Below are 56,760 nucleotides of genomic sequence, written 5' to 3'. Positions count from 1 at the left end.
AGGCTGTCACGGTGCTGAACACGGCCCGCATTCGTGCGGTAGCGGTCGTCGGCGGCAAGGTCGGGACGGCCGAGCAGGTCGCAGAACTTGATAAACTGTCGGTCGTTGCCGACCGCGACGATCAGGTGGCCATCCGAGGTCGGGAACACCTGGTAGGGCGCAATATTCGGATGGGCGTTGCCAAGCCGCCGCGGCGCCTTGCCGGAGACGAGGAAGTTCAGCGCCTGATTGGCGAGCACGCCGGTCATGCAGTCGAGCAGAGCCATGTCAATCTGTTGGCCTTCTCCGGTGCGCTCCCGCTGCGCCAGGGCCGCCTGCACGGCGATGACGCCATAGAGGCCGGTGAAGATGTCGGCAAAGGCCACGCCGATCTTCTGCGGCTCTCGATCCGGTTCGCCGGTCAGGTCCATGATGCCGCTCATGCCCTGGATGATATAGTCGTAGCCGGCGCGATGAGCGTAGGGCCCGTCCTGGCCGAAGCCGGTGACGGAGCAATAGATCAGCCGCGGATTGATTTGTCTGAGGCTCTGATAGTCGAGCCCGTATTTGGCGAGCCCGCCGACCTTGAAGTTTTCGAGAACGACGTCGGACTGCGCCGCGAGCCGGCGCACGGCCTCCTGCCCCTCCTCCGTCGTGAAGTCGAGAACGACGGAGCGTTTTCCCCGATTGCAAGCATGGAAATAGGCGGCATCGAGCTTCTCGCCCCCCTCGCCTTCGACGAAGGGTGGCCCCCAGCTGCGCGTGTCGTCTCCGGCCGGACTTTCCACTTTGATGACCTCGGCGCCGAGATCGGCGAGCGTCTGGCCGATCCACGGACCGGCGAGGATGCGGGCGAGTTCGAGAACCTTTATGCCCTTCAGCGGCGCTTCCATCGTCACACCGCTCAGAAAAAGGCCTGCAGCCCCGTCTGGGCGCGGCCGAGGATCAACGCATGGACGTCGTGCGTCCCCTCATAGGTGTTGACCGTCTCGAGGTTCACCATGTGGCGCATGACCTGGTACTCCTCGGAAATGCCGTTGCCCCCATGCATGTCGCGGGCCATGCGGGCAATGTCGAGCGCCTTCCCGCAATTGTTGCGCTTGACGATCGAGATCATCTCCGGCGCCATCCGCCCCTCGTCCATCAGCCGCCCGACGCGCAGCGACGCCTGCAGCCCGAGCGCGATCTCGGTCTGCATGTCGGCGAGCTTCTTCTGGAAGAGCTGGGTCTGGGCGAGCGGTCGGTTGAACTGCTTGCGGTCGAGGCCGTATTGCCGCGCCGCATGCCAGCAGAATTCGGCCGCGCCCAGCGCTCCCCAGGAAATGCCGTAACGGGCGCGGTTGAGGCAGCCGAAAGGACCCTTGAGACCTTCGACATTCGGAAGCAACGCCTCCTCCCCCACTTCGACATTGTCGAGAACGATCTCGCCGGTGATCGACGCCCTGAGCGAAAGCTTGCCGGCGATCTTCGGCGACGATACGCCCTTCATGCCCTTCTCCAGCACGAAGCCGCGAATGGCATTGCCATGCGCCTCCGACTTCGCCCAGACGACGAAGACATCGGCGAGCGGCGCGTTGGATATCCACATCTTCGAGCCGATCAGCCGATAGCCGCTGCCGGTCTTGATCGCCCTGGTCTTCATACCTGCCGGATCGGAACCGGCATCCGGCTCGGTAAGGCCGAAGCAGCCGATCCACTCGCCGCTTATCAGCTTCGGCAAGTATCTTTGCTTCTGCTCCTCGGAGCCGTAGGCGAAGATCGGATAGATCACCAGCGAGGATTGCACGCTCATCATCGAGCGATAGCCGGAATCGACCCGCTCGACCTCGCGGGCGACGAGTCCATAGGCGACATAGGAGGCGCCGACGCCGCCATAGGTGTCGGGCACGGTCACGCCGAGCAGGCCGAGCTCGCCCATTTCGCGGAAGATCGCCGGATCGGTCTTTTCGTCACGATAGGCTTCGATCACCCGCGGCTGCAGCCGCTCCTGGGCGTAGGCGCGCGCCGTATCGCGGATCATTCGCTCGTCTTCGCTCAGTTGATCCTCGAGGAGGAATGGGTCGTCCCACTGAAATTGACTTTTGCCAGCCATGTTTCTCTCCCATCGGATCTAAATAGGACCGGGAATCAGGCCGCATACCTTTCCCCATCCCGCTCCCTGGAGTTATCGCAAGCGGGGTCGAGCCTTTCAAATGCAATTGAGGCAATGACTCATGCACCTGCTGCATGGTTTCCTGAATTGGGGGCAGTTGCAAGCAGTCGTCTGCTTCATCCGCTTCTGTTGTCGCTGATGAGAGGGCCCAGGCCCGCGCCTGTGAACTGTAACAGAAGCTACAACAAACTGACATCGCGCCTTCACGAAGCGCCGATATGGCAGGGATCACTAATAAACGATCGCCCACCGACGAGGACCTGCCGCCGATGTTTCAGTTGAGGAACGTGACCCGCCAGTTCGGCAAGAAGCGAGCCGTCGACACCGTCACCTTCGACATACCGCAAGGTCAGATGGTCGGGGTCATCGGCCGCTCCGGGGCGGGCAAGTCGACGCTTCTGCGGATGATCAATCGGCTCGTCGACCCCACCTCCGGGACGATCGAATTCGCCGGCATCGAGGTATCCTCGCTCAGGGGTTCTGCCCTGCGGCATTGGCAGCGCGACTGCGCGATGATCTTCCAGCAGTTCAACCTGGTCCCGCGCCTCGACGTTCTGACCAATGTCCTCCTCGGCCGGCTGAACCATCGTTCGACGGTCTCGAGCATCCTCAACCTGTTCACCCGGGAGGAACGGATCATGGCGATCGGCGCACTCGAGCGTCTCGGCATCGAGCAGACGGCGCTGCAGCCGGCCGGTACGCTTTCCGGCGGCCAGCAGCAGCGCGTCGCGATCGCCCGGGCGCTGATGCAGCAGCCGAAGGTGCTTCTCGCCGACGAGCCGATCGCGTCGCTCGATCCGCTCAACGCCAAGATTGTCATGGATGCGCTGCGCGACATCAACGAGCGTGACGGCATCACCGTCGTCACCAACCTGCACACGCTCGACACGGCGCGCAACTATTGCGAACGGATCATCGGCATGGCGCAGGGCCGGATCGTCTTCGACGGACAGCCGAAGGATCTCACCGCCACGGCGGTCGCCGAGATCTACGGCGCCGAAACGGCGATCGAGGAATCGATGACCTCGACGAGCATCAACATTCCCGCGGCTGTCGCTCGCGAGGAAAACGCATCGGCCAGCTACAAGCCGCTGGCACTGGCCGGCCTCTAAGGCCGCCGCGATCGAATGCCCGCGTCAAGGGCGCCCAATCGAAACAGCCACTGATCCGGCGAGGCCGGATAAACGGGAGACGAACCTCATGCTGAAGAAAGCTCTTCTGGGCGCCGTTGCGCTCATCGCCCTGGCCGGCCATGCCCAGGCCGAAGACCTAAAGGAATTCCGCATCGGCATCATGGGCGGCGAGAACGAAGCCGACCGCCTGCGCAACTACCAGTGCCTGGTCGACAAGCTCCCGGCCGCCATCGGCGTCGAGAAGGTCTCGCTCTTCCCGGCTGCAGACTATGACGGCGTCATCCAGGGGCTGCTCGGCGGCACGCTCGACTATGCCGAACTCGGCGCTTCCGGCTACGCCAAGATCTACCTCGCCAAGGCTGATGCCGTCGAGCCGATCTTGACCACGGTCCAGACCGATGGCTCCACCGGCTACCACTCGATCATGGTCGCCCGCAAGGACGCCGGCATCACCAAGCTCGAGGATCTCAAGGGCAAGAAGCTCGGCTTCGCCGATCCGGACTCCACCTCCGGCTACCTCGTCCCCCTCGTCATCCTTCCGGAAGCGATCGGCGCACCGGTCAAGGAATATTTCGGAGAGACCGGCTTCGGCGGCGGTCATGAAAACCTCGTCCTCGAAGTCCTCAAGGGCACCTTCGATGCCGGCACGACCTTCGGCTCCGGCGTCGGCGAGTTCAAGGACGGCTACACCTCCGGCAATCTGCGCAAGATGGTCGACAAGGGCGTGCTCGACATGAACGACCTCGTCGAGCTGTGGCGCTCGCCGCTGATTCCGAACGGCCCGATCGTCGTGCGTACAACGATGAACGACGACATGAAGGCGAAGTTCAAGCAGTTCATGATGGATCTGCCGAAGACCGACGCCGCCTGCTTCTCCGCCATCCAGGGCGGTGATTTCACCGGCTTTACGGAAGTCAACAGCGATTTCTACAAGCCGATCATCGACGCTCGCAGGGCAACGATCGGCGGCTGATCAAGAACCGCCAGATTTACGCTGGCCGCGTTACGCGGCCAGCGTTTGATTGTTCGGGGTTGCCGCCGGCACCCACCGCAAGAGGCCGGCACGAGCCGGAAATCCCATGGCCACCTCCCTGCTGTCACAGCGCTTGAGCGAGAACGGCGCCCTGATCGAGCGTCATTGGCAGGAGCTCAATACGCGCCGTCGCCTCTATACCTGCCTCGGGCTTGCCGCCCTGGCGCTGGCGCTCTTCGGCTCGCTCTGGTTCGCGAACGACTCGAATGCCGGGAAATTCCTCGTCCGCCTGCCGCATTTCTTCGACTTCGTCGGTGACCTGATGCCGCGCGAGCCGATGGAGATCGTTCGGGCGCTCTTCGATCTGCCCTCTCCCTACGACGACGGCAGTTTCAAATACAACTATCCGGAAGGCCGGCTATACGTCACCGAGAGCCTCTACATTCCCGAATACTTTCACAAGATGCTGGAGACGGTGAATATCGCCATCTTCTCGACGCTGATTGGTGCGTTCTTCGGCTTCATTCTGTGCTTCCTCGCGGCCCGCAACCTGACGCCCAGCGCTTGGGTGCGCGGCCCGGTCCGCCGGATCATGGAAATCCTGCGCGCATTTCCGGAAGTCGTGATCGCCGGCTTCTTCCTGGCGATCCTGTCGCTCGGCCCGATCCCCGCGATCGCGGCGGTGTCGATTCACACGATCGGTGCGCTGGGCAAGCTGTTCTTCGAAGTGGTCGAGAATGCCGACATGAAGCCGGAGGAGGGCCTGCGCGCCGTTGGCGCCAGCTGGATCGAGCGGGTTTGGTTCGGGATCGTGCCGCAGGTCTTGCCGAACTTCACCAGCTATTTCCTGCTTCGCCTGGAGATCAACGTGCGCGCCTCGACGATCATCGGCGCTGTCGGCGGCGGCGGAATCGGCGAGCTCCTGCGCCTGTCGATCGGCCAGGGCCATCAGGCCAAGACGCTCGCGATCGTGCTTTTGCTCTTCGCAACGATCTTCGCCGTCGATCAGTTCTCCGCCTGGCTTCGCCGCCGCCTCGTCGGCGACCAGGCCTTCCAGCTCGCCCAGTAGGAGCGCGCCATGATTGCCTCGACCAAGCCCAGCGCGCTCGAAATGGAAGCCATTGCGGCGCGCCACCCGCATCTCCTGCAGTCATCCACCGCAAGGCGGCGCAGGACGGCGCTGATCGGCATCGGCGTCGTTCTCTATCTCGCATTCAGCTGGTGGCTCTTCTCGATCGGCCATGTGCTCGCCAACGCCAATTGGGGTATCGCGGGCACCTATCTCGCCGACTGGGTCTCCTATGAGGTTCGACCCGAGATCGCCGTCGCCCCCGACGGGACGATGGCCGTTTCCTACCAGCGCAACTCGCCGCTCGGTCGAAATCCCGACCCGGAATGGGTGACCCTCGAAAAGCGGACGGCAACGCGCACCGTCGAGGCACCGGCTGCGACGAAACAGGCGCCGAAGCCGAAGACGAGTTCCTCATTCAACTTCATGGCTCCGAAGGCGGCACTCGGTGGCGGAGAGGCTGCAGCCGCCCAGAACGCTGATGAGACACGTACCGAGGAAATCGTAACCCGAGCGGTCGTAACCTATGACCGTTCGACGCGCATCGAAGTCGGCGACAAACTGGTCACCGCCATCCACGGCGGCGAAACGCTCACCATGACGGTTGACGGGGTCGACACCGTCACGCCGCAGACACCCCTCCCAAGCTGGGCCACGCAGAAGCGGCCGGGCGAAAAGGTCACGCTTTCCTTCGGCTCCACCGGCTGGGCGGAAGTTACCGGCGACGAGGTCTCGATCCGCAATCGCTTCTTCGGCTGGGCGAACTTCCTCTTCGACACCAACTCGCCGTTCTTCGGAAAATCCTACGGCGAAGTGGCACGTCTGATCCTGTCGGGAGACCGAATCGACCCGGCGCGCTCGAACCTGTCACTCGCCTGGGACAACGTCCTCTACAATGCCGAATGGCAGCATCTCGATGTCTGGACGAAGCTGCTGCAGACGGTCGTCATGGCCTTGGTCGGGACGGTGTTCGCGTCCCTTATCGCCTTCCCGCTCTGTTTCCTTGCCGCCCGCAACATCACCCCGAGCCGTGTAACCAACCAGTTGGCCAAGCGCTTCTTCGATTTCCTGCGCTCGGTCGACATGTTCATCTGGGCGCTGTTCTTCACCCGTGCCTTCGGTCCGGGGCCGCTTGCCGGCATGTCGGCGATTTTCTTCACCGACACCGGCACGCTCGGCAAGCTCTACTCCGAAGCGCTGGAAAACATCGATGACAAGCAGCGCGAAGGCGTCAAATCCGTCGGCGCTCCGCCGGTCGCGGTGCAGCGCTTCGGCGTGCTGCCGCAGGTGCTTCCCGTCTTTGCAAGCCAGGCGCTTTATTTCTGGGAATCGAACACACGCTCTGCCACGATCATCGGCGCCGTCGGGGCCGGCGGCATCGGTCTGAAGCTCTGGGAAGCCATGCGGACCAATTCGGATTGGGAAAATGTCGCCTATATGGTTCTTTTGATCTTGATGGTTGTCTTCGTTTTCGACAGCATCTCGAACGCGTGCCGCTCCCGGCTGATCGGGCGCAGCGGACACTGAACTCTTTTTGCGCTTCAGACCGATGCGATCATGATGTTGTCATGCAAATCGGCTAGCTGCGCATCACACCCACAAGTGGTCGGCTCGCCTCACCGCCGGGCGACGATCAAGAAAGTGAAGACCAGTGCGCTACGCAATCTATTTCGCGCCGCCGGCCGATGACCGGCTGTCGCAGACCGCGTCCCGTTGGCTCGGCCGCGATGCCTTCCTCGACGGCGCCTTGGCCTGGCCGGACAACTTGGCACTCGAACGGGAACAGCACATGACCCTGACGGCCGAGCCGCGCCGCTACGGCTTCCATGGCACCTTGAAGGCGCCCTTCGCGCTTGCGGCGGGACGAAGCGAAGCGGAATTGATCGCCGCCTTCGACGAATTCGCCGCGGAAATCGAGCCCTTCGAGATACCGGAGATCAGGCTCCACCAAATCGGTCCGTTCTTCGCGCTCGTACCGAGCGCGCCGTCGGCGCCCATGCAAGATTTGGCGGAGCAGGCGGTTCGCCGCTTCGAGCCTTTTCGCGCCCCTCTCTCCGGAGCTGATCTCGCCCGCCGCAATCCGGAAAAACTGACGCAGCTTCAAAAGGATTACCTCGCGGCATGGGGATACCCCTATGTCTTCGAGGAGTTCCAGTTCCATCTGACGCTCACCGGCTCCGTGCCGGAGGAGACGCGCGGCCTGATGCGCGATACGCTCGAGGCCGCCTTCGACGAATTTATCGGGCGGCCGCTGAGCGTCTCGACGATCGCTCTTTTCGTCGAGCCGCAGCGCGGCGCCCCCTTCACCGTTCATTCCCTGCTGCCACTCGGCAGCGCATCCGCACGAAAGATTGCATGACATGAGCAGCGAACAGGTTCTGAGCAATGCCCGCATCGTTCTCGAAAATGACATCATCGATGGTTCGGTGCTGATCCGCGACGGCAAGATTGCCGACATTTCGGAAGGGGCGAGTCGGGTTGGCGAAGATTTCGAGGGCGACTACCTGTTGCCCGGGCTGATCGAGCTTCACACCGACCACCTGGAGGCGCATTATTCGCCGCGCCCGGGTGTGCGCTGGCTGAAGATCGCCGCCATCCAGGCGCACGACGCCCAGGTCGTCACCTCCGGCATCACCACCGTCTTCGACTGTCTGCGCCTCGGCTCGGACGAGGAAAGCGGCTTCCCGAAGGGCGAGATGCGCAGCATGGCCGACGCCTTGGCGCAGGCGAAGGGCGAGGGCCGGCTGCGCGCTGACCACCTCATCCACCTGCGCTGCGAGGTTTCGACCGCCGACGTGCTGGAGCACTACGACGATTTTCGCGACGACCCGCAGGTTCGCCTCGTCTCCCTAATGGATCACGCCCCCGGCCAGCGCCAGTTCCAGACGATGGAGCAGTATATCCTCTACTATAAGACCAAGCGCGGCCTGACCGACGAGGCTTTCGCCGCTTTCGTCGAGCGCCAGCAGGCGCTTTCGGCACGCTATGCGGCCCCGCACCGCACGGCGCTCGCGCAAGCCTGCGCGGAACGCGGCATCACCGTCGCAAGCCACGACGACGCTACCCTCGCGCATGTCGAGGAGTCGATCGGCTACGGCGTCCGGCTGGCAGAGTTTCCGACGAGCTTCGAAGCGGCTGAAGCCTCCCACCGGGCGGGATTGAGCGTTCTGATGGGGGCGCCCAACGTCGTCCGCGGCAAGTCGCATTCCGGCAACATCGCCGCGCGTGAGCTTGCGGAGCGCGGCGTGCTCGACGTGCTTTCGTCGGATTACGTGCCCTTCAGCCTGATCCATGCACCCTTCATCCTCGCCGACGAGGTCGAGAGCATCGACCTGCCGAGCGCGATCGCCCTGGTGACCGCAACGCCGGCACGCACCGTCGGCCTCACCGATCGCGGCCGGATCGGCGTCGGCCTGCGCGCCGATGTAGCGCGTGTCCATCGGCCCGAGGGCATTCCGGTGGTTCGCTCCGTATGGCGCGAAGGACGGCGTGTCGCATGATGGCCGCGGAAAATCAGGGCGGGACGCTCATCGTCGTCGTCGGCCCGAGCGGCGCCGGCAAGGATAGCGTCATGGGTTTCGCCGCCCGCCACTTCGCGCAGCGGCCGGATATTCTCTTCGTCCGACGGGTCATCACCCGCCCCTCGGATGCCGGCAGCGAAGTGCACGAAAGCGTCTCCACGGCGGAATTCGAAGAGATGCAGCAAGTCGGCGCCTTCGCCGTTGCCTGGCAGGCGCACGGCTTGAGCTACGGAATTCCGCGTGAGATCGCCGACAGGATCGAAAGCGGTATGACGGCAATCGTCAACGGCAGTCGCGCAGCCCTTCCCGCCATCCGAGCCGCCTTCGGCAAGGTGGCCGTTGCCCTGGTCACCGCCGACGCATCGGTGCTCGCAAAGCGCCTCGCCCAACGCGGTCGCGAAAGCGAGGAAGACGTGCTGCGTCGACTGAAGCGGCAGGTCCCCGACGTCGTGGCCGGGCCGGACGTGACCGTGATCGACAATAGCGGCCGGCTCGACATTGCCGGGCAGCGTTTCGTCGCACTTGTCGAACAGCATTGCGCCAAGGCCCCCCACCCCGCCTGATCGCCGACCCTCGGACAATTTCGCCCGAGCCCCGGATCGAAAGACCGGGGCTTTTTTCTTGGCGATTGCTGGCCCGGTCCACGGGCCGCCTTACCTCCTGGCAGAAGGTCGAACATTTTTTCCGCTTGCCGCCGGCTTATTATGTATATACATTATCGCAAGAGAAGGGCGGAAAGCTTATGAACGAAAACGCCGACATGAAAGCGGAACGCAGCAGTCTCTGGCGCAACGTGCGCCTTGCGACGCTTCGCGAGGATTTGGGCCCGCTCGGCATTGTCGAAACGGGCGCCGTGGCCGTGCGCGGTGGTCGGATCGTTTATGCCGGCGCCGAAAGCGAACTCCCCTCTCGGCTGTCCGGCGCCGACCGGCTGATCGATTGCGAAGGCCGCTGGATGACGCCGGCGCTGATCGACTGCCACACCCATATCGTCCATGGCGGGAACCGTGCCCGTGAATTCCAGATGCGGCTCGAAGGCGTTAGCTATGAAGAGATTGCCCGCGCCGGCGGCGGAATTGTCTCCACCGTAAAGGCGACAAATGCTCTGTCAGTCGACGAGCTCGTCGAAGCCGCCCTTCCGCGGCTCGATACGCTGCTTTCCGAGGGCGTTGCGACGATCGAAGTCAAATCGGGCTATGGCCTTAACATCGAGGCGGAACTGAACATGCTGCAGGCGGCGCGCAAACTTGCGCAAGCGCGCCCGGTCCGCATCGTCACCAGCTATCTCGCCGCCCACGCCACGCCGCCAGAATACAAGGGCCGGAACGCCGACTATATCGACGATGTCGTCCTCCCCGGACTAAGCCGGGCCCATGCGGAACGACTCGTCGACGCTGTCGATGGCTTCTGCGAGGGGATCGCCTTCTCACCGGCCGAGATCGCCCGTGTGTTCGACCGGGCCAAGGCGCTCGGCCTGCCGGTCAAACTTCATGCCGAACAGCTTTCCGATCTCGGCGGTGCCAAGCTTGCAGCCTCCTATGGCGCGCTTTCGGCCGATCACCTCGAATATCTCGATGCGGACGACGCGACCGCCATGGCGAAGGCCGGTACCGTCGCCGTCCTGCTGCCGGGAGCATTTTACACCCTTCGCCAAACGCAATTGCCGCCGGTCGAGGCGCTGCGCGCCGCCGGCGCGCGCATCGCGATTGCCACCGATTGCAACCCGGGAACCTCGCCGCTGACGTCTCTTCTCCTGACCATGAACATGTCGGCGACGCTCTTCCGCCTGACGCTGGAGGAATGCCTCGCCGGCGTTACGCGCGAGGCGGCGCGCGCGCTTGGTATCCTCGGCGAGACCGGCACGATCGAAGCGGGAAAGTCGGCCGACCTTGCTCTCTGGGACATCGAGGCGCCGGCTGAGCTGATCTACCGCATCGGGTTCAACCCCCTCTCCGAGCGGATTTTCAAGGGTGAAAGGATTGCCCGATGACCATTGTTCTGAAACCCGGTTCGGTACCGCTCAAGGACCTGGAGGCGATCTATTGGACGGGTAAGCCGGCCCGCCTCGATCGCGCCTATGATGCCGGTATCGAAAAGGCCGCAACCCGGATCGCCGAGATCATCGCCGGCAATGCCCCCGTCTACGGCATCAATACCGGCTTCGGCAAACTCGCCTCGATCAAGATCGACAGCGCCGATGTTGCCACCCTGCAGCGCAATCTGATCCTGTCGCATTGCTGCGGCGTCGGCCAGCCGCTGCCGGAGAATATCGTGCGCTTCATCATGGCGCTGAAGCTCATCTCGCTTGGTCGCGGCGCGTCCGGCGTGCGCCTCGAACTCGTCCGCCTGATCGAAGGGATGCTCGAAAAGGGCGTCATCCCGCTGATCCCGGAAAAAGGCTCGGTCGGCGCCTCCGGCGATCTCGCGCCGCTCGCCCATATGGCCGCGGTGATGATGGGCCATGGCGAAGCCTTCATCGCCGGCGAGCGCATGAAGGGCGATGCTGCCCTAAAGGCAGCCGGGCTTTCCCCGGTGACGCTCGCCGCGAAGGAAGGCCTGGCGCTGATCAACGGCACCCAGGTTTCGACGGCACTGGCGCTGGCGGGCCTGTTCCGTGCCCACAGGGCCGCCCAGGCGGCGCTCATCACCGGCGCGCTCTCGACCGATGCGGCCATGGGATCGTCAGCCCCGTTCCACCCGGAGATCCATACGCTGCGCGGCCATCGCGGCCAGATCGACACGGCGGCCGCACTCCGGGGGCTGCTTGACGGGTCGGTCATTCGCCAAAGCCATCTCGAGGGCGACGAGCGCGTGCAGGATCCCTATTGCATCCGCTGCCAGCCGCAGGTCGACGGCGCCTGCCTCGATCTGCTGCGCTCGGTTGCCGCGACCCTCACCACCGAGGCCAATGCCGTCACCGACAATCCGCTGGTGCTCTCCGACAATTCCGTCGTCTCCGGCGGCAATTTCCATGCCGAGCCGGTCGCCTTCGCCGCCGACCAGATTGCGCTCGCGATCTGTGAGATCGGCGCCATTTCGCAGCGCCGCATTGCGCTCCTCGTTGACCCGGCCTTGAGCTACGGTCTGCCCGCCTTTCTCGCCAAGAAGCCGGGCCTCAATTCCGGGCTGATGATCGCCGAAGTTACCTCGGCCGCGCTTATGTCGGAGAACAAGCAGCTCTCGCATCCCGCCTCCGTCGACTCTACGCCGACGTCGGCCAACCAGGAAGACCACGTCTCCATGGCCTGCCACGGCGCCCGCCGCCTGCTGCAGATGACCGACAATCTGTTCTCGATCGTCGGCATCGAGGCCTTGGCCGCCGTCCAGGGCATCGAATTCCGGGCACCGCTTGCGACCAGCGCGGAACTTCAGAAGGCGGCCGCAGTCGTGCGCGCCGTTTCCCCGACGGTCGAGGAGGATCGCTACATGGCTGACGACCTCAGGTCCGCCGGCGAACTCGTTGCCTCCGGGCGGCTCGCAGCCGCCGTCTCCGACGGCATTCTCCCGCGACTGGAGATTTGACATGGCCGTCTACGAAGTCCGGCAGGGCACCTCGCCCGTCATTCTCGGCTTTCCGCACACGGGCACCGACGTTCCCCCGCCGATCTGGCAGCGCTTGAACGACAACGGCCGTATCCTCGCGGATACCGATTGGCACATCCACGAGCTCTATGAAGACCTGCTGCCGGAAGCGACCATCGTCCGCGCCACCTTCCATCGCTATGTCATCGACGCCAATCGCGATCCGGAGGGCGCCAGCCTCTACCCGGGCCAGAACACGACCGGCCTTGTTCCCGAAACCGATTTTGATGGCGTGCCTATCTGGAAGGAAGACGAAGGTCCGACGGACGCGGATATTGCCGCGAGACTGCGCGATTTTCACGCCCCCTATCACGCCGCGCTCGCCGCCGAGATCGACCGGGTCAAGGCCATTCATGGCGTGGCGGTCCTCTACGACTGCCACTCGATCCGCTCGCATATCCCCTTCCTGTTCGAGGGCAAGCTGCCGGACTTCAATATCGGCACCGATATGGGCAAGACCTGCGCCCAGCAGATCGAGCGTACGACGGCGGATATCGCAAGCAAGGCAGAGGGTTACACCCACATCCTGAACGGACGCTTCAAAGGCGGCTGGACGACCCGTCACTATGGCCACCCCGAGACCGGCGTCCATGCGATCCAAATGGAACTCGCCCAATCGACTCATTTGGCGACGGAGGCGCCGCCCTTCGCCCTCGACGCAGGCAAGGCCAAGCTGCTCCGCAGTCATTTGAGGGCGATCCTGGAACAGATCGAAGCGATCGCCCTCGGTCTTCGCGATAACTAAACTTACAAGAATTGAACAAACACAGACACTTATGGCGGAATGCTGATCCGATAGCGCAGCACATTCTCCAGCATCCCGCCGGAACCGCAATTGACAGGGAGTGAGGCATGACCATGAACAATCCGCGCCACAACATCCGCGACGTGCGCAGCCCGCGTGGCACCGAGATCAGCGCCAAGAGCTGGCTGACGGAAGCGCCGCTCCGGATGCTGATGAACAATCTCGACCCGGAAGTCGCCGAGAACCCGCACGAACTCGTCGTCTATGGCGGCATTGGCCGGGCCGCCCGCACCTGGGCGGATTTCGACCGGATCGTCGCGACGCTGAAGGATCTCAACGAGGACGAGACCTTGCTCGTCCAGTCCGGCAAGCCGGTCGGCGTCTTCCGCACCCACAAGGACGCGCCGCGCGTGCTGATCGCCAACTCCAACCTCGTGCCGCACTGGGCGACCTGGGACCATTTCAACGAGCTGGATAAGAAGGGTCTCGCCATGTACGGCCAGATGACCGCCGGTTCGTGGATCTATATCGGCAGCCAGGGCATCGTGCAGGGCACCTATGAGACCTTTGTCGAAGCCGGCCGCCAACACTACAACGGCGACCTCAAGGGCAAATGGGTGCTGACCGGCGGCCTCGGCGGGATGGGCGGCGCCCAGCCGCTTGCCGCCGTCATGGCCGGCGCCTGCTGCCTCGCCGTCGAATGCAATCCGGATTCCATCGATTTCCGTCTCCGCACCCGCTATGTCGACGCGAAAGCCGAAACGCTTGACGAAGCGATGGAGATGATCAACCGCTGGACCGCCGCGGGCGAGGCGAAATCCGTCGGTCTGCTCGGCAACACGGCCGAGATCCTGCCGGAGATGGTCCGACGTGGCATCCGCCCGGACATGGTGACCGACCAGACCTCCGCCCATGACCCGATCAACGGTTATCTGCCGAAGGGCTGGACCATGGCCGAGTGGAAGCAGAAGCGTGAAGGCGATCCGAAAGCCGTCGAAAAGGCCGCCCGCGCCTCGATGCGCGAGCATGTCGAAGCGATGATCGCCTTCCAGGACATGGGGATCCCGACCTTCGACTACGGTAACAACATCCGCCAGGTGGCGAAGGAAGAGGGCCTCGAAAACGCCTTCGCCTTCCCTGGCTTCGTGCCGGCCTATATCCGCCCGCTGTTTTGCCGCGGCATCGGCCCGTTCCGCTGGGCGGCGCTGTCCGGCGATCCGGACGATATCCGCAAGACCGATGCCAAGGTGAAGGAGCTGCTGCCCGACAACAAGCACTTGCACAACTGGCTCGACATGGCCGCCGAGCGCATCGCCTTCCAGGGCCTCCCAGCGCGCATCTGCTGGGTGGGTCTTGGCGACCGCCACCGCCTCGGCCTCGCCTTCAACGAGATGGTCAGGACCGGCGAGCTCAGCGCACCGGTCGTCATCGGCCGCGATCATCTCGACTCCGGCTCCGTCGCCTCGCCGAACCGCGAGACCGAAGCCATGAAGGACGGCTCCGACGCCGTGTCCGACTGGCCGCTCCTGAACGCACTGCTCAACACCGCGTCGGGTGCCACCTGGGTCTCGCTGCACCATGGCGGCGGAGTCGGCATGGGCTTTTCGCAGCATTCGGGCGTCGTCATCTGCTGCGACGGCTCGGAAGATGCCGCCCGCCGCATCGAACGGGTACTCTGGAACGATCCAGCAACGGGCGTCATGCGCCATGCCGATGCGGGCTACGACATCGCGGTCGATTGCGCCAAGGAACAGGGCCTGCGGCTCCCGGGCATCCTCGGCAACTGACGAAATGGCGGGGAGCTGCCCCGCGGCCTCCCGCTGCCCGGCTCCTACGATGCCGCAATCCTGGCACGCTTGCCGTCGAGCAAAAGGAGCAGCACCAGCCCTGCGAGCCCGGCCGCAGCGCCGAGCAGCGCCGTCCCGGAATAGTCGCTGAAGCGCGTGCCGATCGCAAAGAGCGCAGCGCTGAACGCCCCGCCCAAAAAGATGTTCACCGCGATCAGCGAACTGCCAAGCCCCGGCCGATCGGCAATCAGGTCCTGGAGGTAGGTGACCGGGATGCTGATCAGCGCCGCCGCACCGAGGCCGCTGGCGAGGGTCAGCGCATAAACGTGCCAAGGCCGGTCCGACAAACCGAGCAGCGCCAGATAGACCACGTAGACAGCGGTGCCGAGCGCCAGGGCATCGACATGGCTGAGGCTGTATTGAATGCGGCCCCAGACCAGAATGAAGGCCACTTCCAACAGCGCCACGACGCCGACGACGATGCCGATGTCGGTAGCGGTGCCGCCGGCCGCACCGGTGACGATCAAGGGAAGGACCGCCGCATTGACATGTAGGGTCGAGGAAATCAGCGCGATGGCGACAAGCCGCCCGAGTACCCGCGGCGACAGGATCTCGCCGAGGGAAGCGAGATAGGAAAGCCGCTTGCCGAGGGCTGAGCCGACACCGGCTGTGGGCGGCAACAGGAAAGCGACGAGGATGAGGTTGGCGGCGCAGCCGAGACTCGCCAGCAGATAGGCCGGCAGCATGCTGCCGCGCGCTGCGAGCACGAAGCCGACCACGCCCGGGACCAGCACCCAGGAAAGCGAGATGGCAGCCCTCACTGCCGAGTTGACCGCAGCCGCGTCCCTGCCGCCCATGTGGTTGGCCGCTGTGCGTACATTGGCGAAGAGGAGCGAATTGAGGGCCCCGTAGATCGGCAGGAGCAGCAGCGTGGCAATCACGAAGCTCGCCTTCGCCGGCCAAGCATAGACCATCCCATAGCCGACAACGCCGAACAGAATGACCGCCAGCATCAGCGTGCGGTAATTGCCGACGCGGTCCGCGACGATGCCGACGGTGACGCTGGCAATGACGTTGAGTAGGGCGGCGGCGAAGATCAGCGCCGAATAGAACGCGTTGCCGAGACCGAGTTCGGTGATGCCGACCACTGACTGATAGGGCGAGGTCGCGGCGCCGGCGAAGCCGAAGAGGAATATCGCGAGCATGCTCGCGCGAATGACCGGGTTTCGCATGGCCGTGAGCAGCGACGAAGACATGGAGGGGTGTTCCGCGGAAGGGGCGAGGTCAGTTCTGTCCGCCCGAGGCATCGAGCGGGGTCGTGCGGCTGCGGCGTCAGGTCCAGCGGGCGGACAGCCGCGCCTTCGGGGTGAAGTCGAAATCGCGATCGAAGGGGAAGATTGGCCGCTGGCGGCGCTCGCTCGCGAGCTTCTCGATGTCCTGATTGACGACACCGTCGGTGAGCGCCATCAGGTTGGGATTGGCGATCGGCGCGAGTTCCGGTGAAAGGTAACCGGACTTGACGACCAGCAGGCGGACCGCCTGCGGGTCGAGACCGAGCCGGCGGAAATCCTCGATATTGTGATAGGGCCGCCGCCGGGCCGAAAGCACGACGGTGATGCCGCCGACCTGAACCACCGCCTGCCGTTCCGCAAGCAAGCCGGGATCGTAAAGCCTGACGATCTTCGCCGCTTCGACGGCAGCACCCGAGGGGTCGAGGCTGCCGCCGATCCGAAGGGCCAGGGTCGAGCCTTCGCTTGCGGCAAAGCATGCCTCTACCGCCGGCCGATCGGCAATTCCGGCAATGAGCGCGTCCTGCCAATCACGTGCCAGAAGCGCCTTCAACACGTCGGCGCGGTCGCCGACGCCGCCGCCGGTCGGGTTGTCGCCCGAGTCGGCGAGAACGATCGGTCGCGTCGTTGCCGCTTCGGCAATGTCGAGCATGGCTTCTAGGGCTCCGGTCACCGAACCGAAACGGAATTTTTCTCGGGCATCCCAGTAGCTTGCGGCGATTTCCTCCGCCGCTTTCAAAGTGGCTTCCTGGTCCGATCCGGTCACGACCGCGCAGGCGGTGGCCCGCGGCTCGTCCGCCCAGACATAGCCGACCATCAGATTAGCATCGAGGATGCCGGCCCGAACATTAATCTCGGGCAGGACTCGATAAAGGCTTGCCGCAGGCTCGTCCTCCGTCGAGGTCCTCTCTCCTGGCAGGAGCAGCGGCACGGGCGCCCAGGCGACGCCCGGCCGCGCGCCGGTGCGCAGCACCTCGACCAGCATCGTCCACGCCCTCACCATGGTTTCGCGCGTATCGATATGCGGCGCCGTGCGATAGGCGGCGAAAATATCGATTTGGTCGATGATCCGCTGGCTGACATTGCCGTGCAGGTCATAGCTGACGGCAATCGGGCAGCCGGGACCGACGACGTCACGGGCAGCCGAAATCCAGTCGGCCTCCGCATCGTCCAAGCCGTCGACCTTGATCGCGCCATGCATGGCGAGATAGAGTCCGTCGATCGGCACGGCTGCCTTCAACCCTTCCAGGAACTCCGCCTTGAAGGCCACATAGGCCGGCCGGGAAACCGGCCCACCGGGGACGGCGCGGGCATGGAGCAGCGGAACGTGTTCCACATCCTCAGCGTCGAGAAAGCTGAAATTGTCGGCCCTCAGCAGTTCCTCGCCCCTCAAGACCCGAAAGTCCTCGACCGACATCAGGACGGGCGAATAGGTGCTGCATTCCGTGTGGATTCCGCCAACGGCGATCCGCATGACTCAAAACTCACAAGATCGGGCTCAGGGGAGCGATCGCCGCAAAGCGCAGCCAGTCCTTCTCAGCCTTTGGCGTCCAGGCCGCCTCGGCGATCGCCGACAGGCGCGGGAAGACGAGCCGGTTGAAATAGCCGCGCGACAGAAAATGCTCCGACCAGATGCAGGCCTGCACGCCCTTCATTCGGCTCTTTAGCTCTTCCGGGAACTCGCCTTCCGCCTCGTAGGCATAGGTATGCGCCGGCGTTGCCGTGCCGGCCCAGCTTGCGCCGGGCTCCTGCCAGGCTTCCGCCTGGGCCATGTCGAGGTAGTAGGCCTGGCCGGGCGTCATGACGACGTCATAGCCCTCGTGCGCCAGTTCGATGCCGACCTTGGGGTTCTCCCACGCCATCAGCAGCGTGTCCTCGGTTCCGACGCCGCCGCCATGGGCGACCTCGTTCCAGCCGACGAGCTTGCGGCCGCGCGCCGTCAGCATCTGCTTCACCTTTTTGAGGAAGAAAGACTGGAGCGCGAAGGTGCCGGAAATGCCCTCCTCTTCCATCAGCCTGCGTGCCAGGGGCGAGGCGAGCCACGAGCCGTTCGCCACCTCGTCGCCGCCGATGTGGAGATAGCGGCTCGGGAAAAGCTCAACCATTTCGTCGAAGACCTTCTCGAGGAATTCGTAGGTGAGCGGGACGGCTGGATTGAGCGCGTTGTTGGGATAGCCCTGGACGGAATGATAGCTCTCCGGCGCCTCCTGGCCATCCGCAAGATCGGGAAGTGCCACGAGCGCCGCAGTGCTGTGGCCGGGGATGTCGATCTCCGGCACCACCTCGACATTGAGACCGGCCGCATGGCCGACAATCGCCTTGACGTCCTCCTGGCTGTAGAAGCCGCCCGAGGGCTCCGCCCCGTTGCCGAGCTGCGGCAGCAGCGGCTCGTCAGGCCCGCGCAGTACGCCGAGGGTCGTCAGGGTCGGAAAAGCCTTAATTTCCAAGCGCCAGGCCTCGTCGTCGGTCAGGTGCCAGTGGAAGATATTGAGCTTGAACCAGGCGAGAATATCGATCAGCCGCAGGACGTCGGCAGTCGGATAGAACTGCCGCGACACGTCGAGATGGCAGCCGCGCCAACCGTAGCGCGGTTGGTCGGCGATCGTACCCGAGGCAGGAAAACGGAATCTGCCGGCATGGCTGCGCGCGGCGTCGAGGAGCTGCGCGAGCGTCGTCAGCCCGTACTGCCGTCCGGCTGCCGCGCTATATTCAAGCCGGATCTCGCGGGGGGAGAAGGTAAGATGGTACGCCTCGGGAGCCAAATCAGCACCCTTTGCGAAGACAATCGGCACCCCTTGCTCCGATGGTGCGAGGCTGAAGGGAGCGTGCCCGGCGGCAAAGAGCCGATGAAACAGCGCCAGCACGTTCGAAACTGCCTCGACATCCTCCGGGCTGCTTCCCGCGGCCGGGTAGAGGACCACGGGAAATTCATCTCCTGCCACGGCGTCGATCTTCGCCGGCCAGGGCTGCAGCGCGAAGGGCAGGTCGAGCCGTCCTTCGGGCAGACGGACCGGCGGCGGTTCGCTCGTGGCACCCTCGAGCCTAAGGTCCGAGACCGCCACCGGCACATGCTTGCCATCGGAGAGCGTCAGATAAGCCGACTTCGCCCCGTCGCTGCAGTGCTTGGCCTGCCGGTGCAGACCGCTGACCACGAAGGTCCAGCTTTCCCCCGGCTGAAGGGTCAGCCCCTCGGGCGGGGCGAATTCATGAAAATTGGCGTTGCGGCGCAGGAAGACGGCGTTCTCGCAGGCAGCCGGATCGATGACGCGAGTGAGCGAGGTGTAGACGAGACGGAAGCCGCTCAGCGCCCTGCCGGAGAGGTTGAAGAGACTTAAGGTGAAGCGACCGTTGGGGCCGCCATCCGGCTGCCAGGCAGATTCGAGGCGATATGAAACCGGCTGCATCAGCATCCTCCAAGGGGATTGGTCAATAATGGCTGGACTGCGAGAAGGTGCGGGCGAGTTCGGCCTGGCCGGCTGTCAGGCCGCAGTCGACCGGCAGGCACACGCCCGATATGGCGCCGGCTTGCGGCCCGGCCAGGAAATCGACGGCATTGGCGACGTCTTCGGGGTTGACGATGCGCTGAAGCGGATACCAGCGCTTGGCCTCCTCGAAGACCTGCGGATTGGCCGCGGCGCGGGCTTCCCAGGCCCGGGTGCGCACCGTGCCCGGCGCCACCGCATTCGAGCGGATGCCGAACTTGCCGTATTCGACGGCGATGAGCCGGGTCAGATGCAGGAGGCCGGCCTTGGCGCAGCTATAGGCCGGATGTCCGAAGACGCCGACACCATTCACCGAGGCGATATTGACGACCGAACCCCTGCTCTCCTTCAGCATGTCCTCGACCGCCCGGAAGCAGAGGAAGGCGGCTTCGAGATTGAGCGCATTGTCCATCCGCCAGATGTCCTGCGTCGTATCCTGCAGGCTGGCGGCGCGCGCCGCGCCGGCATTGTTGACGAGCGTATGGACGACGCCACGCTCCCCCGCGGCTGCGGCCATGGCCGCCACGCTCGCCGCATCCGTCACATCGCAGGCGACGGCGGCGAACCGTTCCTCTACGCCGAGTTCACGCGCGACCTTGGCTCCGGCATCGCCGTCCATATCGGCGAGGAGAACGACGTCGTGTCCATCCGCCAGGCGACGGGCAATGGCCCGGCCGATGTCGCCGGCTGCGCCGGTGACGATCGCTACGGATTTCGGCTTGGGCGGTTGCTCTGCCACATCAGTCTCCGAGAAGCTGGCGATCGTCGCCATCCCTATGCGCGACCAGCTGCTGCTTGATGCGCCTGAGCGTTGCGGTGGCCTGCGGCTGGACACGGTAAGCCACCAGGCTGGCAAGGATGTCGACCAGAGCCACATAGGCGATGCGCGTGGATGTCGGACGGTAGATGTTGTTGCCTTCCGGCAGGTCGACCGGAACGGTGATGTCGGCGGCGCGCGCCACCGGGCTGCCGGTCTGGGTAAGCGCGATGGTCGGCACCTTCGCTTCGCGGGCAAGGCCGAAGGCACGCACCAGCTCGGCGTTGCGACCCGAAAAAGACGAGCCGATGATCACATCGCTCTGCCTGGCGGCTGCCGCGAGCATCAATTGCATGCTGTGGTCGGAGCTCGCGGTGATGCGCAGGCCGAGGCGGAAGAGGCGGTTCTGCAATTCGCCGGCAATCATCGAGGAATTGCCGCCCGACCCGAACGCGTAGATCATTTCCGCGCCGGCTAGCCGGTCGGCCGCCTGTTCGAGGGCTGCAAGGTCGAGCGAACGATGCAGCAGGAACAGCGCGTTCTGCGCCTTGGCGATGATGTCCTGGGCCACATCGCCGGTCTCCTGGCTTTTCGGCTCGGGCTTCAGGTAGCGCATCCCGACATAGGCGGTGCGGGCGAGTTGCACCTTGAAATCGGAAAAGCTGTCGCAGCCCAGCCGCCGGCAGAAGCGCGTCACCGTCGGCGGCGAGACATCCGCCTTCCCCGCAAGCTCAATGATCGATGCGTTGACGGCAAATTCGAAGTCGTTGAGCAGAATGTCGGCGATGCGGCTCTCCGACTGCGAGAGCCGCTCCTTTTCATGCTGCAAGGTTGCGAATATATCCATCCGGACGGCCACTCCTATCTGAGCCGCGGGATGCGGGCGGAAATCCGCACGCACTTTTCCTCATCCCGCGACATATTGGGCGTCCTTGGGCTTATAGGCGACGCAGTCGATCTCCACCTTGCAATCGACCATCATCGAAGACTGCACGCAGGCACGCGCCGGCGGATGAGCTCCAAAATATTCCTGATAGATCTTGTTGAAGCTCCAGAAATCGCGCGGGTCGTCCAGCCAGACGCCGACTCTCACCACGTGCTCGATACCGTAGTCGGCCTCCTTCAAAATGGCCAGCAGATTGCCGATCGCCCGGTGGGTCTGGGCGACGATGTTCCCGTCGACGATCTCGCCATTTTCCATGGCAACCTGCCCGGACACATGGAGCCAGCCGTCTACCTCCACGGCCCGCGCGAAAGGCAGCGATTTTCCGCCCGCCCCGATCTCTTCGGTGCCATAGCGTTTGATGGACATCAGGAGCCTTGTGCAAATTATTTTCGCATTACGTTGACAAATCACCACAGAAAGACAATTTTGGCCAGAGAAAAACGCCAATCATGAAAAGAATTTCAATATGGGGCGAACACATGCGGAATCCCTTCCAGAATCCGTTCCCCGTCAGCGACGCCGCCCGGCGACAGATCTGGGAGATGCTGGTGACGCGGGACATCGACGCTTTCCTTGCCGCCGACTGGTCGCTGGTGGCCGCCGATTTTGTCGAAGAGGGTTTCATCGGCATCGATGGAAAACGGACGGCAAGCCCTGACAATTGGCGGCTGGCGTTTCCGTCGCTTGCCGCCTATCGCGACGAGTGGCTGCGCCAAGCCCTGGATTTTGCCGAGCAGTCCTTCTCGGAGGACGCGCGCACGGCGATTTTCACCACCACGACGCTCGAGGACATCGAGATCAACGGCGATCGGGCGCTCGCCCGAAAGAAGTTCGATGGCGAGATCAGGAAAGCCGACGGCAGCGCCGATGTCCTGAAGTGGCAAACGGTCTATTATTGCAGGCTGCATGAAGGCCGGTGGAAGATCTCTGGCTTCACCGGTTATCTGCCGAATCCGATGGGTGATTGAGGAAGGCGACGGCATTGCGCATTTTTACAGCGGCCCTGGCAACCGAAACGAACACCTTCTCTCCCATCTGCATCGACAGGCGCGCCTTCGAAGCGTCGCTTTATGCGCCTCCTGGCAAGCATCCGGAAACGCCGACGCTCTGCACCGCGCCGATCACCGTGGGCCGCCGCGTGGCGGCGGAGAAGGGCTGGCAGCTGATCGAGGGCACCGCGGCCTGGGCGGACCCCGCCGGGCTGGTCAACCGGCAAACCTATGAGACATTGCGCGACGAGATCCTCGGGCAATTGCGTTCGGCCCTCCCCGTCGACGCCGTGGTGCTCGGGCTGCATGGTGCGATGGTCGCCGACGGCTACGAGGATACGGAGGGCGATCTCCTGACGCGCGTGCGCGAGATCGTCGGGCCGGAGGTGCTCGTCTGCGTCGAGCTCGATCCGCACAGCCATCTTACTGAAAAGCGTGTTGCGGCCGCCGATTTCTTCGTCTTCTTCAAGGAATTTCCGCACACGGATTTCGTCGATCGCGCCGAAGACCTCTGGCGCATTGCCGTCGACACGCTCGAAGGGCGCGTTCGACCGGTCATGTCGGTATTCGACTGCCGGATGATCGACGTCTTTCCGACGTCGCGCGAACCGATGCGCAGCTTCGTCGACAAGCTGATGCGGATCGAGCGGGAGGATCCGGACGTCCTGTCGCTGTCGGTCGTGCACGGCTTCATGGCCGGCGACGTTCCGGAGATGGGCACCAAGACGGTTGTCGTCACCGATGGCCGTCCGGAAAAGGGCCAAGCGCTCGCTCGCGAACTCGGCCTCGAGCTTTTCGAAAGGCGCGGCACCTTCCGCATGCCGGAAATCGACGAAAGGCAGGCGGTCGCCGCGGCGATCGCCGCACCTGCAGGTCCGGTCGTAATCGCCGACATGTGGGACAATCCCGGCGGCGGCACGGCGGGCGATGCGACGGTCGTGCTCGGGGAACTGCTCGCGAACGGTGTGACGGACGCGGCGATCGGCACCATCTGGGATCCGATGGCCGTGCAGATTTGCATGGCGGCGGGCGAAGGCGCCGAAATTCCTTTGCGCTTCGGGGCGAAATCGGCCCCCGGCACGGGCCATCCGATCGACGGCATCGTCAGGGTGGTGCGGCTGGTGCGCAATGCCGAAATGCGCTTCGGCGAGAGCTTCGCCCCCTTCGGCGACGCAGCGCACCTTCAGTATCGCGGTATCGACATCATTCTCAATTCGACTCGCGCCCAAAGCTTCGACCCGAGCCTGTTCTCGGTGATGGGTATCGATCCGAATGCGAAGAAAATCCTGGTGGTCAAATCCACCAACCACTTCTACGCCTCGTTCTCCAAGATCGCGTCGCAGATCCTCTATTGCTCGGCCGGAACGCCCTACCCCAACGATCCGGCGAAAACGCCCTATCGGCGGGCGCGGCGCGATATCTGGCCGATCATAAGCGATCCGCACCGGCGTGAACATCTCGATACGATACGCGACTCCGCAGCCCAAACGCACACGTCCGGCTCCAGTGCAGCCCGCAGTCGGGACTTCCTCTATGGGGATGACGGGCTGCTGTAATGATCGCCGTCGACACGTCAGCCTCCGTGTCGCTTGTTAGCGGAGCGGCGAAGGCGGTGATGCCGCCTCTTCCTTCAGCCAGGAAGCGAAGATTTCTGCGGCGGGGGCCGGTCGGCGACCTTTTGGCGTGACGATCCAGTAGGCGATCCGATCGGACCGGACCGAGTGCGCGAAAGGTTGCACGAGCCGTCCGGCCGAAAGATGGTCGCGCACCATATGCAGGCGCCCGATCGCGACACCTTGCCCATTGAGAGCCGCTTGAAGCACGATGTTGTAGTCGGTCAGCTGAAGTATTCGGCCGCGCCGATAGTCGACACCGGCTTCGCCGCACCAAAGCTGCCAGTCCACGGGCTTGCTGGACTCGAGCAGGGTCTGGGCGAGCAAATCCGCCGGCCTTGCGAAGCGTGATCCATCGCCGTAGAGGCTCGGGCTCAACACGGGGCTCAGCTCTTCGTTCATCAACCGCTCCGCCAACATCCCATCCCACTGCCCGGCACCGAAGCGTATGGCCAGGTCGACATCGCCGGTTTCGAAGGTCGTGAGACCCAATGTCGGCTCGAGGTCCACCTCGATCTCAGGATGCTCGATCATGAACCGGGAAAGACGGGAGACCAGCCAGTTGGCGGCAAAGGAGGGAAGGACGCTGACGCGCACGCGTTGCCTGGCAGCGCGGTAGCGAATCTCGGAAGTCGCGCCGGCGATAATCCCGAAGGCTTCGGTGGTCCTGCCGAGATAGTCCGCCCCCTCGATCGTCAATTCGATGCTCTTGGCTTTGCGGACGAACAGCCGCACGCCGAGCGTCTCCTCGAGCTGCTTGATGTGGTGGCTCACTGCGCTTTGGGTGATCAGCAACTCTTCGCCCGCCTTGCGGAAGCTGAGCAAGCGACCCACCGCTTCGAAGGCCCGCAAGGCCTGCAGCGGCGGCATGGTGCGGGATGTGCGCATGGGCTCTTTCGTCGTGGCATTAGCGTAATCGATCGCACCATAGCGCAGTTTGAATTGGAAGCAATCGAAGGACCGTCGCATTCTCTCGGCATTTCCAAAGGGAGACCGCCATGTCAGCGACCATCGCATCCAAACTTTCTGCCCTCGGCCATCGATTGCCGGGAGCTTCGGCGCCGGCGGCGAATTACGTCTCGACGGCTCGAACCGGCAACCTCCTCACCGTTTCAGGGCAGATCAGCGTGAGGGATGAAGAGGTCCTGACCGGGATCCTCGGCACCGGCGTTTCTGAGGAGGCAGGTCGCATCGCGGCCGAATATGCTGCGATCGGCGTCCTCTCGCAGATTGCGGCGGCAACCGATGGCACGTTGGCGGCGGTCCGGCGTGTCGTTCGGCTCGGCGTCTTCATCGCCTCGACGCCGGCCTTCACGGCGCACTCGCAAGTCGCCAATGGCGCATCGGACCTGTTCGTCGAGGTGTTTGGCGAAGCGGGGCGGCACGCGCGTGCCGCCGTGGGCGTGGCCGCGCTGCCCGCCGGTGCTATGGTCGAGGTCGACGCACTGGTGGAGCTGGGGCCTGCCGCATGAAGGAAGCACTCGACGTGGAGCAGCTTCGTGCGGAGACTCCCGGCTGTGGGGCCGGAATGCATTTCAATCATTCCGGCGCCTCGCTGCCCTCGCAAGCGGTACTTGCGGCGATCTGGGACTACCTGCGCAAGGAAGCGATCGAGGGACCGATGGAAGCGGCGAGTGGAACGAGCGCGCTTCTGGAAGAGGTGCGCGCCGACACGGCCGCACTGATCGGCGCCGATCCGAACGAGATTGCCTTCCTCACCAGTGGGTCGGCCGCCTGGGGCGCGGCTTTCTCGGCCTTGCCGCCGCTTGTCGCCGGTGACCGCATTCTCGTCGGTCGCCAGGAATGGGGCGGCAATCTCGCCACAATGCAAGAGGCCGCGGCGCGGGCCGGAGCGCGGATCGAGACAATTCCCGCCCGTGATGACGGCAGCGTCGACGCCTCGGCGTTGGCATCGATGATCGACGATCGCGTGCGTCTGGTATCGCTCACATGGCTTCCCGCGAATGGCGGCCTCATCAACGACGCGGCGGCCGTGGGCCGCGTGACCAAGGCGGCCGGCATTCCCTATTTCATCGACGCCGCCCAGGCCCTCGGCCAGATCCCGATCGATGTCGCCTCGCTCGGATGCGATGTGTTGAAGGCAACAGGCCGGAAATTCCTCCGGGCGCCGCGCGGCACGGCGATCCTCTATGTCAGACAAGAGTTCCTGCCACGGCTGACGCCGCGCTCTCTCGATGTGCTTTCGGGGCCGATCGTCGATGGGGTCGTCAAATTCCGCAACGACGCACGCCGGTTCGAGGCGGGCGAGATTTCGCCGGCGCTGATTTTCGGGTTGGGCGCTGCCATTCGCCAGGCACGGACCCTCGGCTTCGGAGCGATCCGCGCGCGGATCAGCGGACTCTCCAGCGCGCTGCGCGACAATCTGCGCGGTATTCCGAATGTGACGCTGCGGGATCTGGGAACAGAACTCTCCGGTATCGTCTCCTTTACGGTCAAGGGCGTTCCGGCGGCCGACATTCGTGCGGCACTCGCCGAACGGCAAATCGCGATCGGTGCGAATGGTGTTCCCTATACGCCGCTCGATATGACCGCACGAGGACTGGACCATATCGCCAGGGCGTCGGTAAGCTATCTGAACACGGCGTCGGAGATTGCCTTACTGTCAGAGGCAGTGGCCGACATGGCCAGGCGAGTGTGACGTCGCTCAATATCAGCCGCCAGTTTGTGAACCTGTGAGGGCAAACTGGCCAAAAGTGAAAATCGGAGCATACGATGGATTTGGGTATCAAAGGCAAGCGGGCGTTGGTCTGCGCCGGTTCCAAGGGGCTGGGCCGAGGCGTCGCTGAAAAGCTCGCCGAGGCGGGCGTCATCCTGACGCTCAATGCGCGCGAGCCGAAACAGCTTCGCGAGACGGCGCGCGCCATCGGCAAGGAATATGGCGTGGAGGTCCGGATCGTCGCCGCCGACGTCACCACGGAGGATGGCCGCGAAGCGCTCATGCGGGCGGAGCCGCGTCCGGATATCCTTGTCACCAATGCCGGCGGGCCGCCGCCCGGCGACTGGTCGAGCGTGACCGAAGACAATTGGCTGGAGGCGATCAGGGCCAATATGCTGGCGCCGATCCTGCTGATGAAGGCCTTGATCCCCGGCATGATCGAGCGGAAATGGGGCCGCATCGTCAATATCACCTCGGCCTCGGTGAAATCGCCGATCCCAGAACTCTGTCTCTCCAACGGCGCCCGCACCGGGCTCACCGGCTTCGTTGCCGGCACGGCCCGTCAGGTCGCCCGTCACGGCGTCATCATCAACAACCTGCTGCCCGGTTCGCATGAGACGGAGCGTCTGGAAAAACTGCTTGAAAAATCCGCCAAGGCACGCGGGATTTCGCTCGAAGAGGCTCGCGCCGAGGAATATGCGCAGAATCCGACCGGGCGCATCGGCACGCCGAGCGAGTTCGGCGCCGCCGCGGCATTCCTGTGCAGCCAGTATGCCGGCTATATCGTCGGCCAGAACCTGCTGCTCGACGGCGGCGCGCTCAATTCGACGCTCTGACTGCGCCGGCACTCATTGTTCAATCGACGATCCGCCGGACCATGATGATGTCGTCGACTTCCCGGCCGTTGCGGATGCAGCCGCCGGGAATGCGACCGACCGCTTCGAACCGCTCGCGGCGGTAAAAGGCGATTGCCGCCGCGTTTTCAGCGCTGACCGACAGCTCCAATTGCCGGATGCCTTGATGCCGCGCGTGGTCGGTCACCGCTGCGAGCAGCAGCCCTGCAGCATCGCTGCCGCGCAAGCTCCGATGCACGTAGACCATGACCACGGTGGCGCGATGCGCCATCATGCTGGCGCTCTGCCGCAGCAGGCCCATGATGCCCACCGGTTCGCCGCGGCGGAAGGCGACGAAGACGGGATTGTCGGTCAGCCGCCGGCGCCATTCTTCGTCTGAAAGCTTTTCCCAATCCGCCGCGCTGCTGGCAAAGGAATCGGGCTCGGTGCGCAGCGCCTCGAGGCGGATGCGCCGGAAGGTCCCGACCTCGTCGGGGCCCAGCAGTCGTATCGCCACGGTCACGCTCAGGCCGCCGGATCGAAGAGGGCCAGATCGATGTCGGTCATCTCGACCCGACGCTCGAAGGCAACGCCATTTTCGTCGAACAGGTGGCAGTCGCCGGCGCGGATGCCGGTCGTCACCTGTTCTTCCGCGCGGATGACGGCGGTACCCGGCAGCATGGCGCAATAGTTCTCGCCCTCGCCACCGAGCGAAGCGTAGGCAACCGTGTGTGCTCCGAGGCGCTCGATGACCGACGGGTTGATCACCAGCGTCAGGTCGGCGGAGCCCGTCTGGATGTGCTCCGGCCGCACGCCAAGCGTCAGCGAACGGCCAACCATGCCGCTGCGGGCCGTAACCGGTACGACCGCGGTCTGTCCTCTGTAGTCGATTTCAACGCCGTCCTCGCGCACGCCGATGCAGGTGACCGGCAGAAAATTCATCTTTGGATGGCCGATGAAGCCGGCGACGAAGATGTTGGCCGGTTTGTGATAGAGCTCGAGCGGCGCGCCGGTCTGGGCGATCTCACCGGCATTCAGCACGACGATCCGGTCCGCCATCGTCATCGCCTCGACTTGGTCGTGGGTGACGTAGATCATCGTTGCCTTCAATTGCCGATGCAGTTTCGCGAGCTCGATGCGCATGTCGGCGCGTAGCGCCGCGTCGAGGTTCGAGAGCGGCTCGTCGAAGAGGAAGATCTTCGGCTCGCGCACGATCGCCCGGCCGATCGCCACGCGCTGGCGCTGACCGCCGGAAAGCATGCCCGGTTTCTGCTGCAGTCGCTGGTCGAGATGGAGGATGCGCGCCGCATGCTCGACCTTTGCTTTCAGCTTCTCCTCCGCCATCTTTTCCACGCGCAGCGGAAAGGCAATGTTCTCGAACACGGTCATGTGCGGATAGAGCGCATAGGACTGGAAGACCATCGCGATGCCGCGCTTGACCGGCGGCAGGTCGTTGACCCGCTTGCCATCGATGACGATGTCGCCGGCGGTCGTCTCGTCGAGACCGGCGATCATTCTGAGCAGCGTCGACTTCCCGCAGCCGGAGGGGCCGACGAAGACCACGAATTCGCCGTTCTTCACCTCGAGTTCGACGCTCTTCAGCACCTCGTATGTGCCGTAGAATTTCTGAACCTTGTTGAGATTGAGCTGTCCCAAGTCACTGTCTCCGACCGCCGGCGAAGGCGGCTTATCCGCGAATAGGCGGGACCGCGAGGATTGAGTTCCCGCGGTCCCCTCGGGCTTACTTGTACTGCTCGAGATCGGCAGCAGCCTTTTTCAAGGCATCGGCCGGTTCCGCCTTGCCGGTAACGACCGACTGGACCATCTCGATCATGGTGTTCTGGAACCCTTTGTAGTCCTTGAAGAGCGGCTCGGGTCCACCATAGGCGATCCCGTCGATCAAGGGCTTCCAGGATGCATCGGCCTTGACGAATTCATCGACCTTCGGCGACGGGCGCAGCGGCGTCAGCCCCGCGCCGCCCTGCAGTTCGTACTCGCCCTGCGGACCGGGAGAGGTGATGAACTTCGCGAATTCGATCGCCTTTTCCTCGACGCCCGTATCCTTGAAGATCGCCAGGCTGTCGGTGATCAAGAGCGTGCCTTCGCCCTTGGCCGAGGGGCCGAGCGGCAGCGGCGCAATGCCCCAATTGATCTTCGTTTCCTTCAGGCGCGCGGCGGCGCCGGAGCCGGCCTGGATCATGCCGACCTTGCCGTCGAGGAAGATGGCCCGAATTTCGTTTTGCTCGTAAGCGGTTGCGCCTTCGACGGAATAGGGCGTGATATCCTTGTAGGCCTGCAGCGCCGCCAGCACTTCGGGGCTGTCGATGACGATCTTATCGCCGTCGATCACCTTGCCGTTGTTGGTGTAAACCCAATGCATGAACTGGTGCATCGTGTTGTCGAAGGTTTTCGCCGGCAGACCATAGCCCGGAATACCGGTCTTTTCCTTGATCTGCTTTGCGAAGGCGATCTCGTCCGCCCAGGTCTTCGGCGGCGTCTCCGGGTCGAGACCGGCCTGCTTAAAGAGGTCCTTGTTCCAATAGAGTGCCTTGGTCGAGAAGGCGATCGGCACGCCCCACTGATTGCCCTCGAAGGTTACCGTGTCGACGATGTTGGGGTAGTAGCTCTTCTTCTCTTCCTCGGTCATCGGCACCGGAACGATCAGTTCGTTCTCGGCGAATTCCTTGAGGGTACGGGATCCGACATAGGCCATGCCAACCGGCGTGCCGGCCGCGGCGAGCGTCGTCGCCTTGTCCTGGCACTGCGCCCAGCCGACGACTTCCGGCGTCACCTTCCAGCCGGGGTTCTTGGCTTCCCATTCCTTGATGTATTTCTCGTGGATCGGGTCGATCTTGTCGCCGCAATAGATCCAGCTGATCTCCTGGTCGGCGGCCTGTGCGGCGAGCGCGGTCGATCCGAGCAGGGCAAGCGCAAGAAACCCGGTTTTGTAAGCGATGGTCACTGTAAGACTCCCGTTCTCTGGTGGTTGCTTATTGTTTCACCGCGCCGGCGGTCAGACCGCTGACGAGATAGCGTTGAAGGAAGAAGATGACGATCACCGCCGGCGCGATGCCGACGAAGCTTGCGGCCATCAACTCGTTCCAGACGACTTCCTGGCGGCCGAAATAGGCAAAGAGCCCGACCGGCAACGGCATGTATTCGGTCTTGGAGTTGAAGGTCAGCGCGAAGATGAACTGCTGGGCATAGGAGCCGATGAACGTGGTGATCGCGACCACGGTGATGCCGGGCATGGCGATCGGCAGGATCACGCGGCGAAGCGTATAGAAATGGCTGGCGCCATCGACGAAGGCCGCTTCGTCCAATTCGCGCGGGATGCGCAGCATATAGGTGCGCAGGAGCCAGATCGCCGAGGGAATGAGGAAGGCGACGCCGGGCACGATCATCGCGAAATAGGTGTTGAGCACGCCCATGCTGCGCATCAGACGGAAGAGCGGGATCAGCAGCACGGCGCCCGAAAACATGTTGACCGCCAGGAAGGCGCCGAGCAACGCCCCGTTTCCCCGAAACCTGAAGCGCGCGAAGGCGTAGGCGGCCGGCACGACCAGCGCCAGCACGACCGCCGTGACGATGAAGGACACGAAGAACGAATTGAAGATGTAGTGGGCAAATCCCGGCACGCTTACCCACATGGTCCTATAGGCTTCGAAGGAGCCGTTCTCAGGCCAGAAGCGATAAGGCGAGGAAAACAGCAGGCTGAGCGGTTTCAGCGACACCAGGAAACCTTCGACGAAGGGCGCCAGAATGAAGCTCAGGAAGACGAATATCCCTGCATAGATGCCGACGAGCTCGTACCAGCGGTAGCGGTTGATCATGGCCGGCTGGCTCATCGGCTTTCTCCGGAGGCAAGGCGGTGCGTGACGCGGAAATAGGTGATGCAGAAGATCGACAGGAAGATGCAGATCAGCACCGCACGCGCCGCACCCTCACCGTATTTCTTCGAGCCGATGGCCGTTCGATAGGTGTCGATGATCATCGTCGTCGTGTCGCCGTTCGGGCCGCCTTGCGTCAGGATCCAGATGATGTCGAAGGAGTTGAAGGTGGCGATCAGCGACAGCATCGACATGGTGATCATCGACGGCACAAGCAGCGGCAGGGTGATGCGGCGGAAGCGGTAGAAGCGCCCTGCGCCGTCCGTCCAGGCGGCCTCGTAAAGATCCTGCGGGATCGCCTGCATCGAAGCGAGCATATAGAGGGTCACCAGCGGCACGCCGATCCAGACATCGGTGATGATCGTTGCCCAGAAAGCCGTCGAGCCGTGCGCCAGGAAGGCGACCGGGCCGCTAACCAGCCCCAGGTTCTGCAGCAGGCCGGAGATCATCCCGAACTGGCCGTTATACATCCAGCCCCACATGAAGATGCCGATCGCCATCGGCACGATCCAGGGCGGCATGGTGAGCACCCGGAACAGCGCCCGCCCCGGCACTGCGGCATTCAGCATCACTGCGCCGAAGGTGCCGATGATCATCTTGATCGCCACCGAAAAGGCGGTCCAGACGAAGGTCCGGATGATCACTTCCGCAAAGCTCGCGTTGAAAATCTTGTCGTAATTGGCAGTGCCGACCCATTTGGTGGTCTTCTTGAGCGAGGCATCCGTAAACGACAGAATGAACGTATCGACCAGCGGATATGCGACGATTACCGTCACGTAGAGGACGGCCGGAAGAAGCAGTATCCAGGCGAAAATGACGGTGCTGCGGCGAACACTCATGCCCCTGCCCCTCAGGCCGCACGGGCGTGCAGGGCTTCGTCGAAGCGGTCCCAGAGCGGCCGGAGATCGATGACCTGCCGCTTCATGCGCGCCTCGTCCATGGAGAGCGCCAGGATGCCCGCCTCCAGCGCATCGAGCGGCGAGACCGGCAGCGGTCCGCCGTGCTTGACATGGGCGATGATCTCGGCCGCCATCTGCTCGTCCGCACCATAGTGCTGCGAGAGTGCTGTTTCCGTCGCATATTTCTTCTCGACGACCTTCCTGCCGGAGAGCGCCTCGTGGACGTCGAGATAGCCGCGGATGAAGTCGCCCTCCGCCATGCCGCGCGAACCCATCACGCAGAAGCGGCGGAACTGGTCCGGCACGTTGAGGTTCGTGTGGAAATTCATCGCCACGCCATTGGCGTATTCGATGATCGCAACCTGATAGTCGATGATGTCGCCGTCGCTGTCGAAGACCTTGTCGGAGCCGAGCCAGCCGCTCGGCTTGCGGTGAAACAGTTGCAGGTCGTTGATGCCGTCGCGGGCGGGATCATTGGCTGGGGTGAAACTCTTGCGCCCGCCGAAGCTCGCCACCCGCTCCGGCCGGGCGCCGACGACGCCGTTATAGAGGTCGAGGTCGTGGCAGCATTTCTCGAGCATGAAGCTGCCGGCATAGCGTCCATAGCGGCGCCAGTCGCGCATGAAGAAGGCGCCATGATAGGGTTCGATATGCTCGGCCGCCTCGATCGAAACGATCTCGCCGAGGGTTCCAGCCGCCTGGGCGGCGCGAAGATCGCGGTACATAGGCGCATAACGCAGCACCAGCCCCACCATCAGCCGGTCGTGCCCATGCTTCGCCAGCAGCGCGGCAAGTTCGACGCTCTGCTCTATGGTGCTGACGATCGGCTTTTCGCAGAAGACCTTGAGACCCGCCTCGAGTCCGATGCGGATGTGATCCAGATGCATGTGGTTCGGCGAGCCGATCATCAAGAGGTCGAGTTTTTCGCCGGCAATCAGTTCCTCCGGCTTGGCATAGGCCTTTCCCGCCGAAATGCCCTCTTCCGCAAGCGTCGCGAGGCCGGCGGGGGCGGGGTCGACATAGCCGGCGATCACGAAGCTTTCGTCGATCGCCTTGAAGACATAGCCCAGATATCCGAGACGGAATCCGAGTCCGATTATCCCGACTTTCATGCTGATGCCGTTCCCGTTTCGTAATTTATTTTCGTAGACTGGGATAGAATTTTCATCGCGTCAACAGAAATCCAAACATTCGGAGAAAATGTGAAATTCATTTTCATCGGCCGGCGAACGCCGCTTCCCGTCAGGGCTCCCGAATGGCACGCCTGACGCTATGCATGGGTGCGTCCGGCGAGCGTGCGCTCCAGCGCCTGAAGCAGGTCGTGAATGAGCACGGCGAGCGCCGCAACGATGAGACCGCCCTGCAGGACAAAGGCGAGATTGTTCGACTGCAGGCCGGCAATGATGACCTCGCCGAGGGTCTTGGCGGCAACGGTCGAGCCGATCGTTGCGGTCGCGAGGCTGATCACGACCGCAAGTCGGATGCCGGTGAGGATCACCGGCAGCGCCAGGGGAAGCTCGATCTGAAGAAGCCTTTGGCGTTCGGTCATGCCCGCACCGCGCGCCGCCTCCATCACCGCAGGCGGCAGCGTCGTCAGCCCCGTCAGGGCATTCTCGAAGATCGGCAGCAAGCCATAGAGAAAAAGCGCGATCAGCGTCGGCTTCTCGCCGAAGCCGAAGATCGGAACCGAGAGCGCCAGCACCGCCACGGGTGGGAAAGTCTGGCCGATATTCACGAGGCTGCGCGACAGCGGCAGGAATTCGGCGCCCATCTCCCGCGTCACGAGGATCGCCAGCGACACGGCAACAAGCGTCGCGGCGAAAGTCGCGACGAGCACGGTTCGAAGATGGAGGAGCGTCAGCCAGAAAATGCTGCCCCGATTGTAGACCGCCGGCGCATTCTCCTGCACCAGCGGCTTGAATAGCGGCTCGAACCAGCCGGGCTGCAGCAGGAAGGCCAGCAAGACGAGGAATACCGCCAGCCGCAGGAGCGTCGGGAGCGACGGCATCACCGCGGCCTCGCGGCACGTTTGACCAGGCCGTCGAGGCTGATCTTGCCGAGGATGGAGCCGTTCGCCGCCGCAACCGGCAAGGCAGAGCGCCCGGACCACAGGAGTTCGGAAAGGGCCTCGCGCTGGCTCAAGCCCTCCGGTATCGGCGTGCCCTCCGCCGCACCGGGTTCGACGGCGTCGCCTGCCGTCTCGATGGCCAACAGGCGGAATGGCCTTTCCGTCGCGCCGATCAGTTCCTCGACGAAAGGCGTTGCCGGGCGCACCAGCATCTCGGCCGGCGTTCCGTGCTGCACCACTTCGCCCTTGTCCATGACGGCGATCCGGTCGGCGAGATGGAAGGCCTCCTCCATGTCGTGGGTGACGAGGATGATCGTCGTGCCGAAATGCTTCTGGATGGCGAGCAGGTCGTCCTGCGCCTTGGCCCGGATGATCGGGTCGAGCGCACCGAAGGGTTCGTCCATCAGAAGCAGGTTCGGCTCCGCCGCCAGCGCCCGCGCGACGCCGACGCGCTGCTGCTGGCCTCCGGAGAGCTCGTGCGGATAGCGCGGCCCGAAGAAATCCGGATCGAGCTGGAAGAGGGTCAGCAGTTCTTCCACCTTGGCCTTGATCCGCGTCCTTTCCCAGCCGAGCAGCGTCGGTACGGTGGCGATGTTCTCGGCGACCGTGCGGTGCGGAAAGAGGCCGTGCCCCTGGATCGCATAGCCGATCCGGCGGCGCAGTTCGAATTCCGGCACGAGGCGATTGTCCTCGCCGTCGATCCGGATCATGCCGGAGGTCGGCTCGACCAGACGGTTGACCATCCTGATCAGCGTCGTCTTGCCCGAGCCCGATGTCCCGACGATGACGGTGATCGTATGCGGCATGACGGTGAGCGAAACGTCGCTCACCACCTCGGTTTCGTCGTATCGCTTGGTGACCCGGTCGAATTCGATCATGTGGCCTTGCCCCGGCTGTGTTTCGGACCCGTCACTTCGATCAGGGCGTCGAGGACGATCGCTGCGGCAAAAGCGAGCAGGACGGTCGGCACGGCACCAAGCAGCACGAGATCCATGGCCGTCTGGCCGATGCCCTGGAAGACGAAGACGCCGAAGCCGCCGCCGCCGATCAGGGCGGCGATGGTGGCAAGCCCGATATTCTGGACGAGCACGATGCGGATCCCGGCAAGAATGACCGGAAAGGCCAAGGGAAACTCGACTCGGGCGAGCCGCTGCCCTTCGGTCATGCCGAGCCCGCGAGCGGCATCGTTGGCCGCGCGCGGCACGCCGGCGAGGCCGACGACCGTGTTGGCGACGACCGGCAGCAGCGAATAGAGAAAGAGCGCGACGAAGGCCGGAGCGACGCCGATGCCGCGCACGCCGATTGCATGAGCGCCCGGAACATGCGTCGCAACCCAGCCGAGCGGGGCGATCAGGATGCCGAAAAGGGCGATCGACGGGATCGTCTGGATGGCGTTCAGGACATTCAAGAGCGCCGCCCGCAGCCGATCTACGCGATGGCAGAGAATGCCGAGCGGCAGTCCGACGGCGGTTGCCACGGCGAGCGATCCAAGCGCCAGCGTCAGGTGGCGGCCGGCCTCGGCCCAGAACGTCTCGGCACGACTCGCATATTCCTTGAGGATCGACAGACCATTCCATTGCCCGGTGGCGAGCATTGCGCCGATGAGCGCCAAGGCCCCCGCGAGGAATAGAAGCCGGAGGCCAGGTCCGGGGTTCAACCGCGTCAACGCATCGGCGACCAGAAGCGCAAAGGCAAGGACGAGTATCCAAAAGCCCGAGGCCGGCGAGACGCGGGCATAGGCATTGTCCGCCGGCGTCAGGCTGGCCGCAGCGCTGCCGATGAGAAAGCAGAGTGCGACGAGGGTCGCAAAGGCCGCCGCCATGCGCACGAGAACGGATGTTCTCAGGACCGCAACGATGGCACCGGACATTACAAGAGCAAGAAGTCCGTAGCCGAGCGACGGCGGCAATGCTTCCAGGATCGCCTTTCCCTCCCCCTGGACGATGCGGTTTGCCCGGAATGTCGCGAAGGGGGCAAGAAACGCCCCATAAAGCGCCAGAGCCGCAATGATTACGCCGAGCTTATCGATAATAGTAAGGGGTCTGCGCTCTATTTCCCGGATGACACCGATCGCCATGAATTGATCCGCTCGCCCCATCTTTCGCGGGGGTTTCCGATCCAGCATCGGACAACCCCCCGTACATCAGCCTACTTCAGGAAGCCGTTCTTCTTCAGAAAATCCTCGGCGACCGCCTTCGCCGGTTCGCCGCCCACCTGCACGCGGCCGTTCAGTTCCTGCAGCGTCACGAGATCGAGCTTCTCGAAGACGGGCTTCAAAAGCGTCTCGATATTGGGATTTTCCTTCAAGATGGCCTCCCGGATGATCGGCGTCGGCTGATAGACCGGCTGCACGTTCTTGTCGTCCTCGAGGACGACCAGGCCGGAGGGCGCAATGCCGCCATCGGTACCATAGACCATCGCCGCATTGGCGCCGTTCGTCTGGTTGGCGGCCGCGGCGATGGTCGCTGCCGTATCGCCGCCCGACAGCGTGATCAATTGCTCCGGCTTCAGCGTGAAGGCGTAGGCGGTCTGGAATGCCGGCAAGGCAGCCGCGGAGTTCACGAACTCGGAGGACGCCGCCAGGATGACCTCGCCGCCGTCGCTGACATATTTGCCGAAGTCGGAAAGCGTCTTGAGGCTGTTCTTCTCGACCACCTCCTTGCGCAATGCGATCGCCCAGGTGTTGTTGGCCGGCGACGGTGTCAGCCAGACGATCTTGTTGGCATCGTAGTCAAGCTTCTTTGCCAGTTCATAGCCTTTGGCCGCATCCTTCCAGGCGGGATCGTCTGCCTTCTCGAAGAAGAACGCGGCGTTGCCGGTATATTCGGGATAGATGTCGATTTCGCCGGCCGTGATCGCCTTGCGGACAACAGGCGTAGCGCCGAGTTGGACCCGGTCGGTGGTCTTGATGTCGTTGGCATTCAACACGGCGAGAATGATGTTTCCGAGAACGCCGCCCTCCGTGTCTATCTTGGAGGAAACCACGACGTCGGCCTTGGCCGCGGCGGTACTCAGAGCAAGGGCTAGAGCGGTGCCGATAACTGTGTTCATCAGGGTCAGGCGCATGATTGTCTCCCTCAATTGATCGCAGCCGCCACGGCTCTCCGCTGCGTCCGGTTAGAGCATCCATATATGTCAGGGTTCCGCAAAGAACAGGGCAACGACCCTTTAGTACTTGCGGTTGAGCTTCGGGTCGACTGAGGTCAGAACACGTACTAACAGGTTGCAATCGATGGCGAAGTCGGTCACTCTTACGCGAGGCCTCCCTTACAGCAGCAGTTCTCCGTACCCGGTGACGGCTGATCGCCACTTTCGTCATTCCAGAATGCCAGCATGAGCCCGGTCGGCCTGAGGCAACGGCATTTCCGCACCGGCCGCAGCGGTCCTTGAGAAAACAGTCGGGGGATGTGATGACCGTCTATGTGCTAGCGCTTCTCATCGGCGTCGTCGCAGGGTTGCGGGCGATGACCGCGCCAGCTGCCGTCAGCATCGCCGCCGCGGCCGGCTGGCTGCCGATTGCCAGCACCTGGGCGGCCTTCATGGGCTACCGCTTCACGCCTTATATCTTCGGCCTGCTGGCGCTCGTCGAATATGTCACCGACCAGCTGCCGGGCACGCCGAGCCGCACGGTGCCGCAGCAGTTCGGCGCCCGCATTGTCAGCGGCGGCTTTTGCGGCGCGGTCATCGGCACGGCAAGCGGCTCCTTGGCCGGCGGTGCCATCGCCGGCGTTATCGGTGCGATCATCGGAACGCTCGGCGGTTATCAAGCGCGCAAGCGGCTCGTCGCGATGACCGGCGGCAAGGACCTGCCGATCGCCCTTCTCGAAGATCTCGCCGCAATTCTGCTGGCCTTTTGGGTGGTGTCGTCATGAGCAGGCAATTCGATGCGATCATCATCGGCGCCGGTCAGGCCGGTCCGTCGCTTGCCGGCCGATTGACGGAGGCCGGCAAGACCGTGGCGCTCATCGAGCGCAAGCTTTTCGGCGGCACCTGTGTCAACACCGGCTGCATGCCGACCAAGGCGATGGTCGCGAGCGCCTATGCGATCCACACGGCGCGCCGCGGTGCCGAATACGGCATGACGACCGGTCCTGTTTCGGTCGATTTCGCCCGGGTCATGGCGCGAAAGGAAAAAATCCGGCTCGAGTCGCGATCGGGAATCGAATCCTGGCTCAAAGGCATGAAGAACTGCACGGTGCTGGAAGGTCATGCGCGCTTCGAAGGCCCAACCGAGATCCGCATCGGCGAGGAGCGGATTTCCGGAGAGCAGATCTTCCTCAATGTCGGCGGACGCGCCGCTATCCCGGATTTTCCGGGCGTCGACGAGGTCCCCTATCTCACCAACAGCTCGATCATGGAGCTGGCCCACCTGCCCCGGCATCTCATCATCATCGGCGGCAGCTATATCGGTCTTGAATTCGCACAGATGTTCCGCCGCTTCGGCTCCGAAGTCACCGTCATCGAGAAGGGCCCTCGCCTGATTGCGCGCGAGGATCGGGACGTCTCGGATGCGATCCGCGCCATCCTCGAACAGGAGGGAATCCACATCCGCCTCAACGCCGAATGCATCCGCTTCGCCAGGCACGCCGATGGCATTGCCGCCGGGGTCGACTGCACGTCGGGCGCCCCGCAAGTCGTCGGCTCCGACGTGCTGCTTGCCACCGGCCGCCGCCCGAACACGGACGATCTCGACCTCGACAAGGCGGGTGTTGCGACCGACGCACGCGGATACATCGAGGTCGACGACATGCTGCGCACCAATGTGCCGCATATTTTCGCGCTGGGCGACTGCAACGGACGCGGCGCCTTCACTCATACATCCTACAACGATTTCGAGATCGTCGCCGCGAACCTCATCGACAATGACCCGCGCCTGGTCAGCGACCGCATTCAGACCTATGCGCTCTACATCGATCCGCCGCTCGGCCGGGCCGGCATGACCGAAACCGAGGCGCGCCGGACCGGCCGCAAGCTGCTGATCGGCACCCGGCCGATGACCCGCGTCGGCCGTGCCGTCGAGAAGGGCGAGACGCAGGGATTCATGAAAGTCATTGTCGACGCCGACACGAAGGACATCCTCGGCGCCTCGATCCTCGGCACAGGCGGCGACGAGGCCATCCAGAGCATCCTCGACGTCATGTATGCGAAGCGGCCCTACACCACGATCAGCCGCGCCATGCATATCCACCCGACCGTGTCGGAACTGATCCCCACCGTATTCGGCGATCTTTCGCCCGCGACGTAGCGCAAGAATTTTAGAGCACTCCAGTCAGTTGGAGCGTCTGGTAGCCGGCCAGCAGGGTGATCAGAATTCCGACAAGCCGCAGGAGTGTCTTCTCCTTCAGCGCCTTGACCATCCAACCGGCCAGCGGCGCCGCCAGGACGCCTCCGGCGATCAGACCGCCAATCGATGCCAGATAGTCGCGGAAATGGCCTGCTTCCTCCCAGTGGCCGGTTACGATCATGGCGAGGAAGCTCAGCGAGACCGAAAGCGCAATCAGAAACTCGCTCGCATTGACGGTGCCGATGACGAAGCGCGGCTGTCCGCCGGCGCCGAGCAGGCCGGTCGTCGCAACGGGACCCCAGCCGCCGCCACCGGCCGCATCGAGGAAGCCGGCAGTTGCGCCGAGCGGCGCAACGATTCGCATTTTCACCGGGTTCGTCGGAATACGATGAAAAGACCGGTACAACAGCCAGCTCCCGATGATGGCGAGATAGGCTGTGACGAAGGGCTTGACCTGGTCGCCGTCGAACGAAGTGAGGACGAAGGCGCCGAGGATGCCGCCCCCGACGCCGAAGGGCACGAGGCGCCGGAACAGTTTCCAGTCGATGTTGCGGTGATAGAGATGGGCGGAGCCGGAGGCGGCGGTGGTGAACAGTTCCGCGGCATGGGCCGATGCCGAGGCTTGTGCCGGCGGCACGCCGAAGGCGAGGAGCACCGTCGACGAGATCACGCCATAGGCCATTCCAAGAGCACCATCGACAGCCTGAGCCAGAAACCCGACCGCCGCGAACAGTAGGAAGTCTTCCATGGGAGGCTCCGCAACAGGATTCGTTTAACATAGCGAAGCCTCGCGTGCGCATCGACACGGAGGCTTATCGCTCGACCGAACTGCGTTCATGATGCCCTCGGGCTCGCAATAAACGGAGCATGCGTTCTGCTTGTTCCGCGAGTATGGTTCAATCCGGGCGTGTTCTTCAATACTGTAGGATCGCAGGGTGCCTACTGCATTTCTTCTTAAATCGGCGTCGATTAAAGAGGAAGACATGCAGCAATTCAAAGTGCTGTAGCGCGTCGCTCAGACGAACTCGCTTTGAGCACGCTTTCAGCCATGCGGAACAAGTCGACTGAGCCAAATTCGGAGCCAACATTCTCGATCGAAAATAGCACGAGCAGCTGACTGTCAGGGCCGCCATTTGCGGGCGCCCGTTCGCGCCCGCGATTTCTGGCCATCGCTATTTTACCGGGATCATCAGGTGGGCATAGGGCGTGCCCGCCCACATGACATAGGGCATCGTCGTGTCGGGCTTGGGATCCGTCGGATAGCCTCGCATCATGTCCGTCGCGTTGACGATCATGACATGCGGCCCGGTCTGCACCCAGTTGTTGCCCTCTTCGGGCTTCGTCGCATAGGGATCGGTATTGCTCGCGTCGGTGCCGCCGGCCAGCATGTACATGAAGCCCACCTTGCCTTTGGGCGGCTCCTTTTTGCCGATCCATGCCATCGCCCATTCCATCGCATTGGCATCGCCGCACATCGGGTCGGGGCCGGGCGTGACCGGGTTGTCCGGCATGCACCAGAAACCGTTCGTGCCCTCCCTCAAGGTGCGCATCGTGCCCTTCTCATCCATGGCATGGATGGCAGCGCCGCTTGCGACCGCAGCGGGCGCTGCGGATTCGGCGCTCTTGATCAGCGCAGCGTCGTCGGCGGCTGCGCCCTGCCCTGCGACCAAACTGCTCGCCGCCAAAAAGGCAGCAGCCGTCAGAAGCCGTTTCATGGCCGTTCTCCCGGATCGTGTTCATGGTTTCATGCTATCGGCCCGCGGCTGTGTCTAACCGCATTAGCTGACGCTAAAATAATAGCAGAGCGGGCTCAACCGGACAATTTGGCAAGGCTGGCGCCATCGGCAACGCTCGTCGCCTGTGCGCCACGCGTTCACCTTCCACGGCTGAACCACCGCAGCGACATGCAGGAAAGCCCGGCGTCGATCTTCCCAATCTCCGTCGTTTTCAACGGCACCACCTTATAGCCGGCCTTTTCGAGCATCTCGATCGTACGCGGAAAATCGGCGCCGACCATCACCACATCGTTGACGCGAAGTGCATTGGCGGCTGGTTCCTCGCCTTCGGGAATGAGCATCTGCCGGAGTTTCTTGAAGGCGCCCGAGCGCGCCAGGCGGCTGGTGGAGAGCACCGTTTCCTCGTCGAGCAGCGAGCAATCGGTCTTGAAGTGGAGGACGCCCTCCGGCGTTTCAACAATCTCGCTCTTGCGGCCGAGCTTGTCCAAGCAAGCCCGCAATGCCTCGGCCCCCGCTTTGTCGGTGCGGGCAGAAAGACCGATCATAACGCTTTCCTGGGTCGTGAGAACGTCGCCGCCATCGGCATAGCCTGCCGGCAGATCGAGGACGGTGTCGAACAGGTCGCGGAGCGTCGGCGCGATCTCTTCGGTTTCCCGAACACGCGTGGCGGCACCCGGGCGCAGAACGATCGCGCCCTCGGTGAAGACCAGCGCCGGGTCTTCGACGAAGATCGAATCCGGGAAGGCCTCCAGCGGCGGCAGTACCGTCGCCTCGACGCCGGCCTCGCGCATCGCCGCCAGATAGGCGTCGTGTTCGGCCTTGACGCCCGCATAGCTTGGGCTGCCGCGGTCCTGCGCCCGCAATCCGCAGACAACGGAATTCGCCGGTTCCCGGGCGATGATCGAGTTGAAGTGATAGACCGGACGCGATGTCATCGAGAAACTCTACCCCTCTCAGTTATCCGGAAATCCGGCTGACGAATTCAGGATTGCCGCGCAGCGTATTGCTGACCGTGCAGATTTCCACTTCCGCCGCTTCGGCGATTGCGTGGCGCATTGCGTCGTCGATATCGCCGCGGATGACGAATTCGATATCGAAGCGTGCCACGCGCGACGGTTCGTCCTGCGCCTTTGCGCCGGTCACGTTGGCCGATATTTCCACGAGCCTGTCGAGCAAGCCGAAACGACTTGCAGCGATCCGAGCGCTGAGCACCAGGCAACTGGCAAGCGAAGCGTAGAGAAGGTCGAGCGGGCCGAACCCAGCCGGCGACGGGCTCGTGACGATGTCGAGCGCACCGCCGGTCACCGAGGTCACATGCGGGGAACCCGTTCGCCCGACGGTCGCGCCCGCGCCGGTCTGCCTCGTCTTCACTCTGAGCTCGGCCATCGGGCTTCCTCATCCATCTGCTGAGAAGACAATATTCCAGCTATTTCGGGATTCGGCCATGGAGATCAAAGTCGATTTCAGGATCAGCCCTGGCTGCGCGGCCGTGCCGGGGCGAGCGACCTTCACCGCCCGACAGCTTCTCCGGTGTTCTTCAGGAAGAAATGAACCTTCGCCATGTCGATCGGAACTTCGATCACGTCGTCCGGTGCGATACGCGCCGCGGCGTGCACCTGGGCGGTGAACGAGGCCGATCCTACTCTTCCGATCACCAGCGTGTGGGGACCGAGCGGTTCGATATCGCGCACCTGCAGCTTGATCTTCGGAAAAGCCGCATCGGTCGCAATCGTGTGCTCGGGGCGGATGCCAAGCACAACCGCCTCGCCGATATGGGGAGCAAGCCTCATGGCCAGGTTTTCCGGAAGCGGAAAGGCGACGTGGCCAGGCGCTCGGAACGAGAGCCCCGCTTCGCCGCGTTCGACAATGCCGTCTATAAAATTCATGCTCGGCGCGCCGATGAAGGCGGCAACAAAGAGATTGGCCGGCGCTTCATAAAGCGTGATCGGATCGGCAGCCTGTTCGATGCGCCCCTGGTTCATCACCACGACGCGGTCCGCCATGGTCATGGCCTCGACCTGATCGTGCGTCACATAAACGGCCGTGGTCTGCAGCCGCCGGTGCAGAAGCTTGATCTCGGTGCGCATTTCGATCCGGAGTTTCGCGTCGAGGTTCGACAGCGGCTCGTCGAAAAGGAAGACGTCCGGCTGACGGACGATCGCGCGGCCGATCGCCACACGCTGCCTCTGGCCGCCGGAGAGCGCGCTGGGCTTGCGGCTGAGATAGGCGCCGAGATTCAGGATACGGGCGGCTTCCGCCACGGATTTTTCGATCTCGGCCTTCGGCGTGCCGCGAACCTTCATGCCGTAGCCGATGTTCTCGGCGACCGTCATGTGCGGATAGAGGGCGTAGTTCTGGAACACCATCGAACAGTTGCGCAAGCCGGGCCTAATATCCGTGACATCGCGTTCACCGATCCGGATCGTGCCGGAAGACGCGGTCTCCAGCCCGGCGATCATTCGGAGCGTCGTCGTCTTGCCGCAGCCGGAGGGGCCAACGAGAACGACGAACTCGCGGTCGGCGATCGACAGATCGAGCGGCGGGATGACGGTAACGCTGCCGAAGGATTTGGTGACTTGTTCCAGGCGGACCTGCGACATTCGAATGCCTTTCTCGAGACCCCATGCCCAAAGCCGGGGAACGCACTGCGAAAGAGGGGCGCCGACTGCCAGCCCCCGTGCGGTGCCCGCTCCGGAACCGGAGCGGGCACCTATCCTTATTTCTGTGGGAGGCCCATCGACGAGCGATAGGCAGCAAGTTGCTTGTCGCGGCCGAACTCGTCCGTCAGCTTGTTCCATTGCTCGGCCACCGTATCGAGTGCCTGCTGCGGCGTCACCTCGCCTGCAAGGGCCTTGGAGAGTTCGATCTCGAGCACCTCCGTATAGGAGAAGTAACCGGGCAGACGCATGTCGAGCGCGATGTTCTTGGCGGTGACCGCTTCCTTTTGGGCGCCGAGATATTCCTTCGCCTCACGATCCGAGAAAATCTTCGACCAGAGTTCGAGATTGGTGGTGTGCGAAAGGCGATACGGATTGACCCCCGTGCCGCCGGTAATCGCCGCCTGCGCCGAGACCTCGGGGCTCGTCAGATACTGGATATAGTTCCAGGCGGCCTCCTGCTTCGTGGACGAACTCGGCACGGCTGCCTGCCAGCCACCGAAGGCCATGAAGGAGGTCTGCACGACCTGATCGAACTTGTCCCACTTCTTCGTCTTGTAGTTATAGATCTCGTCTACTCCGGGCAGCGGCGCCGAGCCCACCTTGCCGGCGACCTTCGACTGCTTCGGGTCGGCGGCGATAACACCCGTGTCGCCCCAGCCAATCGACTCTGCCACCTGTCCGCCGGCAAAGGCGGCGTTCACTTCACCGAAGGAGAAGTTGAGCGCATTCGGCGGCGCAAGCTTGGAGGCGCGGATATATTCCTCGAGGCCGCGGACCCAGCCGGGATTATTGACCTGCGCGTCCATCGTGTCCGGATCGAAGAACATGCCGCCCGGATTGTCGGGATGGCTCGTATAGCCGGCCACATGGCTGAAGAGGAACCAGAACTGCTGGCCGCCACGGCGGAAGGCTTCTGCGGTACCCCAGAGGTTGTTCGCCGGTTGATTGAAGAACTCGGCGATGTCGAGATACTCTTTCCAGGTCTTGGCCGGCGCCAGGTCGTAGCCGTATTTCTCCTTGAACGCCTTCTGGTTGTCCGGATGCTCGAAGAGATCGATGCGATAGGTATAGGTATGAGCGTCGCCGTCCATGGTCTGCGACAGGACCTTGCCGTTCCATACCATCAATTGTTCGCGATAGACCGGCGCGATATCTTCCCACGCCGCACCCTGCCGCATCTCAGCCGGCATTTCGGCGAGGAAGTCGGTGAAATCCGGCGCCCATGCCGGTGCAAAGGCGATGACGTCGAAGGCGTCCTCGCCGGAGGTCAGCGAGGTCACGATCTTCGGATAAAGTTCGGACCAGGGAAACTCGACGACCTTCACCTTGCCGCAGGTTTTCTCCTCCCAGCCCTTCGCGGCGATCTGAAGCGCCGAAGCGATGTAGGGGCCGGTCTGGGTCGTGGCGGTCAGTTCCACCCCGCTGAAGTCCGGGTCGCAGGCAAAGGCCGTTCCGTTGGCCGCCGCGGCCAGCAAACCGGCGGCGGTGGATGCAAGCAGAAGTCTCCTCATTTTTTCCTCCCTCTGAGTGAACCTTGCGAAGCTGGAGATGCGTGCGGTCACTTGATCGCTCCCAGAAGCAGGCCCGACCGCATGAGCCTGCTCAAGATCCCTGCCATGATCATCATCGGGATGATCGCCACGAGTGCTGCAGCGGATATGGACCACCATTCGTCGCCGCGCTGGCTGTTTTGTCCGGCGACCAGGATCGGCAGCGTCTGCCATTTCGAACTCGTCAGGAAGAGCGCGAAGAGGAACTCGTTCCAGACGAAGGCAAGCGTGATCATGAAGGTCGCGATGAGGCCGGGTTTCGACATCGGCAAGACGATGCCGAAGAAAATGCGCCAGGACGGCACGTTGTCTACCATGGCCGCCTCTTCCACCTCGATCGGAAGCGCTTCGAAGAAATCCCGCATCAGCCAGATGACGATCGGCAGCGAGAAGGCGATATAGGCGAAGGTCAGGCCGATATAGCTATCGACGAGCTTGAAGCCGAGCTTTCCGACTTCCGTATACATGAGATAGAGCGCGAAGGCGGCGACGATCGGCGGAAACATACGCTGGCTTACGAACCAGAAGACGATGTCGTTGTTGCCAAGTTCCGGCCCCGGCAGACGAAAGCGGCTGGAGATCACCGCGAGCGCGAGCGCGGCGATGAAGGAATAGATGAGCGAAATCCCTTGGCCGAAACCGAGCACGTTCCGCCCGAGCAGAAAGCCGCCGAAGGCGACCACCACGAAGATGAGGGCGGATAGCAGCCGAAATCGAAAGGTGAACCGCACGAGCGCGTAGGCCGCCATGGCGCCGATGAAGGTTGCAAGCACCGCAGCCGACAGGCTGACGATCAGCGAGGCGATGAAGGTGTTGTAAAAGGCGCCGCGCTCGCCGGAGAGCAGTTCGTTCCAAGCCGTCAGCACCGGCTCGAAATCGACGAACGGCAGATAGGTCGGCCCGCCAACAACGGCAATCGGCGTCTTGAACGAGGTGATCGCCACCCAATAGAGTGGAAACAAGGTGAAGGCGAGCCAGACCAGGCAGCCGCCGAGCGCCAGCCAACGCCGCTTTCCCTGAAGGGTGCGCACGCTCATTTGTGCTTCTCCAAATAGGGCTTTAGCACGGCCAGGTAGACGAGGCCGATCACCGTGATGAAGATCAGGAAGAGGAAGGACAGAGCTGATGTGTAGCCGAGATTGAACTTCTTGAACCCCTCCTGATAGGCGAACAGCGTCAATGTCTCTGTCGAGACGCCCGGTCCGCCGCCGGTCATCACGAAGACCGTGTCCATGATCTTGTAGCTTTCTATGAGGCGAATGAAGACGACGGCCGTCGAGATCGGCAGCAGCATCGGAAAGGTGATGTCGCGGAACTGCTGCCAAGGCGTGGCGTTCTCCAGCGCCGCGGCCTCGTAGACGTCGTCCGGCAAGGTTTGCAGCCCGGCCAGCAACATCAGGATGACGAACGGCGTCCATTGCCAGACCTCGACGACGATGATCGAGCCGAGCGCCCAGGCCGTCCGCGTCAGAAATGGGAGGTTCGGAAAGCCGAAGAGCGTCATGAACTCGTTCAGCGGCCCCATCGTCGGGTTGAGGATCTGGCGCGCGACGAGCGCCACGGCGACCGGGGCCACAAGCATCGGCAGCAGGAAGCCGACGCGGAATATCCCCTCGCCCGGCACGCGGGAATTCAGCGCCAGCGCCACGGAAAGGCCGATCACATATTGCAGCCCGACGGAAAGGAAGGCGATCAGCGTCGTCGTGCCGGCAACATGCCAGAAGCGCGGATTGGAAAGCAGGTCGGCATAGTTGCCGAAGCCGACGAAACGGGCCGGCATCGGCGGCACCAGCCGCATGCTCATGAAACTCGTCGTCAGCGAATAGACGAGCGGAAAAATCGAGATCAACAGAACGATGATCAGGGCCGGCCAGATGAAGAAATGCTTGATCGGGTCGTTGCGCGTCATGCCGCCGCTCCGCGCGCCAGCAGCGCCTCGATCTCCTCGAGCTTCGGCATCGCCGGGGCCGTTCCGCGGCGCGTGACCGCAATGCCGGCCGTCGCGCAACCGAACCGTACCGCCTCGACCGGCAAGACCCCGCGTGCCAGAGCCGCGGAAAAGCCGCCTACGAATGCGTCCCCTGCGCCGGTGGTGTCGATCACCGGACCGCTGGCGACCGCCGGCACGAGCACCGACTGACCGTCGGCATGGTAGAGCACGCCACGCTCGCCGAGCGTGATCAGCGCCGTTTTCGCCCCCTTCTTCAGCAGCACATCGCCGGCGCGGCGGGCATCGTCAGGCGTCGGGAGCGCGAAGCCGACAAGTGCCGCCGCTTCCGTTTCGTTCGGTACGATGTAGTCGCAGAGCGGATAGATGCTTTCAGGAAAAGGCTCGGCCGGCGCCGGGTTGAACACCGTCGTGACGCCCGCGGTATGGGCAATTTTGAGCGCTCTTTCTGCAGCCGCCGCCGGTTGTTCCAGCTGGGTGACGAAGACGCGCGAATTCTCGATCGTGCCACGCGCCGCTTCCACATCTTCGATGCCGATCGAGCCGGCGGCGCCGGGATAGACGATGATGGCGTTCTCACCGTTCTCGTCATTGACATAGATGAAGGCGGCGCCAGTTGGCAGATCATCCATCTGCAGGACCTTCGGCGTCACGCCTGCCTCGGCATAGGTCTTCAGCGCCATCTCGCCGAAAGTATCGCGCCCGAGCCTCGAAATGAACGAGACCTGACTGCCGGCCCGCGCCGCCGCCACCGCCTGGTTCGAGCCCTTGCCGCCCGGACCGACGGAGAAGCCGCTGCCGGTGATCGTCTCGCCGAGTCGGGGCATGCGCGACGCCAGATAGGCCGTGTCGGCCACGAAGATCCCGAGGATCGAAACACCCGTCTTCATGCGTAGCCTCCTCTCTCAAAAAAGCTGCCGGCCGGGTGTTTCAGGCTGTTTCCGGCGGAATGACCCCCTTGGTGATGAGGAAGCAGCCGTAGAACCGCGTCTCGCCGGTGGTGATGACGCAGTAGGCCTTCTTTGATTCCTCGTAGAAGGCAAAGCGCTCGATGCCGTACATCGGCGTCGGCTTACCCTCGGCGCGATCGATCTCGGCCTGAACTTCGCGCTGCACGGCGGGGATCTCCTCCGGCGCGCCCATCACTTCCATGCGGCCGACCGAAGGCTGCAGCGGCGTGTCGAGCGGCAGCACGGAGAGCACTGCCCTCACCGCGCGGGCGGCCGAAACATTGTCGATATGGAGCAATTTGCCGAGCGTCGTCTGCCGGGCGATGGCATCCGAGGGGAAATTGGTATCGGAAATCACCAGCGTGTCGGCGTGTCCCATCGATCGGAGCGCGTGCAGCACGTCCGCATTGAGCGCCGGGTCGATATTCTTGAGCATGTCGGTCCTCCTCCAAACCATTAATTAGACTGCCGCGCCGCGGCATGGCGCCGCTGGCGGTCTGATCACATATGCAAATGCCTTGTACACACCGCCGGTCGGCCTCCTCCGCCAGGTGGCATGCGCGGACCCTCTACTCGCCGTAGGGGATCCAGATGTTCTTGATGTCGACGGCGCGGCGCAGGAAGGCCGGCCCTTCGGCAGCCGAGCGATCTGTCCAATCGATCGCCTTGCCGTAATCGACGAAGGTGCGCTTCAGATTGCCGACCGAGAGCTTCTCGACGAGCGTCGACAGCTCCGCCGTGCCGAAGGCCCAGAGCGCGTCGACGTCGTTGTGGGCGGCCAGCGTCTTGGCGAGTTCCATCGCCGATCCGGTGACGATGTTGACGACGCCGGCCGGAACGTCGGACGTCTCGAGCACCGAATAGAAATCCGTGGCGGCGAGCGGATGCGGCTCGCTCGGAACGGCGACGACGCGATTGCCAACGGCGATCAGCGGCGCAACGAGACTGACGAAACCGAGCAGCGGCGCCTCCGGCGGGCAGATCACCCCGACGACGCCCTGCGGCTCGGGCATGGCGAGCGCGACGCCACGCAGAGGCGGCAGGTGGACGACGCCCTCATACTTGTCGGCCCAGGCGCCATAGCTGAAGAGACGGGCGATCGCGGCCTCCACCTCAGCCTTCGCATTCGCCGCCGACGCGCCGGTCATGGCGACGATGCGGTCGGCAAATTCCGCCGCCCGGCCGCTCAGATTCTCGGCGATGTAATAGAGGATCTGGGCGCGGTTGTGCGTCGTCGCCGAAGACCAGGCTGAGGCCGATTGTGCCGCGACGACGGCGTTGCGGATATCCTTGCGATTGCCCTCGCCGACTTCGCCGATGACCTTGCCCTTCGGCGTCAGGATCGCGCGAGAATAGTTGCCATCCGGCCGCGCCTGCTTGCCGCCGATGAAGAGCTTGGCGGTGCGGTCGAGCTGCGGCATGGCGAAATCGCCGGCGGCGGCCTTGAGGACCGGCGGCGCGATCTCCGTGCGGAGCTTCCGGCCGAGCCAGGCCCTGGGCTTCAGATATTCGTAGCAGCCTTCCCTGCCGCCTTCGCGGCCGAAGCCGGATTCGCGTTTTCCGCCGAAGCCGCTCGAAGCGTCGAAAAGATTGGTGGCATTGACCCAGACGACGCCGGCGGCAATCTTGGCGGCGACATGCAGGGCGAGACCGATCGTCTCGCTCCAGACGCTGGCAGCAAGGCCGTAGCGGCTGTGATTGGCAAGCTGGATCGCCTCTTCCGGCGTGCGGAAGGTCATCGAAACGGCGACCGGACCAAAGATTTCCTCCGTGGCGACGACGGAGGTCGGCTGGACCGCGGTCAGCAGCGTCGGCGGATAGAAGCTGCCCCCCTTGGGGAGTTCGATCTGCGGTTGGTACAGCGCGGCACCTTCCGTGACGCCCTGGCTGACGAGGTTTTCGATCCGCTGCAATTGCACCGGGGCGACGATCGCCGCCATGTCGATTGCCTTGTCGAGCGGATGGCCGACCCGGAGCGTCCCCATGCGGCGCTTCAGCCGTTCGTGAAACAGCGGCGCCACGCCCTCCTGAACGAGCACCCGCGAGCCGGCGCAGCAGACCTGGCCCTGATTGAACCAGATGGCATCCACGACCCCTTCCACCGCGCCGTCGATATCGGCGTCGTCGAAGACGATGAAGGGCGACTTGCCGCCGAGCTCCAGCGTCAGCGATTTGCCAGTGCCTGCGGTCTTTTCGCGGATCAGGCGGCCGACTTCGGTCGAGCCGGTGAAGGCGATCTTGTCGATGTCGTCGTGCTCGACGATCAGCGCACCCGTCTCGCCCTCGCCGGTCACCACGTTGAGCACGCCCGGCGGCAGGCCGGCAGCCGAGGCAAGCTCGGCGAAAAGCAGCGCCGTCAGCGGCGTGAACTCCGCTGGCTTCAGAATGACCGTGTTGCCGAGCGCCAACGCCGGCGCCACTTTCCAGGCAAGCATCAGGAACGGGAAGTTCCAGGGAATGACCTGACCGACGACGCCGACCGGCACCTGATCGGCAAACTCCGTTTTCTGAAGCTGCGCCCAGCCCGCGTGATGGTAGAAGTGGCGGGCGGCGAGCGGGATGTCGATGTCGCGCGTTTCGCGGATGGGCTTGCCGTTGTCGAGCGCTTCGACCACGGCGATCAGCCGGGCGTGACGCTGGATCGTCCGCGCCAGCGCATAGAGATGCCGGGCCCGGGCGTGGCCGGAGAGCTTCGCCCAGGGGCCTTGCGCCTTGCGGGCTGCCGCCACGGCGGCGTTGACGTCCTCGCGGCCGCCGAGCGCGATCTTCGCCAGCAGCGCACCCGTCGCCGGCTCGAAGCTGTCGAGCGTCTTGCCTGATGCGGACACGACGAAGCCGCCGTTGATGAAATGGCCGAACGCGCCCTTGTGGCGGGCGAGCCAGGCCCGGGCTTCGCTATCGCCTTCGGGTGCGGGGCCGTATGACATCTCGTCGAAAAACCTGGCGACGCTCATCGGATTATCCTATCGGGTGTCTGTTGAGGGCCGAGTAGGCGCCGCTGACATGGTGTTCGAGCTGGCGCTCGATGTCCGCCAGGAGGCTCGATGCCCCGACGCGGAAGAGGTCCGGCTCCAGCCATTCACGGCCGAGCTCTTCTTTCATGAAGAACTGGTAATTCAGCACGTCCTTCGCCGCCGAGATGCCGCCGGCAGGCTTGTAACCGACCTTGACGCCCGTCCGCTCCCGATAGGCGCGGATCATCCTCAGCATGACGAGGGTGACGAGCAGCGTCGCATTCACACCCTCCTTGCCGGTCGAGGTCTTAATGAAATCGGCCCCGGCCATCATGCAGACGAGCGAGGCGCGGGCGACGTTGCGCAGCGTCTTGAGGTCGCCGGTCGCCAGGATCGCCTTGACATGAGCATCGCCGCAGGCGTCGCGGAAATCGCGCATCTCGTCATAGAGCGCCTGCCAGTTGCCGGTCAGCACATGCTCGCGGGTGATGACGATGTCGATTTCCCTGGCGCCGTCAGCAACGGATGCTTCGATTTCCTTGAGCTTGACGTCATGCGGCACGAGACCGGCCGGAAAGCCGGTGGAAACCGCGGCAACCGGGATTCCGCTGCCCTCGAGCGCCTCGACCGCCGTCGACACGAAACGGTGATAGACGCAGACCGCGCCGGTCGTGATGTCGCGATCGCCCATGCCGAGCGCATCGAGAAGATCCTGGCGCACCGGCTGGCGCGCCTTGGCGCAGAGACGCTTGACGCGCTCCGTCGTATCGTCGCCATTGAGCGTCGTCAGATCGATGCAGGTGACCGCCTTCAAGAGCCAGGCGGCCTGTGCATCCTTTTTTACGGTCCGGCGACCCGGCAGCGTCGCGACGCGACGCTCGGCCGCGGAAAGGTTGACGCGCTGGTCGAGCACCCAGGAAAGATCGAGATCGACACCGTCGTTGCGGGGCCAGTTATGACCGGCGCCGGCGGGCTCGGCAGCACCGGCCGGCACCCTCTTCACAGCAAGGTCTTCCAAGCGGTTACTCCTCGTATCTCCCTGCCGGACCAGGCCCCTGCGGGTCAAGCGCCGACTTGTTATTTTTTTATCTATTTTCTGTTATCATTTCATCAAGCCTGATGGGTGTCAAGCGATGACACGGTCGAAGCGGCGAGACTATCACATTTATCCCGTCGGCGCCTCGCGCACCGCAAGCGCCGCCTCTCCGTCTTCCGTGATCACCGCCCGGAATGTGGTGAGCGGCGCAAAGAAGGCGGGCTTCAGCCTGCCGATCTTGCTCTTGTCCACCACGAGGTAATTCTCGCGCGCGAGTGAAATCACCTTCTGCTTTACCGGCACTTCATGAAAATGAACGCATGTCGCGCCACGGCCGGGGTCGACGCCGGCCGCCGAGAGGAAGGCTACATTGATGCCGAGATGATTGAGCGTCTCGAGCCCGGAATTGCCCGAGAAAGAAGCCGAGGACGGGTGGTAAACGCCGCCGAGCATGACGATCCGGACATTGGGCCTGCGGGTCAGGCGATCGGCCACATTCAGAGAATAACACACGGCCGTAATTGAATAATTTTCCGGGATGAGATCGACGAGATACTCAAGCGTCGTGCCGCAATCGATGAAGATCGTCTCGTCGGGACGGATGTGCCGGGCGGCATGGACGCAGGCTTCCCGCTTCGCCGCCGCGTGACTGTCGGCCTCACGCGCGAGATCGTAAGGCGCCTCAGCCTCGATATCGGCGGCCGGAACGATATGCCCGCCGAGATATCCGAAGAGGCCGGGGTTGCTGGCGACGTCGCGCCGAACGGTCATTTCCGAGACGCCCAGCAAGGCGGCTGCGTCTTTGAGATGCAGAACGCGCCGCGCCGATAGGGCATTTGTCAAAGCGACAATCCGTGTTGTCTTGCGATTGGCCATTTCCATCCGGAGTCCGGGGCCCTGGGCAGGCTTAAACCAGGGGCGCGACGAGCTGCAGCCCAACAATCTTTGTTAAAAATATCACAAATGTAAACGTGACCGCAAGTGCGCTGTGCGTTGGTCGTGCGGCGCAATACAACCTGGATAGGAAGCGCCGTTGCGACACTCACAAATGAAAAGCGTCGCGCAGACCTCCGGCCTTTTTCGTCGGCCGAAGGTCGAGATCCGCCTCGATATGATCGATATGCTGCAGCATCAGCGCGCAGGCAGCTTCGACATCCTTCTTTTCCAGTGCATCAACGATCTGCTGGTGTTCATTGTGGCCGCAGCTTGAGATCACCGATTGCCCATAAAGCGCGATCACGAGCGAGGCGCGCGCAACGAGCTCATCCATGAAGCGCTTGAGAATGGCATTGCCGCTCATGGCGGCGACCGCCAGGTGAAAATCGCCGGAAGCCTTGATCTCGGCGCGGCGGGCGGGTGCGCCGCGCTGATTCATCAACCGCTGCTCTTCCGCAAGCAGCTTTCTGAGTTCCTTGACCTCAGTCTTGCCGATATGGGGCGCTGCCTCGCGGAGTATGACCGGTTCCAACAGCCGCCGGGTTGCGAATATCTGCTGAGCCTCGATCACGGAAGGAAAGGCGACGAAGGCGCCGCGATTCTTCTCGACACTGACGAGCCCCTCATAAGAAAGGGCCTGAAGGGCGGCGCGAACGAGCGTCCGGCTGACATTGAAGAGGCTGCCGACGTCGGTCTCGGAGAGCTTCGTTCCGGGCGCAAGGCGCCGCTCGACGATCGCATCGCGGATCGCGTCGCGGATCTGTTGGGCGCCGGTATCCATGGCGCTTCCCGCCGGGCTTAGATTGACTGACGTCATGAGGCAGGGAATCCGAACGATGCTGTTACAGTGGGTACAGCGGAAGTTAACCGCTTTTTGCCCTCAATCAAAGCTCAATATTGTATACAATAATAGGCAATCTTTGAGCACGAACGCCTACAAAATGTGCATCCAACATGGCCCGCCGGTTGCCCAGTTTGGCGACGTACGAAAACATAGCCGCGGATTCAGGCCTTTAGCAAACTGGCACGCTTGATGCTTCTTCTCAGCTGCAAGGAGAAAGCGGGCATGTCCAAAGCAGCAGAGATCGATATCGCTTCCGTTTCCAAGGTCTATGGCGCGACGACCGCTGTCCATGCCATCAGCCTGAAGATTCCGGCGGGCAGCTACTGCTGCCTGCTCGGCCCCTCCGGATGCGGCAAGACCTCGACGCTGCGCATGATCGCCGGCCATGAACGCATTTCCTCCGGCGATATCCGCCTCGGCAGCATCGTGGTCACCGATTTTCCGCCAGCAAAGCGCGGCACAGCGATGATGTTTCAGTCCTATGCGCTGTTTCCCCATCTCGATCTCGTCGACAACGTCGCCTTCAGCCTGAAGATGAAGGGTGTTGAGAAGGAAGAGCGCCGCGCCAAGGCGCTTGAAGTGCTGCGATTGATGCAAATGGAGGCCTATGCGACGCGCCGCCCGGCGCAGCTTTCCGGAGGCCAGCAGCAGCGCGTGGCGCTCGCCCGGGCGCTGATCACCGACCCCGAAGCGCTGCTGCTCGATGAACCGCTTTCCGCACTCGATCCGTTCCTGAAGATTCGGATGCGGGCGGAACTCAAGAAGCTGCAGAAGACGCTCGGCATCACCTTCGTCCATGTGACGCACAGCCAGGAAGAGGCGATGGCGCTCGCCGACCTGATCGTCATCATGAACGACGGCCGCATCGAGCAGGCGGCAGCCCCGCGAACCGTGTTCGAAAAGCCGGCGACGGCCTTCGTCGCCCGTTTCATGGGCGACCACAATGTTCTTTCCGGCCGCGTGACCGCGATCGACCGTGGTGTCGTTACCCTGACGGTGCCGGAAGGCCAGACCTTTTCCGTCCGCGACATCGCCCAGGAGGTCGGCAAGCCGATCGACATCGGCATCCGCACGGACCGCGTGCGCCTCGAACCCGCATCGGACAAATCACTCGGCTTTCAGGGTGTCGTCTCGAATGTCGAATATCGCGGTGCCTCGGTGAAGATCACCGTTATCGGCGCCGGCAGCGACGAATTCACCCTCGTCGTTGCCGATACCGAGTACTTCAGCAAGCCCCTGTCGGCCGGCGACGCGGTGTCCCTGAGCTGGGCCCTTGAGGACGTGATCCCTCTCGGCCGCCTCGCAGCCTGATGCGGGCCGAAATGCGACGATTGACCCGATCCCACAAAAACCATCAATCAAGCACCACGAAAAAGGGGAACGACAGCATGACTAGTGAAACGAAGACTGATAAGGGAATATCCCGGCGCACCCTCCTGAAGACAGGCGCCGCCGCGGTCGGCGCCATCGCCGGTTCCGGCGCCATCACCGGCTTCCCGACGATCTGGGCGCAGAACCCTATCACGCTGCGCCAGTTCGGCACCGGCGTTTCGAACATCAATGCGATCGCCGAGAAGTGCAAGGAAGATCTCGGCATCACCCTCGAGATGACAGCGACCGATTCCGATGCCGCCGCCCAGCGCGCCGTCACTCAGCCGGATTCCTACGACATCGCCGACATCGAATACTGGATCGCCAAGAAGGTCTTCCCGACGGGCGTCATGCAGCCGATGGATGTGTCGAAGATCAAATACTACGACAAGATCGTGCCGCTCTTCATCGACGGCAGGCTGAAGCCCGACAGCGTCGTCGCCCAGGGCACGGCGCCACACACCGTCGGCTTCGTCGAGGCGCAGGACTCCAAGAGTTTCGCCAAGGCGCCGACCCAGTGGATGACGCTCATCCCGACGATCTACAACGCCGACACGCTCGGCATCCGCCCGGATCTCGTCGGTCGCGAGATCAGCACCTGGGCCGACATCATGGACCCGGCCTTCAAGGGCAAGACGGCGATCCTCAACATTCCGTCGATCGGCATCATGGATGCGGCGATGATCATGGAAGCCCTTGGCAACATCAAATATGCCGACAAGGGCAACATGACGACGGACGAGATCGACCAGACGATCGATTTCCTCATCAAGGCGAAGCAGGACGGCCAGTTCCGCGCCTTCTGGAAATCCTTCGATGAGAGCGTCAACCTCATGGCCTCCGGCGAAGTCGTCATCCAGTCCATGTGGTCGCCGGCCGTCGCTGCGGTGCGCTCCAAGGGCATCGCCTGCAAGTACCAGCCGCTGAAGGAAGGCTACCGCGCCTGGGGCGGCGGCCTCGGCCTCGCCGCCCATCTCCAAGGTGCACAGCTCGATGCGGCTTATGAATATATCAACTGGTATCTCTCCGGCTGGGTCGGCGCCTACCTCAACCGCCAAGGCTACTACTCCGCAGCCATGGAGACCGCGAAAACCCACATGTCCGAGG

Annotated in this window: 53 protein-coding genes (2 of these 53 cut by a window edge); 20 read left to right on the top strand and 33 right to left on the bottom strand. The window is 63.4% G+C overall.

Translation table 11 applies throughout. The features are described 5' to 3' along the window. Positions 1-872, bottom strand: the 5' portion of a protein-coding gene (locus CO664_RS11830; protein ID WP_097538856.1) for a CaiB/BaiF CoA-transferase family protein. It extends 319 nt beyond the left edge of the window; 872 of the gene's 1,191 nt are visible here — the first part of the coding sequence; it begins with the start codon at positions 870-872; the stop codon falls past the left edge of the window. Positions 873-883: 11 nt separating this feature from the next. Next, on the bottom strand, positions 884-2,071 hold the full coding sequence (locus CO664_RS11825) for an acyl-CoA dehydrogenase (protein WP_097538855.1): 1,188 nt from the start codon (positions 2,069-2,071) through the stop codon (positions 884-886). Positions 2,072-2,400: 329 nt separating this feature from the next. Here CO664_RS11825 and phnC point away from each other — a divergent pair, with 329 nt between their 5' ends. From phnC to hutU, 11 genes are all read left to right on the top strand, one after another. Next, positions 2,401-3,243: a phosphonate ABC transporter ATP-binding protein gene (gene phnC / locus CO664_RS11820; protein ID WP_097538854.1), complete on the top strand. Its 843-nt coding sequence runs from the start codon at positions 2,401-2,403 to the stop codon at positions 3,241-3,243. 88 nt (positions 3,244-3,331) lie between these two features. Beyond that, positions 3,332-4,237, top strand: a complete 906-nt coding sequence (gene phnD, locus CO664_RS11815) for a phosphonate ABC transporter substrate-binding protein (RefSeq protein ID WP_097538853.1) — start codon at positions 3,332-3,334, stop codon at positions 4,235-4,237. Positions 4,238-4,343: 106 nt separating this feature from the next. Further along, a complete protein-coding gene (gene phnE, locus CO664_RS11810) occupies positions 4,344-5,306 on the top strand; it encodes a phosphonate ABC transporter, permease protein PhnE (RefSeq protein WP_097524610.1) in 963 nt (320 codons plus the stop codon). A gap of 9 nt (positions 5,307-5,315) precedes the next feature. Next, a complete protein-coding gene (gene phnE, locus CO664_RS11805) occupies positions 5,316-6,833 on the top strand; it encodes a phosphonate ABC transporter, permease protein PhnE (RefSeq protein ID WP_097538852.1) in 1,518 nt (505 codons plus the stop codon). Positions 6,834-6,957: 124 nt separating this feature from the next. Next, the gene (locus tag CO664_RS11800; RefSeq protein ID WP_097524608.1) at positions 6,958-7,665 is read left to right on the top strand and encodes a DUF1045 domain-containing protein; all 708 of its coding nucleotides are present in this window, start codon (positions 6,958-6,960) and stop codon (positions 7,663-7,665) included. Position 7,666: 1 nt separating this feature from the next. Further along, positions 7,667-8,806, top strand: coding sequence for an alpha-D-ribose 1-methylphosphonate 5-triphosphate diphosphatase (locus tag CO664_RS11795; RefSeq protein ID WP_097538851.1), 1,140 nt, complete (start codon positions 7,667-7,669; stop codon positions 8,804-8,806). Beyond that, a complete protein-coding gene (gene phnN, locus CO664_RS11790; RefSeq protein ID WP_097524607.1) occupies positions 8,803-9,390 on the top strand; it encodes a phosphonate metabolism protein/1,5-bisphosphokinase (PRPP-forming) PhnN in 588 nt (195 codons plus the stop codon). Before CO664_RS11795 ends, phnN begins: the two co-directional genes overlap by 4 nt. Before the next feature lie 179 nt (positions 9,391-9,569). After that, positions 9,570-10,817, top strand: coding sequence for an imidazolonepropionase (gene hutI / locus CO664_RS11785; protein WP_097538850.1), 1,248 nt, complete (start codon positions 9,570-9,572; stop codon positions 10,815-10,817). Further along, positions 10,814-12,349, top strand: a complete 1,536-nt coding sequence (gene hutH / locus CO664_RS11780; RefSeq protein WP_097538849.1) for a histidine ammonia-lyase — start codon at positions 10,814-10,816, stop codon at positions 12,347-12,349. The genes hutI and hutH overlap by 4 nt, the downstream gene beginning before the upstream one ends. 1 nt (position 12,350) lies before the next feature. Next, the gene (gene hutG / locus CO664_RS11775) at positions 12,351-13,154 is read left to right on the top strand and encodes an N-formylglutamate deformylase (RefSeq protein WP_097538848.1); all 804 of its coding nucleotides are present in this window, start codon (positions 12,351-12,353) and stop codon (positions 13,152-13,154) included. Between the two features lie 113 nt (positions 13,155-13,267). After that, positions 13,268-14,941, top strand: a complete 1,674-nt coding sequence (gene hutU / locus CO664_RS11770; RefSeq protein ID WP_172900199.1) for a urocanate hydratase — start codon at positions 13,268-13,270, stop codon at positions 14,939-14,941. Positions 14,942-14,985: 44 nt separating this feature from the next. On the opposite strand, the gene CO664_RS11765 is transcribed toward hutU, so the two are convergent. The 6 genes from CO664_RS11765 to CO664_RS11740 all read right to left on the bottom strand — a co-directional run bounded on the left by CO664_RS11765 (position 14,986) and on the right by CO664_RS11740 (position 21,781). Next, on the bottom strand, positions 14,986-16,197 hold the full coding sequence (locus CO664_RS11765; protein WP_097538847.1) for an MFS transporter: 1,212 nt from the start codon (positions 16,195-16,197) through the stop codon (positions 14,986-14,988). 76 nt (positions 16,198-16,273) lie between these two features. Next, positions 16,274-17,704 (bottom strand): M81 family metallopeptidase, encoded by a 1,431-nt coding sequence (locus CO664_RS11760; protein ID WP_097538846.1) that lies wholly within the window; start codon positions 17,702-17,704, stop codon positions 16,274-16,276. Positions 17,705-17,714: 10 nt separating this feature from the next. Then, positions 17,715-19,634 (bottom strand): beta-N-acetylhexosaminidase, encoded by a 1,920-nt coding sequence (locus CO664_RS11755; protein WP_097538845.1) that lies wholly within the window; start codon positions 19,632-19,634, stop codon positions 17,715-17,717. 22 nt (positions 19,635-19,656) lie between these two features. After that, positions 19,657-20,484 carry an SDR family oxidoreductase gene (locus CO664_RS11750; protein ID WP_097538844.1) on the bottom strand — a complete coding sequence of 276 codons (828 nt, stop codon included), beginning with the start codon at positions 20,482-20,484 and terminating at the stop codon, positions 19,657-19,659. After that, entirely contained in the window at positions 20,453-21,316 is an 864-nt protein-coding gene (locus CO664_RS11745) for a MurR/RpiR family transcriptional regulator (RefSeq protein WP_097538843.1), read from the bottom strand. The genes CO664_RS11750 and CO664_RS11745 overlap by 32 nt, the downstream gene beginning before the upstream one ends. A 60-nt stretch (positions 21,317-21,376) precedes the next feature. Next, on the bottom strand, positions 21,377-21,781 hold the full coding sequence (locus tag CO664_RS11740) for a RidA family protein (RefSeq protein ID WP_037417130.1): 405 nt from the start codon (positions 21,779-21,781) through the stop codon (positions 21,377-21,379). 113 nt (positions 21,782-21,894) lie between these two features. Here CO664_RS11740 and CO664_RS11735 point away from each other — a divergent pair, with 113 nt between their 5' ends. Both CO664_RS11735 and CO664_RS11730 read left to right on the top strand, forming a co-directional pair. Further along, the gene (locus CO664_RS11735; protein WP_037417127.1) at positions 21,895-22,383 is read left to right on the top strand and encodes a hypothetical protein; all 489 of its coding nucleotides are present in this window, start codon (positions 21,895-21,897) and stop codon (positions 22,381-22,383) included. Between the two features lie 14 nt (positions 22,384-22,397). After that, positions 22,398-23,960: a M81 family metallopeptidase gene (locus CO664_RS11730; protein WP_097538842.1), complete on the top strand. Its 1,563-nt coding sequence runs from the start codon at positions 22,398-22,400 to the stop codon at positions 23,958-23,960. A 36-nt stretch (positions 23,961-23,996) separates the two neighbouring features. On the opposite strand, the gene gcvA is transcribed toward CO664_RS11730, so the two are convergent. Further along, the gene (gene gcvA, locus CO664_RS11725; RefSeq protein ID WP_097539181.1) at positions 23,997-24,905 is read right to left on the bottom strand and encodes a transcriptional regulator GcvA; all 909 of its coding nucleotides are present in this window, start codon (positions 24,903-24,905) and stop codon (positions 23,997-23,999) included. Positions 24,906-25,015: 110 nt separating this feature from the next. Here gcvA and CO664_RS11720 point away from each other — a divergent pair, with 110 nt between their 5' ends. From CO664_RS11720 to CO664_RS11710, 3 genes are all read left to right on the top strand, one after another. Beyond that, entirely contained in the window at positions 25,016-25,489 is a 474-nt protein-coding gene (locus CO664_RS11720) for a RidA family protein (RefSeq protein ID WP_037417120.1), read from the top strand. Next, a complete protein-coding gene (locus tag CO664_RS11715) occupies positions 25,486-26,676 on the top strand; it encodes an aminotransferase class V-fold PLP-dependent enzyme (RefSeq protein WP_097538841.1) in 1,191 nt (396 codons plus the stop codon). Before CO664_RS11720 ends, CO664_RS11715 begins: the two co-directional genes overlap by 4 nt. Positions 26,677-26,750: 74 nt before the next feature. Then, positions 26,751-27,530 (top strand): SDR family oxidoreductase, encoded by a 780-nt coding sequence (locus CO664_RS11710; RefSeq protein ID WP_097538840.1) that lies wholly within the window; start codon positions 26,751-26,753, stop codon positions 27,528-27,530. A 19-nt stretch (positions 27,531-27,549) separates the two neighbouring features. Here CO664_RS11710 and CO664_RS11705 read toward each other — a convergent pair whose 3' ends face one another. The 10 genes from CO664_RS11705 to CO664_RS11655 all read right to left on the bottom strand — a co-directional run bounded on the left by CO664_RS11705 (position 27,550) and on the right by CO664_RS11655 (position 37,450). Continuing rightward, the gene (locus CO664_RS11705; protein ID WP_097538839.1) at positions 27,550-28,050 is read right to left on the bottom strand and encodes a GNAT family N-acetyltransferase; all 501 of its coding nucleotides are present in this window, start codon (positions 28,048-28,050) and stop codon (positions 27,550-27,552) included. 2 nt (positions 28,051-28,052) lie between these two features. Continuing rightward, positions 28,053-29,183, bottom strand: coding sequence for a sn-glycerol-3-phosphate ABC transporter ATP-binding protein UgpC (ugpC, locus tag CO664_RS11700; RefSeq protein WP_037417108.1), 1,131 nt, complete (start codon positions 29,181-29,183; stop codon positions 28,053-28,055). 85 nt (positions 29,184-29,268) lie between these two features. After that, positions 29,269-30,489: an extracellular solute-binding protein gene (locus tag CO664_RS11695; protein ID WP_097538838.1), complete on the bottom strand. Its 1,221-nt coding sequence runs from the start codon at positions 30,487-30,489 to the stop codon at positions 29,269-29,271. Between the two features lie 28 nt (positions 30,490-30,517). After that, on the bottom strand, positions 30,518-31,375 hold the full coding sequence (locus CO664_RS11690; RefSeq protein WP_097538837.1) for a carbohydrate ABC transporter permease: 858 nt from the start codon (positions 31,373-31,375) through the stop codon (positions 30,518-30,520). After that, positions 31,372-32,256, bottom strand: coding sequence for a sugar ABC transporter permease (locus tag CO664_RS11685; RefSeq protein ID WP_097538836.1), 885 nt, complete (start codon positions 32,254-32,256; stop codon positions 31,372-31,374). The genes CO664_RS11690 and CO664_RS11685 overlap by 4 nt, the downstream gene beginning before the upstream one ends. 11 nt (positions 32,257-32,267) lie before the next feature. Beyond that, a complete protein-coding gene (locus tag CO664_RS11680) occupies positions 32,268-33,428 on the bottom strand; it encodes a Gfo/Idh/MocA family oxidoreductase (protein ID WP_097524593.1) in 1,161 nt (386 codons plus the stop codon). A 158-nt stretch (positions 33,429-33,586) separates the two neighbouring features. Further along, on the bottom strand, positions 33,587-34,324 hold the full coding sequence (locus CO664_RS11670) for an ABC transporter permease (protein WP_097538835.1): 738 nt from the start codon (positions 34,322-34,324) through the stop codon (positions 33,587-33,589). After that, the gene (locus CO664_RS11665) at positions 34,324-35,262 is read right to left on the bottom strand and encodes an ABC transporter ATP-binding protein (protein ID WP_097538834.1); all 939 of its coding nucleotides are present in this window, start codon (positions 35,260-35,262) and stop codon (positions 34,324-34,326) included. The genes CO664_RS11670 and CO664_RS11665 overlap by 1 nt, the downstream gene beginning before the upstream one ends. Further along, entirely contained in the window at positions 35,259-36,461 is a 1,203-nt protein-coding gene (locus tag CO664_RS11660; protein WP_097538833.1) for an ABC transporter permease, read from the bottom strand. The genes CO664_RS11665 and CO664_RS11660 overlap by 4 nt, the downstream gene beginning before the upstream one ends. Before the next feature lie 71 nt (positions 36,462-36,532). Beyond that, the gene (locus CO664_RS11655) at positions 36,533-37,450 is read right to left on the bottom strand and encodes an ABC transporter substrate-binding protein (protein WP_097538832.1); all 918 of its coding nucleotides are present in this window, start codon (positions 37,448-37,450) and stop codon (positions 36,533-36,535) included. 344 nt (positions 37,451-37,794) lie between these two features. Between CO664_RS11655 and CO664_RS11650 the strand changes: the two genes are divergently transcribed. After that, positions 37,795-38,256, top strand: a complete 462-nt coding sequence (locus CO664_RS11650; protein WP_037417084.1) for a membrane protein — start codon at positions 37,795-37,797, stop codon at positions 38,254-38,256. Then, positions 38,253-39,629, top strand: coding sequence for an FAD-containing oxidoreductase (locus CO664_RS11645; RefSeq protein ID WP_097538831.1), 1,377 nt, complete (start codon positions 38,253-38,255; stop codon positions 39,627-39,629). The genes CO664_RS11650 and CO664_RS11645 overlap by 4 nt, the downstream gene beginning before the upstream one ends. 10 nt (positions 39,630-39,639) lie before the next feature. Here the strand turns inward: CO664_RS11645 and CO664_RS11640 are convergent, their stop codons facing one another. The 14 genes from CO664_RS11640 to CO664_RS11575 all read right to left on the bottom strand — a co-directional run bounded on the left by CO664_RS11640 (position 39,640) and on the right by CO664_RS11575 (position 54,255). Beyond that, the gene (locus tag CO664_RS11640) at positions 39,640-40,416 is read right to left on the bottom strand and encodes a sulfite exporter TauE/SafE family protein (RefSeq protein WP_037417080.1); all 777 of its coding nucleotides are present in this window, start codon (positions 40,414-40,416) and stop codon (positions 39,640-39,642) included. A 424-nt stretch (positions 40,417-40,840) separates the two neighbouring features. After that, entirely contained in the window at positions 40,841-41,383 is a 543-nt protein-coding gene (locus tag CO664_RS11635) for a hypothetical protein (protein WP_097538830.1), read from the bottom strand. Positions 41,384-41,541: 158 nt separating this feature from the next. Further along, positions 41,542-42,339, bottom strand: coding sequence for an arginine deiminase family protein (locus CO664_RS11630; RefSeq protein WP_097538829.1), 798 nt, complete (start codon positions 42,337-42,339; stop codon positions 41,542-41,544). A 22-nt stretch (positions 42,340-42,361) separates the two neighbouring features. Then, the gene (locus CO664_RS11625) at positions 42,362-42,790 is read right to left on the bottom strand and encodes an OsmC family protein (RefSeq protein WP_097524584.1); all 429 of its coding nucleotides are present in this window, start codon (positions 42,788-42,790) and stop codon (positions 42,362-42,364) included. A gap of 122 nt (positions 42,791-42,912) precedes the next feature. After that, positions 42,913-44,004, bottom strand: coding sequence for a sn-glycerol-3-phosphate ABC transporter ATP-binding protein UgpC (gene ugpC / locus CO664_RS11620; protein WP_097538828.1), 1,092 nt, complete (start codon positions 44,002-44,004; stop codon positions 42,913-42,915). Between the two features lie 116 nt (positions 44,005-44,120). Further along, entirely contained in the window at positions 44,121-45,575 is a 1,455-nt protein-coding gene (locus CO664_RS11615) for an extracellular solute-binding protein (protein WP_097538827.1), read from the bottom strand. A gap of 47 nt (positions 45,576-45,622) precedes the next feature. Beyond that, positions 45,623-46,651, bottom strand: coding sequence for a carbohydrate ABC transporter permease (locus CO664_RS11610; protein WP_037417068.1), 1,029 nt, complete (start codon positions 46,649-46,651; stop codon positions 45,623-45,625). Further along, positions 46,648-47,523: a sugar ABC transporter permease gene (locus CO664_RS11605; protein WP_095678078.1), complete on the bottom strand. Its 876-nt coding sequence runs from the start codon at positions 47,521-47,523 to the stop codon at positions 46,648-46,650. The genes CO664_RS11610 and CO664_RS11605 overlap by 4 nt, the downstream gene beginning before the upstream one ends. Then, positions 47,520-48,452, bottom strand: a complete 933-nt coding sequence (gene rbsK, locus CO664_RS11600) for a ribokinase (protein ID WP_037417050.1) — start codon at positions 48,450-48,452, stop codon at positions 47,520-47,522. The genes CO664_RS11605 and rbsK overlap by 4 nt, the downstream gene beginning before the upstream one ends. 40 nt (positions 48,453-48,492) lie before the next feature. Further along, a complete protein-coding gene (locus CO664_RS11595) occupies positions 48,493-48,948 on the bottom strand; it encodes an RbsD/FucU family protein (protein WP_097538826.1) in 456 nt (151 codons plus the stop codon). 133 nt (positions 48,949-49,081) lie between these two features. Continuing rightward, positions 49,082-51,466, bottom strand: coding sequence for an aldehyde dehydrogenase family protein (locus tag CO664_RS11590; RefSeq protein WP_097538825.1), 2,385 nt, complete (start codon positions 51,464-51,466; stop codon positions 49,082-49,084). 4 nt (positions 51,467-51,470) lie between these two features. Next, positions 51,471-52,484, bottom strand: a complete 1,014-nt coding sequence (gene deoC, locus CO664_RS11585; RefSeq protein WP_097538824.1) for a deoxyribose-phosphate aldolase — start codon at positions 52,482-52,484, stop codon at positions 51,471-51,473. A gap of 147 nt (positions 52,485-52,631) precedes the next feature. Beyond that, positions 52,632-53,378, bottom strand: coding sequence for a DeoR family transcriptional regulator (locus CO664_RS11580; RefSeq protein ID WP_176536566.1), 747 nt, complete (start codon positions 53,376-53,378; stop codon positions 52,632-52,634). A 166-nt stretch (positions 53,379-53,544) separates the two neighbouring features. Beyond that, positions 53,545-54,255, bottom strand: a complete 711-nt coding sequence (locus tag CO664_RS11575) for a GntR family transcriptional regulator (protein ID WP_097538822.1) — start codon at positions 54,253-54,255, stop codon at positions 53,545-53,547. Between the two features lie 249 nt (positions 54,256-54,504). Here CO664_RS11575 and CO664_RS11570 point away from each other — a divergent pair, with 249 nt between their 5' ends. Continuing rightward, a complete protein-coding gene (locus tag CO664_RS11570; protein WP_097539180.1) occupies positions 54,505-55,593 on the top strand; it encodes an ABC transporter ATP-binding protein in 1,089 nt (362 codons plus the stop codon). A 77-nt stretch (positions 55,594-55,670) separates the two neighbouring features. Continuing rightward, on the top strand, positions 55,671-56,760 hold the 5' portion of the coding sequence (locus CO664_RS11565; protein ID WP_097538821.1) for a PotD/PotF family extracellular solute-binding protein. The gene runs 200 nt beyond the window's last position; 1,090 of the gene's 1,290 nt are visible here — the first part of the coding sequence; the start codon lies at positions 55,671-55,673; its stop codon lies off the right edge, out of view.

Source organism: Sinorhizobium sp. NG07B (assembly GCF_002532005.1).
Lineage (GTDB): Bacteria > Pseudomonadota > Alphaproteobacteria > Rhizobiales > Rhizobiaceae > Sinorhizobium > Sinorhizobium fredii_C.
Note: the sequence above shows the minus strand (reverse complement) of the source record. Positions and strands in the feature narration are given on the sequence as shown.

What these genes read in the sequence shown, in the direction of transcription:
- phnC (WP_097538854.1), top strand. Translation starts at nt 2,401, where the DNA reads ATGTTTCAGTTGAGGAACGTGACCCGCCAGTTCGGCAAGAAGCGAGCC.
- CO664_RS11610 (WP_037417068.1), bottom strand. Translation starts at nt 46,651, where the DNA reads ATGAGCGTGCGCACCCTTCAGGGAAAGCGGCGTTGGCTGGCGCTCGGC.
- CO664_RS11580 (WP_176536566.1), bottom strand. Translation starts at nt 53,378, where the DNA reads ATGGCCAATCGCAAGACAACACGGATTGTCGCTTTGACAAATGCCCTA.
- hutI (WP_097538850.1), top strand. Translation starts at nt 9,570, where the DNA reads ATGAACGAAAACGCCGACATGAAAGCGGAACGCAGCAGTCTCTGGCGC.
- CO664_RS11825 (WP_097538855.1), bottom strand. Translation starts at nt 2,071, where the DNA reads ATGGCTGGCAAAAGTCAATTTCAGTGGGACGACCCATTCCTCCTCGAG.
- hutG (WP_097538848.1), top strand. Translation starts at nt 12,351, where the DNA reads ATGGCCGTCTACGAAGTCCGGCAGGGCACCTCGCCCGTCATTCTCGGC.
- CO664_RS11745 (WP_097538843.1), bottom strand. Translation starts at nt 21,316, where the DNA reads ATGGATATATTCGCAACCTTGCAGCATGAAAAGGAGCGGCTCTCGCAG.
- CO664_RS11795 (WP_097538851.1), top strand. Translation starts at nt 7,667, where the DNA reads ATGAGCAGCGAACAGGTTCTGAGCAATGCCCGCATCGTTCTCGAAAAT.
- phnD (WP_097538853.1), top strand. Translation starts at nt 3,332, where the DNA reads ATGCTGAAGAAAGCTCTTCTGGGCGCCGTTGCGCTCATCGCCCTGGCC.
- CO664_RS11595 (WP_097538826.1), bottom strand. Translation starts at nt 48,948, where the DNA reads ATGCTCAAGAATATCGACCCGGCGCTCAATGCGGACGTGCTGCACGCG.
- rbsK (WP_037417050.1), bottom strand. Translation starts at nt 48,452, where the DNA reads ATGAAGACGGGTGTTTCGATCCTCGGGATCTTCGTGGCCGACACGGCC.
- CO664_RS11645 (WP_097538831.1), top strand. Translation starts at nt 38,253, where the DNA reads ATGAGCAGGCAATTCGATGCGATCATCATCGGCGCCGGTCAGGCCGGT.
- CO664_RS11570 (WP_097539180.1), top strand. Translation starts at nt 54,505, where the DNA reads ATGTCCAAAGCAGCAGAGATCGATATCGCTTCCGTTTCCAAGGTCTAT.
- CO664_RS11635 (WP_097538830.1), bottom strand. Translation starts at nt 41,383, where the DNA reads ATGAAACGGCTTCTGACGGCTGCTGCCTTTTTGGCGGCGAGCAGTTTG.
- CO664_RS11755 (WP_097538845.1), bottom strand. Translation starts at nt 19,634, where the DNA reads ATGCAGCCGGTTTCATATCGCCTCGAATCTGCCTGGCAGCCGGATGGC.
- ugpC (WP_097538828.1), bottom strand. Translation starts at nt 44,004, where the DNA reads ATGTCGCAGGTCCGCCTGGAACAAGTCACCAAATCCTTCGGCAGCGTT.
- CO664_RS11735 (WP_037417127.1), top strand. Translation starts at nt 21,895, where the DNA reads ATGCGGAATCCCTTCCAGAATCCGTTCCCCGTCAGCGACGCCGCCCGG.
- CO664_RS11665 (WP_097538834.1), bottom strand. Translation starts at nt 35,262, where the DNA reads ATGATCGAATTCGACCGGGTCACCAAGCGATACGACGAAACCGAGGTG.
- CO664_RS11750 (WP_097538844.1), bottom strand. Translation starts at nt 20,484, where the DNA reads ATGGCGACGATCGCCAGCTTCTCGGAGACTGATGTGGCAGAGCAACCG.
- CO664_RS11715 (WP_097538841.1), top strand. Translation starts at nt 25,486, where the DNA reads ATGAAGGAAGCACTCGACGTGGAGCAGCTTCGTGCGGAGACTCCCGGC.
- hutH (WP_097538849.1), top strand. Translation starts at nt 10,814, where the DNA reads ATGACCATTGTTCTGAAACCCGGTTCGGTACCGCTCAAGGACCTGGAG.
- CO664_RS11655 (WP_097538832.1), bottom strand. Translation starts at nt 37,450, where the DNA reads ATGCGCCTGACCCTGATGAACACAGTTATCGGCACCGCTCTAGCCCTT.
- CO664_RS11575 (WP_097538822.1), bottom strand. Translation starts at nt 54,255, where the DNA reads ATGACGTCAGTCAATCTAAGCCCGGCGGGAAGCGCCATGGATACCGGC.
- CO664_RS11625 (WP_097524584.1), bottom strand. Translation starts at nt 42,790, where the DNA reads ATGGCCGAGCTCAGAGTGAAGACGAGGCAGACCGGCGCGGGCGCGACC.
- CO664_RS11615 (WP_097538827.1), bottom strand. Translation starts at nt 45,575, where the DNA reads ATGAGGAGACTTCTGCTTGCATCCACCGCCGCCGGTTTGCTGGCCGCG.
- phnN (WP_097524607.1), top strand. Translation starts at nt 8,803, where the DNA reads ATGATGGCCGCGGAAAATCAGGGCGGGACGCTCATCGTCGTCGTCGGC.
- CO664_RS11760 (WP_097538846.1), bottom strand. Translation starts at nt 17,704, where the DNA reads ATGCGGATCGCCGTTGGCGGAATCCACACGGAATGCAGCACCTATTCG.
- CO664_RS11590 (WP_097538825.1), bottom strand. Translation starts at nt 51,466, where the DNA reads ATGAGCGTCGCCAGGTTTTTCGACGAGATGTCATACGGCCCCGCACCC.
- hutU (WP_172900199.1), top strand. Translation starts at nt 13,268, where the DNA reads ATGAACAATCCGCGCCACAACATCCGCGACGTGCGCAGCCCGCGTGGC.
- CO664_RS11680 (WP_097524593.1), bottom strand. Translation starts at nt 33,428, where the DNA reads ATGAAAGTCGGGATAATCGGACTCGGATTCCGTCTCGGATATCTGGGC.
- CO664_RS11640 (WP_037417080.1), bottom strand. Translation starts at nt 40,416, where the DNA reads ATGGAAGACTTCCTACTGTTCGCGGCGGTCGGGTTTCTGGCTCAGGCT.
- CO664_RS11650 (WP_037417084.1), top strand. Translation starts at nt 37,795, where the DNA reads ATGACCGTCTATGTGCTAGCGCTTCTCATCGGCGTCGTCGCAGGGTTG.
- CO664_RS11710 (WP_097538840.1), top strand. Translation starts at nt 26,751, where the DNA reads ATGGATTTGGGTATCAAAGGCAAGCGGGCGTTGGTCTGCGCCGGTTCC.
- phnE (WP_097524610.1), top strand. Translation starts at nt 4,344, where the DNA reads ATGGCCACCTCCCTGCTGTCACAGCGCTTGAGCGAGAACGGCGCCCTG.
- CO664_RS11720 (WP_037417120.1), top strand. Translation starts at nt 25,016, where the DNA reads ATGTCAGCGACCATCGCATCCAAACTTTCTGCCCTCGGCCATCGATTG.
- CO664_RS11690 (WP_097538837.1), bottom strand. Translation starts at nt 31,375, where the DNA reads ATGAGCCAGCCGGCCATGATCAACCGCTACCGCTGGTACGAGCTCGTC.
- CO664_RS11670 (WP_097538835.1), bottom strand. Translation starts at nt 34,324, where the DNA reads ATGCCGTCGCTCCCGACGCTCCTGCGGCTGGCGGTATTCCTCGTCTTG.
- phnE (WP_097538852.1), top strand. Translation starts at nt 5,316, where the DNA reads ATGATTGCCTCGACCAAGCCCAGCGCGCTCGAAATGGAAGCCATTGCG.
- CO664_RS11630 (WP_097538829.1), bottom strand. Translation starts at nt 42,339, where the DNA reads ATGACATCGCGTCCGGTCTATCACTTCAACTCGATCATCGCCCGGGAA.
- gcvA (WP_097539181.1), bottom strand. Translation starts at nt 24,905, where the DNA reads ATGCGCACATCCCGCACCATGCCGCCGCTGCAGGCCTTGCGGGCCTTC.
- CO664_RS11605 (WP_095678078.1), bottom strand. Translation starts at nt 47,523, where the DNA reads ATGACGCGCAACGACCCGATCAAGCATTTCTTCATCTGGCCGGCCCTG.
- CO664_RS11765 (WP_097538847.1), bottom strand. Translation starts at nt 16,197, where the DNA reads ATGTCTTCGTCGCTGCTCACGGCCATGCGAAACCCGGTCATTCGCGCG.
- CO664_RS11660 (WP_097538833.1), bottom strand. Translation starts at nt 36,461, where the DNA reads ATGGCGATCGGTGTCATCCGGGAAATAGAGCGCAGACCCCTTACTATT.
- CO664_RS11740 (WP_037417130.1), bottom strand. Translation starts at nt 21,781, where the DNA reads ATGTCCATCAAACGCTATGGCACCGAAGAGATCGGGGCGGGCGGAAAA.
- CO664_RS11685 (WP_097538836.1), bottom strand. Translation starts at nt 32,256, where the DNA reads ATGAGTGTTCGCCGCAGCACCGTCATTTTCGCCTGGATACTGCTTCTT.